44 protein-coding genes and 1 pseudogene are annotated in these 57,671 nt (G+C 71.7%); 28 read left to right on the top strand and 17 right to left on the bottom strand.

What is annotated here, in order from left to right; genetic code table 11:
• Complete coding sequence (locus tag ACWC2T_RS35960) at positions 1–2,151, top strand: CHAT domain-containing protein (protein WP_450674539.1); 2,151 nt, start codon at positions 1–3, stop codon at positions 2,149–2,151.
• Here the strand turns inward: ACWC2T_RS35960 and ACWC2T_RS35955 are convergent.
• A complete protein-coding gene (locus ACWC2T_RS35955) occupies positions 2,138–2,506 on the bottom strand; it encodes a hypothetical protein (protein ID WP_450674538.1) in 369 nt (122 codons plus the stop codon). The genes ACWC2T_RS35960 and ACWC2T_RS35955 overlap by 14 nt on opposite strands.
• A 136-nt stretch (positions 2,507–2,642) precedes the next feature.
• Positions 2,643–3,098, bottom strand: coding sequence for an Lrp/AsnC family transcriptional regulator (locus tag ACWC2T_RS35950; RefSeq protein WP_450674537.1), 456 nt, complete (start codon positions 3,096–3,098; stop codon positions 2,643–2,645).
• Between the two features lie 105 nt (positions 3,099–3,203).
• On the opposite strand from ACWC2T_RS35950, the gene ACWC2T_RS35945 reads away from it, so the two are divergent.
• The gene (locus tag ACWC2T_RS35945; protein ID WP_450674536.1) at positions 3,204–3,770 is read left to right on the top strand and encodes an RBBP9/YdeN family alpha/beta hydrolase; all 567 of its coding nucleotides are present in this window, start codon (positions 3,204–3,206) and stop codon (positions 3,768–3,770) included.
• A 68-nt stretch (positions 3,771–3,838) separates the two neighbouring features.
• Here the strand turns inward: ACWC2T_RS35945 and ACWC2T_RS35940 are convergent.
• A pseudogene (locus ACWC2T_RS35940) lies at positions 3,839–5,001 on the bottom strand (PP2C family protein-serine/threonine phosphatase).
• A 400-nt stretch (positions 5,002–5,401) separates the two neighbouring features.
• Here ACWC2T_RS35940 and ACWC2T_RS35935 point away from each other — a divergent pair.
• Positions 5,402–5,734, top strand: coding sequence for a cupin domain-containing protein (locus ACWC2T_RS35935; protein WP_450674535.1), 333 nt, complete (start codon positions 5,402–5,404; stop codon positions 5,732–5,734).
• Here the strand turns inward: ACWC2T_RS35935 and ACWC2T_RS35930 are convergent.
• The 6 genes from ACWC2T_RS35930 to ACWC2T_RS35905 form a co-directional block, all read right to left on the bottom strand.
• A complete protein-coding gene (locus ACWC2T_RS35930) occupies positions 5,712–6,428 on the bottom strand; it encodes a GntR family transcriptional regulator (RefSeq protein ID WP_450674534.1) in 717 nt (238 codons plus the stop codon). The genes ACWC2T_RS35935 and ACWC2T_RS35930 overlap by 23 nt on opposite strands.
• 212 nt (positions 6,429–6,640) lie before the next feature.
• A complete protein-coding gene (locus tag ACWC2T_RS35925; protein WP_450674533.1) occupies positions 6,641–7,645 on the bottom strand; it encodes a proline racemase family protein in 1,005 nt (334 codons plus the stop codon).
• Between the two features lie 63 nt (positions 7,646–7,708).
• On the bottom strand, positions 7,709–8,617 hold the full coding sequence (locus ACWC2T_RS35920; RefSeq protein ID WP_450674532.1) for a dihydrodipicolinate synthase family protein: 909 nt from the start codon (positions 8,615–8,617) through the stop codon (positions 7,709–7,711).
• A gap of 87 nt (positions 8,618–8,704) precedes the next feature.
• Complete coding sequence (locus ACWC2T_RS35915) at positions 8,705–10,204, bottom strand: FAD-dependent oxidoreductase (RefSeq protein WP_450674531.1); 1,500 nt, start codon at positions 10,202–10,204, stop codon at positions 8,705–8,707.
• A complete protein-coding gene (locus ACWC2T_RS35910; RefSeq protein ID WP_450674530.1) occupies positions 10,185–10,496 on the bottom strand; it encodes a (2Fe-2S)-binding protein in 312 nt (103 codons plus the stop codon). Before ACWC2T_RS35910 ends, ACWC2T_RS35915 begins: the two co-directional genes overlap by 20 nt.
• A gap of 36 nt (positions 10,497–10,532) precedes the next feature.
• Positions 10,533–11,681, bottom strand: coding sequence for an NAD(P)/FAD-dependent oxidoreductase (locus ACWC2T_RS35905; protein WP_450674529.1), 1,149 nt, complete (start codon positions 11,679–11,681; stop codon positions 10,533–10,535).
• A gap of 146 nt (positions 11,682–11,827) precedes the next feature.
• On the opposite strand from ACWC2T_RS35905, the gene ACWC2T_RS35900 reads away from it, so the two are divergent.
• Entirely contained in the window at positions 11,828–12,793 is a 966-nt protein-coding gene (locus ACWC2T_RS35900; RefSeq protein WP_450674528.1) for a LysR family transcriptional regulator, read from the top strand.
• 55 nt (positions 12,794–12,848) lie between these two features.
• Here the strand turns inward: ACWC2T_RS35900 and ACWC2T_RS35895 are convergent, their stop codons facing one another.
• From ACWC2T_RS35895 to ACWC2T_RS35860, 8 genes are all read right to left on the bottom strand, one after another.
• Complete coding sequence (locus ACWC2T_RS35895) at positions 12,849–14,045, bottom strand: M6 family metalloprotease domain-containing protein (RefSeq protein WP_450674527.1); 1,197 nt, start codon at positions 14,043–14,045, stop codon at positions 12,849–12,851.
• Between the two features lie 62 nt (positions 14,046–14,107).
• Positions 14,108–15,388: an alpha/beta fold hydrolase gene (locus tag ACWC2T_RS35890; RefSeq protein WP_450674526.1), complete on the bottom strand. Its 1,281-nt coding sequence runs from the start codon at positions 15,386–15,388 to the stop codon at positions 14,108–14,110.
• Positions 15,385–16,407, bottom strand: a complete 1,023-nt coding sequence (locus ACWC2T_RS35885; protein ID WP_450674525.1) for an ABC transporter ATP-binding protein — start codon at positions 16,405–16,407, stop codon at positions 15,385–15,387. The genes ACWC2T_RS35890 and ACWC2T_RS35885 overlap by 4 nt, the downstream gene beginning before the upstream one ends.
• Positions 16,404–17,225, bottom strand: a complete 822-nt coding sequence (locus tag ACWC2T_RS35880; RefSeq protein ID WP_450674524.1) for an ABC transporter ATP-binding protein — start codon at positions 17,223–17,225, stop codon at positions 16,404–16,406. The genes ACWC2T_RS35885 and ACWC2T_RS35880 overlap by 4 nt, the downstream gene beginning before the upstream one ends.
• A complete protein-coding gene (locus ACWC2T_RS35875; RefSeq protein WP_450674523.1) occupies positions 17,222–18,214 on the bottom strand; it encodes an ABC transporter permease in 993 nt (330 codons plus the stop codon). The genes ACWC2T_RS35880 and ACWC2T_RS35875 overlap by 4 nt, the downstream gene beginning before the upstream one ends.
• Positions 18,211–19,134 carry an ABC transporter permease gene (locus ACWC2T_RS35870; RefSeq protein WP_450674522.1) on the bottom strand — a complete coding sequence of 308 codons (924 nt, stop codon included), beginning with the start codon at positions 19,132–19,134 and terminating at the stop codon, positions 18,211–18,213. Before ACWC2T_RS35870 ends, ACWC2T_RS35875 begins: the two co-directional genes overlap by 4 nt.
• 20 nt (positions 19,135–19,154) lie before the next feature.
• On the bottom strand, positions 19,155–20,843 hold the full coding sequence (locus tag ACWC2T_RS35865; RefSeq protein ID WP_450674521.1) for an ABC transporter substrate-binding protein: 1,689 nt from the start codon (positions 20,841–20,843) through the stop codon (positions 19,155–19,157).
• Positions 20,844–21,091: 248 nt separating this feature from the next.
• Positions 21,092–22,285 carry a M6 family metalloprotease domain-containing protein gene (locus ACWC2T_RS35860; protein WP_450674520.1) on the bottom strand — a complete coding sequence of 398 codons (1,194 nt, stop codon included), beginning with the start codon at positions 22,283–22,285 and terminating at the stop codon, positions 21,092–21,094.
• A 384-nt stretch (positions 22,286–22,669) separates the two neighbouring features.
• Here ACWC2T_RS35860 and ACWC2T_RS35855 point away from each other — a divergent pair, with 384 nt between their 5' ends.
• The 24 genes from ACWC2T_RS35855 to ACWC2T_RS35740 all read left to right on the top strand — a co-directional run.
• Positions 22,670–23,248 (top strand): aminoglycoside phosphotransferase family protein, encoded by a 579-nt coding sequence (locus tag ACWC2T_RS35855; protein WP_450674519.1) that lies wholly within the window; start codon positions 22,670–22,672, stop codon positions 23,246–23,248.
• 333 nt (positions 23,249–23,581) lie between these two features.
• Positions 23,582–25,333 (top strand): peptidoglycan-binding protein, encoded by a 1,752-nt coding sequence (locus ACWC2T_RS35850; protein ID WP_450674518.1) that lies wholly within the window; start codon positions 23,582–23,584, stop codon positions 25,331–25,333.
• A gap of 31 nt (positions 25,334–25,364) precedes the next feature.
• The gene (locus ACWC2T_RS35845; RefSeq protein ID WP_450674517.1) at positions 25,365–25,655 is read left to right on the top strand and encodes a hypothetical protein; all 291 of its coding nucleotides are present in this window, start codon (positions 25,365–25,367) and stop codon (positions 25,653–25,655) included.
• Between the two features lie 384 nt (positions 25,656–26,039).
• Complete coding sequence (locus ACWC2T_RS35840) at positions 26,040–27,887, top strand: phage tail sheath family protein (protein ID WP_450674516.1); 1,848 nt, start codon at positions 26,040–26,042, stop codon at positions 27,885–27,887.
• A 25-nt stretch (positions 27,888–27,912) separates the two neighbouring features.
• Entirely contained in the window at positions 27,913–28,437 is a 525-nt protein-coding gene (locus tag ACWC2T_RS35835) for a phage tail protein (protein ID WP_351205251.1), read from the top strand.
• Positions 28,438–28,443: 6 nt separating this feature from the next.
• Positions 28,444–29,202 (top strand): T4 family baseplate hub assembly chaperone, encoded by a 759-nt coding sequence (locus ACWC2T_RS35830; RefSeq protein ID WP_450674515.1) that lies wholly within the window; start codon positions 28,444–28,446, stop codon positions 29,200–29,202.
• On the top strand, positions 29,195–29,977 hold the full coding sequence (locus tag ACWC2T_RS35825; RefSeq protein WP_450674514.1) for a hypothetical protein: 783 nt from the start codon (positions 29,195–29,197) through the stop codon (positions 29,975–29,977). Before ACWC2T_RS35830 ends, ACWC2T_RS35825 begins: the two co-directional genes overlap by 8 nt.
• Entirely contained in the window at positions 29,974–30,591 is a 618-nt protein-coding gene (locus tag ACWC2T_RS35820) for a DUF4255 domain-containing protein (RefSeq protein ID WP_450674513.1), read from the top strand. The genes ACWC2T_RS35825 and ACWC2T_RS35820 overlap by 4 nt, the downstream gene beginning before the upstream one ends.
• A 20-nt stretch (positions 30,592–30,611) precedes the next feature.
• Entirely contained in the window at positions 30,612–32,630 is a 2,019-nt protein-coding gene (locus ACWC2T_RS35815; protein ID WP_450674512.1) for an AAA family ATPase, read from the top strand.
• Positions 32,621–32,989 carry a hypothetical protein gene (locus ACWC2T_RS35810; protein ID WP_450674511.1) on the top strand — a complete coding sequence of 123 codons (369 nt, stop codon included), beginning with the start codon at positions 32,621–32,623 and terminating at the stop codon, positions 32,987–32,989. The genes ACWC2T_RS35815 and ACWC2T_RS35810 overlap by 10 nt, the downstream gene beginning before the upstream one ends.
• The gene (locus ACWC2T_RS35805) at positions 32,986–39,903 is read left to right on the top strand and encodes an eCIS core domain-containing protein (RefSeq protein WP_450674510.1); all 6,918 of its coding nucleotides are present in this window, start codon (positions 32,986–32,988) and stop codon (positions 39,901–39,903) included. The genes ACWC2T_RS35810 and ACWC2T_RS35805 overlap by 4 nt, the downstream gene beginning before the upstream one ends.
• A gap of 16 nt (positions 39,904–39,919) precedes the next feature.
• Positions 39,920–40,522 (top strand): HEAT repeat domain-containing protein, encoded by a 603-nt coding sequence (locus ACWC2T_RS35800; RefSeq protein ID WP_450674509.1) that lies wholly within the window; start codon positions 39,920–39,922, stop codon positions 40,520–40,522.
• Positions 40,519–41,178, top strand: coding sequence for a CIS tube protein (locus tag ACWC2T_RS35795; protein WP_450674508.1), 660 nt, complete (start codon positions 40,519–40,521; stop codon positions 41,176–41,178). Before ACWC2T_RS35800 ends, ACWC2T_RS35795 begins: the two co-directional genes overlap by 4 nt.
• A 6-nt stretch (positions 41,179–41,184) precedes the next feature.
• Positions 41,185–41,550 carry a hypothetical protein gene (locus tag ACWC2T_RS35790; protein ID WP_450674507.1) on the top strand — a complete coding sequence of 122 codons (366 nt, stop codon included), beginning with the start codon at positions 41,185–41,187 and terminating at the stop codon, positions 41,548–41,550.
• On the top strand, positions 41,543–42,688 hold the full coding sequence (locus ACWC2T_RS35785) for a hypothetical protein (protein WP_450674506.1): 1,146 nt from the start codon (positions 41,543–41,545) through the stop codon (positions 42,686–42,688). Before ACWC2T_RS35790 ends, ACWC2T_RS35785 begins: the two co-directional genes overlap by 8 nt.
• A gap of 10 nt (positions 42,689–42,698) precedes the next feature.
• On the top strand, positions 42,699–43,211 hold the full coding sequence (locus ACWC2T_RS35780) for a phage baseplate assembly protein V (protein WP_450674505.1): 513 nt from the start codon (positions 42,699–42,701) through the stop codon (positions 43,209–43,211).
• 27 nt (positions 43,212–43,238) lie between these two features.
• Entirely contained in the window at positions 43,239–43,571 is a 333-nt protein-coding gene (locus ACWC2T_RS35775; RefSeq protein ID WP_450674504.1) for a PAAR-like protein, read from the top strand.
• Entirely contained in the window at positions 43,568–44,041 is a 474-nt protein-coding gene (locus ACWC2T_RS35770) for a GPW/gp25 family protein (protein ID WP_450674503.1), read from the top strand. Before ACWC2T_RS35775 ends, ACWC2T_RS35770 begins: the two co-directional genes overlap by 4 nt.
• Positions 44,038–47,241, top strand: coding sequence for a putative baseplate assembly protein (locus ACWC2T_RS35765; protein WP_450674502.1), 3,204 nt, complete (start codon positions 44,038–44,040; stop codon positions 47,239–47,241). Before ACWC2T_RS35770 ends, ACWC2T_RS35765 begins: the two co-directional genes overlap by 4 nt.
• Entirely contained in the window at positions 47,238–51,125 is a 3,888-nt protein-coding gene (locus ACWC2T_RS35760) for a putative baseplate assembly protein (RefSeq protein ID WP_450674501.1), read from the top strand. Before ACWC2T_RS35765 ends, ACWC2T_RS35760 begins: the two co-directional genes overlap by 4 nt.
• Positions 51,122–53,320: a hypothetical protein gene (locus ACWC2T_RS35755; RefSeq protein ID WP_450674500.1), complete on the top strand. Its 2,199-nt coding sequence runs from the start codon at positions 51,122–51,124 to the stop codon at positions 53,318–53,320. Before ACWC2T_RS35760 ends, ACWC2T_RS35755 begins: the two co-directional genes overlap by 4 nt.
• 65 nt (positions 53,321–53,385) lie before the next feature.
• Positions 53,386–54,867 carry a DUF6519 domain-containing protein gene (locus tag ACWC2T_RS35750; protein WP_450674499.1) on the top strand — a complete coding sequence of 494 codons (1,482 nt, stop codon included), beginning with the start codon at positions 53,386–53,388 and terminating at the stop codon, positions 54,865–54,867.
• Between the two features lie 11 nt (positions 54,868–54,878).
• Positions 54,879–55,724 carry a peptidoglycan recognition protein family protein gene (locus ACWC2T_RS35745; RefSeq protein WP_450674498.1) on the top strand — a complete coding sequence of 282 codons (846 nt, stop codon included), beginning with the start codon at positions 54,879–54,881 and terminating at the stop codon, positions 55,722–55,724.
• 177 nt (positions 55,725–55,901) lie between these two features.
• A partial coding sequence (locus tag ACWC2T_RS35740; protein ID WP_450674497.1) for a SpoIIE family protein phosphatase occupies positions 55,902–57,671 on the top strand: 1,770 nt, incomplete at its 3' end.

The raw sequence follows: 57,671 nt of genomic DNA, 5'->3' as shown, positions 1-57,671 counted from the left end.
ATGGTCGACACCGCACCGATCGGGAAGGAGGAGCTGGAACGGCTCCGTACCTCACCCTTGTGGGACGAGCTGGACGAGTCCGCCCGCGAGGCCGTGCTGGACCTGCTGGCGAAGGACATCGTCGACGAGCAGGCGTTCCTGATCGAGCTCCAGCGGCTTCGCCACCAACACCCGAGCTTCAGAAGGCTGCTGAGGCGGTACCAGGCCGAGCGGGAGACGAACGAGCGCGGCGTGCCCGCACAGCCGCAGCCGCAGCCGGACTTCGGAGGGGCGCCCGTCCCCCAGGCACAGGTGGCAGCCGCGCCGGCAGCCGGCCGCTACCTCAACCTCTGCCTGACATGGCCGATCTCCCAGCAGGTGGTGCCCCGTGACCGGCTGCTCGGGCCGGCCGCCCGGTACCACCTCCGGCTGGACATCGGACAGCTCGCCGGGGACAGCCTGGTGCGGGACAGCGCGCGGCCGCTACCGGACGACGTACTGCCGCACGAGGACGCCGGCGGGCAGGGTGACTGGCTGCAGATCAACGTGCTCAGCGAGGACTTCCTCGTTCCGGACCGGCGCCACGCGATGTTCCTGCCGCTGGACGGGCGCGCCTATGTCTGCCCCTGCCCGCCCGGAGGCCGGCACGTGTGCCGGCCCGAGCACCGCGGACAGTACCTGTGGATCCCGGTCACCGCGCCCGCCGGACCACGCTCTGCGGCAAGCCTGCGGGTCACTGTGTCGTACCGGGGCAACCTGCTCCAGTCGGCAACCGTCCTCGCCCGCGTGGGGGAGCGGGAGGAGTCCACGGGGGGCTCGCTGCGCGGCGAGATCGACTTCACGCTGACCTCGGGCTTCCTCGGCCTGCAGGACCTGCCGAGCCGTGATGCGGCCATCAGGGTGTCCCGCGGGTTCGACGGGGCCCTGGTCGTGGACGTCGACGGCGGGGACCAGCCGGTCAGCACCTTCTGGCTGACCGAGGCGCAGATCGAGGGCGCCCTCTCCCGGGCCCGTGCCGTCCTCACCGACGTGCACGCCACGCGTGAGGTTCCCCCGGAGAAGCCCGGTGCCAAGGGGATCCCGCCCCGGGACCGGCTCGGAGCGGACAACAGCAAGGGACATGCGGAATTCCGGGACGATCTGTGGCGGCTGGCAGCCGTGGGCTGGGACCTCCTCCATCTGCTCGCGCCGGTTCCGGCGCAGCGGGCAGCGCTGCGCGACCGGCTGCGAGAGCCGGCGACCATCCAGATCTGCCGGCAGCAGGGGCAGCCGCTGATGTTTCCCTGGGCCCTTGTCTACGACATCCCCGTGGACACCGGCGACAGCCCCGTGTTCTGTGAAGCGGGCCTGGAACAGGCCCTGCAGGACCACGGCACCCGTCGAGTGTGCCGGGCCGCGGCGCGGCACACCCGCAACACCGTGTGCCCGTCCGGCTTCTGGGGTTTCCGGCATGCCATCGAGCAGCCCACCTCGCGGAAGGACCGGGGCACGCTGCCGCTGCGTGCCGGACGCGGCCTGGGCAAGCCGCACGTGACAGTGGGGCGCGCCCTCACCCTGCCGCGACAGGACCTGGCCGAGCGACACATGATGTCTCTACGACAGCAGTTCGGCCCGGACCATGTGCGGGACTGCAACTCTCGCACGGCCCTGCTCGACGAGCTCTTCGGCGCCGGTCAGGACTGCGTGTACTTCTACTGCCACGGTCGCAGGGAGAAGGACGTCGCCGAACGGACCGGTGCGACGGCCCTGGAGATCGGGGACGGACAACTCGTCAAGCCCGCCGACATCTCGGCCCGGATGACCGAGACCACGACCGGCATGACCGGGGCGAACGACGCGGTCGAGGCCAAGGGGTGGCGGGACTGGGAGGAGAACGCCCCGCTCGTCTTCCTCAACGGCTGCCACACGACCGACGACACCCCGGGCACCTGGCTCACCTTCGTCGACGTCTTCAGCAACCTGGGCGCCTCCGGGGTCATCGGCACGGAGATCTCGGTCGGCCAGAACTTCGCGGGCGAAGTGGCCCAGTCGTTCTGGCGTCATTTCCTCGAGGGGGCGACGGTGGGCGAGTCACTGCACCGGGTCCGGGCGGAACTGCTCGGCAAGGGCAATCTGCTGGGACTCGCGTACACGGCCTATTGCTGCGCCGATCTGAGGCTCAGTCGCCCATGAAGGAGCTCACGCCGGGGACCTCGGACTGCTGCGGCAGCGAGGGGGTCTCTCCCGCGGCCCCCTCCGGCCGTGGCGCCGCCTGGGCGGCCCTCCGCCTGCGCTCCGCATGGTTCAGCAGGCCTGCGACGATCAGGTAGCCGAAGAAGCCGACGACCAGACCGAACGCATAACAGGCGAACAGGTCCGGGTCGGGGAACCGCGCGTTGATCACCACACCGCCGCCCAGCGCTGCGACCACGGTGACCAGGTCGGAGATGCGCGACCCCTCGGAGCGTCGCAGGGTCCGATAGGCGATCCACCCGACGACCAGGCCGAAGCAGCCTGCACCCACCAGACTGAGGACGGAGTGCCGCATGCTGCTCCTTACAGGTCTTTCACTGGGAATATCCCTTTGGGCGGTTCCGCGAGGGTAGCGCAATTCCCATGAGCGGGCCGGCACTTCGAGACGGCGAGACGGCACACGCGGACCCGACCCCTATGCGACCGAGCCGTCATGGCGATGGTGTTGTCGCGTCGGTCAGTGGCTTCGGCGGGTAGGCACGGAGCACCAGCGACGTGGTGACGGGGCCGTAGTGCGCGAGAGCGTCGACAAGTTCTTCGAGCCGTTCTGCCTGAGGGCAGTGGACGTCGAAGATGAGGCAGTCCTCCCCGGTGACCCTCAGGGTGGAGGCGACCTCGGGGGTCCGGGCGGCGAAGTCCAGGGCGCGAGAGAGCTGCGCGTGCGTGGTGCGCAGCCGTATGACCGCGTGGATGTTCAGACCGAGTGCGGCCGGGTTGACGACGGCTCGGTAGCCGCTGATGACGCCGCTCTTCTCCAGCCGTTGGATGCGTGCGGCGGCCGCGGGCTGCGAGAGTCCGACGCGGCGTCCCACCTCGGCGCCGGTCAACCGGCCTTCGGTCTGGAGCAGGACGAGGATGTCCCGGTCGATCTGGTCGAGTGATTCCATCGTTGTCCGCACCATCTACTTTGAGATCACTTGCAGCGCCACCGCCGCTCCGCTGCTTCCCACAGAATCTGCGCCAGGCGCTCCCGTGAGCGAAGGGAGCGACGAGTGAAACGGTGGTGGGCAGTGGTCGCGTACGTCATCATCCCCGGTATCGACGGCTCGGACGGCCGGCACTGGCAGACGTCGTGGGAGCGGCAGTGGGGCACCTCGGCGGTGAGGATCTCGCCCGCCTCATGGTCCGCCCCCGATCTGCATGACTGGGTCAACGCTGTCCAGGAGGCGTACGACGAGGCTTCCCGGCAGGACCGTCGCGTCGTGCTGGTGGCCCACAGCCTGGGCTGCTGGGCGGCGTCCACCTGGTTGAACGAGAACCCGTCGAGCCCGGTGGCCGGCGCATTGCTGGTCGCACCACCCGACCCGCACGGGCCGGCGTTCCCTCGTCAGGCGGCCGCGACGTTCCTCGACGTGTCCGCACAACCGCTGCCGTGCCCGGCCCTGGTGGTGGCCAGCAGCAACGACCCGTACTGCACCCCTGAAGCAGCTTCCGGCTTCGCGGCGCGGTGGGAGGCGCGCTGGCACCTGGCGGGACCGTGCGGACACCTCAACTCCGCCAGCGCCCTGGGCTCGTGGCAGGACGGCCGTGCACTCCTGGACTCGCTGGCCCGGCCGTGACCGACCGCCGCGTGGGACGCCGAACACCCCCCCCGGTGCCGCGCTGCCGCTCCACTGGGGCAGGCGCGCTACAGGCGGACGACGATCAAGGCGATGTCGTCGTGTCCGCCGCTGCTGACGCCGAGGCGGGAGAGCAGCACGTCTGCCAGGTGGTCCGGGCTGAGCCGGGGGTTCTCGGCGAGGGTGTGGGTGAGCCGGTCCAGTCCGGTGTCGATGTCCTCCTCCCGGCGTTCGATCAGGCCGTCGGTGTAGAGGACGAGGGTGTCGCCGGGTGTGTGGGGAACGGCGGCCTGCGGGCACGGGACGTGCAGCGGACGGACTCCCAGGGGCGGTCGGTGGCCTGGTCGAGCAGGACGAAGGTCCCGTCGGCGTGAACCTTCACGGGTGGGAGGTGGCCGGCCGTGCTGTAGGTGATGTGCCGGCCGCGGGTGTCGACGACCGCCTGGACCGCAGTGGTGGCCAGGGCCCCTCCGACGGAGCGGGCGTACAGGCCCAGGACCTCCATCGCTCTGGCCGGCTCGCGCAGGGCGCGGACGGCGGCGGACAGGGCGCTGCGGAGCATGCCCATGGCGGCGGCCGCCTCCAGGCCGTGGCCGACCACGTCGCCCAGTGCGACGGCGAAGGTGTCGTCGGGCAGGTCCACGACGTCGTACCAGTCGCCGCAGACGTTGAGGCCCTTGGCCGCGGGCAGGTAGCGCACCGCGATGTTGGGGTGCCGGGCCAGGTCCGGCGACTGCATCATCGCCTCCTGGAGGGCGACGGCGACCTTTCGTTCCCGGGCGTGGGCCAGCCGCAGCTGCTCGTTCACCAGTTGGAGCTCCCGGGCCCGGGCGTACAGTTCGGCCTCCATGGCCTCGCGCTCGCTGAGCGCCTGCCCCGGCTGCGTACGGGCCGCATGGGACAGCACGAAGTCCGTGACGTCCTCGACCCGGTGGATGATCCAGGCCACCTGGCCGTCGGGCCCGAGGACGGGGGTGTTGATCGGGGACCACCACCGCTCCTCGAAGGCTCCGGGGCGGCCGGGGACGGGAATGTCGTACTTCTGCACGGCCATCGTGTCCGGCTGCCGCGAGCGCAGGACCCGGTGCAGGGAGGCGCTGAGGTTGCGTACCCCGTCGGCGTTGGGGTCTGCCGGGTTGTCCGGGAACGCGTCGAAGAGGTACTGCCCGACGAGGTCCTTCGGTGTGCGGCCGGTCGCCCGGCAGTAGACCGCGTTCACGTCGAGGATCACGAGATCGGGGCCCAGTACCAGGTACGGGCTGGGAGTGGCGGCGAACAGCGCGTGGTAGTCGATCGGCAGTGTGCTCACCGGCGCTCTCCCATTCCTGTTCCTGCGACGACCCCCCTTCCGGTGTCTCACTATCCGTTATTGGTCACCACGCGAGCGGGAGCGCGGCCCGCCGAAAACGCGCAGGGAACGAGCAGGGCGTGTCCGACGGGTTTCCGGGGGATTGTTCGGGCCGGGGAGAAGGCCGGGTGGCGCCCTCGCCTCCAGGCGGCCGTAGCGCCCCCGCTTCACTCCTCGGCGTCACGAGGACCAGTCGGCAGGCGTCGTCGGTTTCGAGATCGGCCGAGCAGGGAAGTCGTAGGCCCCGATGCCCCGGACGTCACAGTGAAACGGCAACCACACGATGCAGAAGCTCTCCCTCGACGCCAAGGCCCGCGAGCACCTGGAACAGGCCACCACGTCCTCCGCGGGCCGCAGTGCCGAGACCCTCTACGGCGGTCATGAACACACCCTGCGCCAGACCCTTCTCGCGCTGCGCGCCGGTACCGAGCTGACCGAGCACGAGAACCCCGGCGAGGCCACCGTGCTGGTGCTGCGCGGCCGGGTGACGCTGCGCAGCGGTGAGGACAGCTGGGAGGGCATGACCGGCGACCTGCTCATCGTCCCGCCCGCCCGGCACAGCCTCCAGGCCGTCGAGGACTCCGCCGTGTTGCTCACCGTCGCGAAGCTCGGCTAGCCGTACCCGGCTCCCTGTCGGCCCCGTCGGTCTTGCCCTGGGCCCACAGCGAGCGCACATGCCCCAGATGCCGGGTCATGCACCGCTCGGCGGCTTCGGCGTCCCCGGAGAGCATGAGCTCCAGCAGCTCCAGGTGTTCCTGAGCCGAGGGGATCAGTTCGCCGCGCTGGTCGAGGGCGGTCAGGCCGTACAGGCGGGATCGCTTGCGCAGATCACCGACCGTTTCGACGAGGCGGTCGTTGCCGCAGAGCGCCAGCAGCGAGAGGTGGAATCGGCGGTCGGCCTCCAGATAGCCGATGAGGTCGTGGTCGTGCGCGGCGCGCACGATCTCCTCGGCGATCGGACGCAGTGCTTCGAGCTCCGCCTTCGACGCGGTCTTCGTGATCCGGCCGACCGTGGGAACCTCGATCAGGGTGCGGATCTCGGTGTACTGGTCGAGGTCGCGCTCGTTGACCTCGGTGATGCGGAAGCCCTTGTTGCGGACGGGCTCGACCAGGCCCTCGCGGGCCAGGTCGAGCATCGCCTCGCGGACGGGGGTGGCGGAGATGCCGAAGTCCTCGGCGAGCGTGGGAGCCGAGTAGACCTCGCCGGGGCGCAGTTCACCGGAGATGAGGGCGGCGCGCAGGGCATGGGCGACCTGGTCGCGCAGCCGCTCGTGGGCCGTGACGAGGTTGCGTGCCTTGAGATGCCCCATGCTGTGTCCTCCGTGCCCTCACCGGAGCGCCAGCGTACAATGTCACGTTGTTTTGCTGGGTGTGAGGGTGTACGTGCGGCTCGAACGGGGCCTGGGCGTAGCAGCGCCAGATCGCGGCGGTGCGGGCCACCTCGGCCCGCGCTTCGGCGAGCGGCTTGCCCGCTCGACCCTGTCGGCCGCGCCGCAGCGGGAGACGACGGAGGAGGACTCGGTCATAGGAGGAAGCCTCCGGGGAAGGGGTCGTCCGGATCGAGGAAGTACTGGGCGGTGCCGGTGATCCAGGCGCGACCGGTGACGGTGGGGATGACGGCCGGGACCTCGCCGACCCGGCTCTCGCCGACCAGGCGGCCGGTGAACCGGGTGCCGATGAAGGATTCGTTGACGAAGTCGCGGTTCAGGGGGAGCTCGCCGCGGGCGTGGAGCTGGGCCATGCGGGCGGAGGTGCCGGTGCCGCACGGCGACCGGTCGAACCAGCCGGGGTGGATGGCCATGGCGTGCCGCGAGTGGTGCGCGTCGGACCCCGGCGCGGCGAGGTAGACGTGCTTGACGCCGCTGATCTCCGGGTGTTCGGGGTGGACGGGGCGGTCCGGCGAGGCGTTGATCGCGTCCATGACGGCGAGACCGGCGGCGAGGAGGTCGTCCCCCCGGGCCCGGTCGAAGGGCAGCCCGAGAGCGTCGAGTTCGACGAAGGCGTAGAAGTTCCCGCCGAACGCGAGGTCGTACGTCACCGTGCCGTACCCGGGAACCTCGGCCTTGCGACCCAGGGCCACGCAGAACGCGGGCACGTTGGTGAGCGTGACCGCCTTCGCCCGGCCGTCCTCGACGTGCACCTCGACGGAGACCAGCCCGGCCGGGGTGTCCAGCCGCACCGTGGTGACCGGCTCGGTGACCGGTACCATTCCGGTCTCGACCAGGACGGTGGCCACCCCGATGGTGCCGTGCCCGCACATCGGCAGCAGGCCGGAGACCTCGATGAACAGGACCCCGTGGTCGGCGTCGGGTCGGGTCGGGGGCTGCAGGATCGCGCCGCTCATGGCGGCGTGGCCGCGCGGTTCGTACATCAGCAGCGTGCGGATGTGGTCCAGGTGCTCGATGAAGTGGAGCCGGCGTTCGGCCATGGTGGCGCCGGGGATCACCCCGATGCCACCGGTGATGACTCGCGTCGGCATGCCCTCGGTGTGCGAGTCGACGGCATGGAAGACGTGACGGGTGCGCACGGACGTCCCTCCTCTTTCGCGGATCGGTATGGACGACGGGTCTCGGGTTCGGTCGGGAGCCGGTCAGCGATGGCCCTCGGCGATGGCCTTCTCGGTGGCCGCGCGCACCGCGGCCGCGAGCTCGCCGGTGAGCGGGGAACGCGGCGGACGGGTGGGACCGCCGCGGTGGCCGGCGATGTCCATGGACAGCTTGATCGACTGCACGAACTCCGTCTTCGAGTCCCAGCGCAGCAGCGGGTGCAACGACCGGTAGAGGGGCAGCGCCGTCTCAAGGTCCCCGGCGACGGCGGCGTGGTAGAGCCGGGCGCAGCTGGCGGGGAAGGCGTTCGGGTAGCCCGCGATCCAGCCGACGGCGCCGGCGATCGCCAGCTCCAGCAGGACGTCGTCCGCCCCGATGAGGAGATCGAGTTCGGGGGCCAGTTCGGCGATCTCGTACGCCTTGCGCACATCGCCGCTGAACTCCTTGACCGCGACCACGCTGCCGTCGCCGTGCAGCCGGTCGAGCAGCGCCGGGCTGAGGTCCACCTTGGTGTCGATCGGGTTGTTGTACGCGACGATCGGCAGCCCTGCCTCGGCGACCTGGGCGTAGTGGGCACGTACGGCGTGCTCGTCGGCGCGGTAGGCGTTCGGCGGCAACAGCAGCACGGAGCCGCAGCCCGCTTCGGCCGCCTGCTCGGCCCAGCGGCGGGCCTCGGCACTGCCGTAGGCAGAGACCCCGGGCATGACCCGGGCGCCGTCGCCGGCGGCTTCGATGGCCGTGCGCACGACACGGGCGCGCTCCTCGTCGGTGAGGGTCTGGTACTCGCCGAGCGAGCCGTTGGGGACCACTCCGTCACAGCCGTCGGCGATCAGCCGGCGGACGTGCTCGGCGTAGGCGTCGTAGTCGACGGAGAGGTCCGGCCGCAGCGGAAGGGCGGTGGCGACCATGATGCCGCGCCAGGGACGGTCGGGGTTCCAGGAAGTGGAGGTCACGTCGGTTGATCCCTTGATAGAGTGTGACATTTTACTTGTGGGCCCGCTCGGTTCGGTGAGGTGTGACGAGCGGAGTCATGTGGGGATTCAGTCGCGGGGCTCGCCGGGCTCGCGGGGCTCGCCGGGCTCGCCGGGCTCGCCGGGCTCGTCGGGCTCTTCGAGCGCGGCGAGTGCGGCGAGCGGCACCGGTACGGCGAGCGGCCGGCGCTCGGTGGACGGCGGCACCGTGCCGTCGGCGTCGCCGCGTGCCGCGAGGCAGGCCACGGCGGTCCCGCACATGCGGCCCTGGCACCAGCCCATGCCCGCTCGGGTGAGGAGCTTCGCTGTACGGGCGTCGCGGGCGCCGAAGTCGGCGACCGCCTCCCGGATGCGGCCGGCGGTCACCTCCTCGCAGCGGCACACGTCCGTGTCGTCCGTCAGCCACTCGCTCCAGCCGGGGCCGGGGGTGTGCGCGGCTGCCATGGCGTCGGCGAAGGCGCGCATCCGGTCGCGGTGACGGCGCAGGGCGCGGACTCGCCCGTGCTCGGTGAGAGACGGTCTGCCGTGCAGCCGGGCGGCGACCGAGATGCCCGCCAACTCCCCTTCAGCTCGGGCCAGTTGTGCACCTCCGATGCCGCCGGCCTCGCCCGCTGCCCAGATGCCGGGGACCGAGGTCTGCTGCAGGTCGTCCAGCACGAGGGCCGTGGTCGCGTCGGGGGTTCGCCGGGTCGCGCAGCCGAGGCTCGTGGCCAGGTCGATCTGCGGGACCAGCCCGTGTCCGACGGCCAGCGCGTCGCACGCGATGCGCTGCCCCGTTCCCGGTACCGGTCGCCACCGCGGATCGACGCGGGAGACGGTCACGGCCTCCACCCGGTCGGTGCCGTGCACCTCGGTGACCGCGCTGCGGGTACGCAACCGCACGCGGTGGCGCAGCAAGGCCGAACCGTGGACCGCGGCCTCGGCGAGCTTGCGCGGATTGGCGGCGAGGGCATACGGACGGCGGGCATACCCGAGATAGCCGGACGCCTCCACGACGGCGGGTACGCGCGCCCCGGCCGCGGTCAGCGAGGAGGCCACGGCGAGCAGCAGCGGCCCGCTGCCCGCGACCACGATCCGTTTCCCCGGCAGCACGAGCCCGGATTTGAGCATCGCCTGGGCGCCCCCGGCACCCACCACCCCGGGCACCGTCCAGCCGGGAAAGGGCAGGTGCCGCTCGTACGCACCGGTTGCCAGCAGGAGCGCGCGGGCCCGCACCCGTACCGGGCGCTCGTCCTCGCCGTCGGCGCCCGTGACGGCGTGCACCGTCCACTGCTCCCCGCTCTCCCTCACCACGCTCCACACGTGATGCCCGAGGAGCGGTGCGATGTCGCTCGCCTCCATTCGTCGGCGCAGGCCGTCGAAGGCGGCCCAGTCGTGATGCAGGGCCTGCGGCCGTACGGCGCCGAGGGCCGGGGCCGGGTGCCGGTAGAACTGGCCGCCGAGCTGTCCCGAGGCATCCAGCACGGCGACGGACAAGCCCCGTTCCGACGCGGCGACGGCACCGGCGAGTCCGGCGTTGCCCGCGCCGACCACGGCCAGGTCGTACGGTTCAGACGCCGAGTCCGGCATGGCCGTGTCCCTCCTGGGTGGTGATCGCGTCACCGGGACGCGCGGGCAGCAGGCAGGCTCTTCTGTTGGGCTCGCCGTTGACGGTGGCCAGGCAGTCGTAGCACTGCCCGATGCCGCAGAAGGCACCGCGTGGGCGGCCGTTCCGCGTGGTGCGCCAGGCGAGAATCCCGGCCCCCCACAGGGCGGCCGCGAGGGACTGTCCGGGCAGCGCGGTGACGGTGCGGCCGTCGACGGTGATCTCGAACGGTGTGCCGGGGCGTGCCCCGACCAGGTCACCGGGGGTACGGGCCACGGCGGCCTCCTTACGAGGAGTCGAAGAGCGGACGGGTCAGCAGACGGATGTGAAGCGGCCGGGGCTGAACGGGCCGACGTCCACAGCGGGTTGCTTCCCGGTCAGGAGCTGGGCGATGAGCAGTCCGGTGGCCGGAGCCAGTCCGATGCCCGCGCCTTCGTGACCGCAGGCGTGCAGCAGTCCTGGCCTGCGTGGATCGGTGCCGATCGCCGGCAGGTGGTCGGGGAGGTAGGGGCGGAAGCCGGCGTAGGTCCGTATCGCCCGTACCCCGGCCAGCACGGGGAACAGCGCGGTGGCCTGGGCGGCGAGGCGGCGCAGCACCTCGATGGACAGGGTGCGGTCGAAGCCCACCCGCTCGCGGCTGGCGCCGATCAGCACCGGGCCCGCCGGGGTTCCCTCCACCACGGCCGAGGTCTGGAGGGCGGCCGACCCGCTCGCCACGTCGGCGACGTAGTCCGCCGCGTACACCTTGTGGCGCACCACGCGCGGCAGGGGTTCGGTGACGAGGACGAAGCCGCGGCGGGGCAGGACGGGCAGGTCGAGACCGGCGCGTCGGGCCAGTTCGCCGCCCCATGCGCCGGCCGCGTTCACCACCTGCGGGGCGTGGAGGGTGCCGGTGGCCGTCCGCACGCCGGTCACCTCGCCGTCCGCCCCGGTCAGGAGCTGCGTGACCTCCTCGCCGAGGCGGATCCGGGCACCTGAGGCACGCAGCAGGTGAGCCGCGGCCAGCGCGGGCTGGACCTGGGCGTCCTGGGGGTAGTGGAAGCCGCCCGCCAGGGTGGGGGCGAGGTGCGGCTCCAGGTCGCCGAGCCGGTCGCAGGGGATCTCCTCCGCCTCGACTCCGGCCTTGTGCTGTCGGGTCGCGAAGTCCCGCAGGACGTCCATCCCCGCGGCGTCGGAGGCGACGACCAAGCCGCCCTTGGCCTCGTACTCGATCTGCGGCGGAAGGGACGCGGTCAGCTCCCGCCACAACCGGGCGGACAGCAGGGCGAGTTCGAGTTCGGGTCCGGGTTCCTTGTCGGAGACCAGGAGGTTCCCCTCTCCTGCGCCGGTGGTTCCGCCGGCGACGGCGCCGCGGTCGACCACGGTCACCGAGAGACCGCCGCGGGCGGCGTAGTAGGCGCAGGCCGCACCGACCATTCCCGCCCCGACGACGATGACGTCCGAGGAATCTCTCGTGGGCACGAGCAGTAATATTTCACATTGCACAGTGCCCTGCCAAGGGTTCGGGCGGTGGCGGATCGGTACCAGATCACGTGTGACATTTCATATGGGACTGTGATGTCCCGACCCCTGCCGGAAAGCGCGTGCCGCTCCTTACCATCCGCGCCATGGATCTGGAGGTGCGGCATTTGCGAGTGATCTGCGCGATCGCGGAGGCTGGAAGTCTGACCCGCGCGGCCGCGACGCTGCGCATGACCCAGCCCGGGCTCAGCGCCCAGTTGCGGCGCATCGAGGCCATGCTGGGCGGGCCGATCTTCGCCCGCGGGCAGACCGGTGCCGAACCCACCGCGCTGGGCGAGCTGGTGCTCACCCGGGCGCGTGCCATCCTGCCGGGCATCGACGGCCTGCTGGCCGACACCGCCCGCGCCGCCCGCTGCGGAAGCGCCCCCGGCCGCGTCCGGCTGGGAGCGGTGGGCGGGCCACTGCTCGCCGATCTCATCGTGACCACAAGGGAGTTGATCCCGGGCTCGGACGTGACGACCCGATGCCAGTACTCCCCGTCGCCGCTGCTGGACGACCTCGCGGCGGGACGCCTGGAAGCGGCGGTCCTCGGCGACAACCCCGGCCACGAGCTCCCGCCCCGCGAAGGCGTGGTCCTGCAGCCGGTCGTCACCGAACCGGTCTTCGCCCTGCTGCCGTCCACCCACCCGCTGGCCGTCCGTGAAGAGGTGAGCCTGAAGGAACTCATCGCGGACGACTGGGCCATGCCCCACCCGGACAGCGACCGCACGCGGGAGTACTGGGCGTCCGTCTTCGCCCGGATGGGCCGACAGCCGTGCACGCCCTACGAGGCGGAAGGCCGGCAGCTGATCGACATCGTACGGACGGGCCTGGCCGTCAGCCTCTGCCAGGCGACCTTCATCGAGGTGCCCGGCGTCGCCGTGCGGCCGCTCGCCGGCAATCCGCTCTGGTACCGCCACGTGCTCGCCTGGCGCCATGACGGACCGCTGGCAGCACACGGCGACGAGATCGTCCGGAGGGTCACCGAGGGATATCTCGCCACCTGCGGCGACACCCCGGCCTACACACGATGGCGCGGTCGCCATCCGGACCTGCTGCGCCTCCCGGAGTGAGCCACCGCCCGCCCGTTCTCCCCGGCTGTTGCGAGGCGTTGTGACCGGTGGGGAATCACCGCTTGGTCATCGTGATCCGATCGTGAAGCGGAGTGCTGCCATCCACGTCGATCCGTACGCCGGTGTCGGGGTCGGTGAAGGACTGCCCGGTGTGGTAGGCCGCCATGTCCAGGGACTGACAGCCGGAGGGCGGGGTGGCGTCGGGGTTGCCGTTCATGACCTGGACCGGGCCGTAGCCGGTCTGGGTGGCGGAGTCCACCTTGTAGATGAGCACGCCGGTGGAACAGGCGTTGCTGTCCGCGCCGACGGCCCTGCGGGACTCGGCGACGTAAGCGGTGGTCTCGCCCGTACGGATCACCGCGATCTTCGTTCCGCCGGGGCTTTCGACGGCCTTGAGGAGGACGGTGCGGCTTCCGGCCGAGGGGAGACAGGCGACCTGGCTGTCGTCGATCCAGCCGAACTTCCACCGCTCCCAGCCCAGGTGCTGCGGGGCGGCGCCGGCGATATTGCCCATGAGGTCCCAGCCGCGCACGAAGCGGTGGTAGTCGGTGCCGGTGAACGCGTAGAGGTCGGGCAGGCCGAAGGTGTGGCTGGTCTCGTGGTCGGCGACCTTGAAGCCCCAGTGCCACATGTCCTGCCCGAATGTCACCGCCCACTTCACACGGCTTCCGTCGGCGGTGACGCCCGCGGTGGTGGGATCGTACAGGTACGTCGGTGAGAAGCTGATCGCGGAGGCGGACTTGGCCGGGACGATGTAGACCATGTCGTACCGGGAGAAGTCCACGTACGGATCTGCCGCGGCCACCGCCTGCCGGACGTACGCCTCGTGCTGCTCGAAGGTGATCCCGCGTTGGAAGCCGTAGCTGGTGGAGTCCTGCGGCATCCGGACCCAACGGGTCAGCGGGGTGATGTCCACAGAGGTGCGGCCGTAGGAGTCCCGCTCCATCCAGTCGCCGGCCGGGGCCAGTTCCCGGTAGTAGGCGGACGTGGAACCGGAGGCCTGGGCGTCGGGGAAGTCGACGAACAGCATGAGCACGTGCTTGGTGCCCAGGGGCCGCTGGAACTGGGTGTAGTCGGTGGCGTGACCCTCGTCCGTCCAGCCGGTCCGGCCGGGGAGGGCGCAGTCGGTGGCGGGAGTGGCGCTGTGCGCCGGCGCCGCGGTCGCGGTCGGGGCGGCGGCGGTGAGCGACAGCAGGGCCGTCGCCGCGGCGCCCGCGGCAAGGGCTCTGAGACTCTTGATGGATCCGGACATGTCTCCTCTTCTCTCCTTCGGGTTGGGGGAAGGACGTCAGCAGGTGGGCGTGGGGGAGGACGTCAGGCCCGGTCGACGGCCATGTCCATCAGCCGGGACAGCACGCCTTCGCCGGACGCGGTCACCCCGTCGTGCTCCCACTCGTTGGTGACCCAGGCGCGCAGCGCGCCGACCGAGCACGCGGTGGCCAGCGACAGCTCCGCGGGTACGTACATGTCGTCGTGGTAGATCACGGCGGCCACCGGCACCTGGTTGGCCGCGAGCCGCGACGGTGCGTACAGCGCGGGCCAGTCGGCTCGCTCGGCCAGCAGCCGGACCGCGTCGCGGAACGGCCGTAGCCCGGCGATCTCCTCGAACATCCAGGGACAGAACATCTCGCCCGTGAACAGCAGCGGGTCGGCGTCCTCACCGAACTCCGGGCGGTCGGCGAGCGCCCGGGCGGCGGCCCAGTCGGTGGGCTTGCCGCCCTGCGCGAAGATGGATTCCTGGAGCACGGCGAACAGGGGGTTGTCGACGAACCCCGTCAGGTTCATCACCTGCTGCAGAAAGGTCGCCGAGAGGTCGCCGTCGGTGCCGACGGATTCGTCCAGCAGCCAGTGCAGGCGCTCGGCTCCGTCCCCCATGCCCAGCATCAGGCCGAGGGTGCGCAGCCGCCGCACGGTGAGACGGTCGCCGTCGGGCAGGTGGACCGTGCGGCGGTCGAGGAGACCGGCGATCCGCCGGACCAGCTCCCGGTCGCCGGGGTAACGGGCGTAGAAGGCGGTGACCTTCTCCCTGACCTTGGAACAGGTGGCCGCGTAGACGTCGTCGGCGGTGGCGTACAGGCCGGGGAGGCCGCCGGTGATGTAGCAGGCACGCAGTCCTTGAGGGGCCCGGGATAGGTAGGTGAGGGTGAGGAAGCCGCCGTAGCTCTGGCCGAGCGTCTCCCATGGCTCGTCGCCGCACAGCCGGTGCCGGATCAGCTCCGCGTCGGCGACGATCGAGTCCGCGCGGAAGAGGGCGAGACGGTCCGCCAGTTGCCGGGCATCGGAGATCCGCCCGGCGGACCGGGCCGTGACCGGGGTGCTGCGCCCCGTGCCGCGCTGGTCCAGCAGGAGCACCCGGTGGGTCCTCAGGGCCCGGGCGAGCCAGCCGGCGGTGGCGTTCAGGGGCCGCGGCGCCTTTCCGCCCGGCCCGCCCTGCAGGTACAACAGCCAGGGCAGGCGCTCGCCGGCGCGGGCCGGGTCGGACACTTCCCGGGCGAACACCTGGATCGAGCCTCCCGCCGGGTCGGCGTGGTCGAGCGGCACGGTGAAGGTGTGGTCGGTGACGGCGAGGCCGGGCAGGCGGTGGGTGCGGCTCATGAGGTCCTTTCCTCGGCGGACGACCCGGAACGCGGCGTGGACATCCGCCCGGTCAGCGGCTCGGGGTAGTGGCAGGCGACCTCGTGGCCCGGGGCGATCGGGCCGAGCGCGGGCCGTTCGGAGGCGCAGCGGCCGGCCGCTCTCGGGCAACGGGTGCGGAACGGACAGCCGCTGGGGGGATCGAGGGGGCTGGGCAGGTCGCCGTGGAGAACGATCCGCTCGCGGGTGCGTTCGGCGTCCGGGTCGGGCAGGGGTACGGCGGAGAGCAGGGCGTGGGTGTACGGGTGCGCGGCGCTGCCGTAGAGCGTGTCGCGGTCGGCCGTCTCCACGACCGTGCCCAGGTACATCACGGCGACGCGGGTGCTGATCTGACGCACGGCGCCGAGGTCGTGCGCGATGAACACGTAGGCGAGCCCGTACTCCTGCTGCAGGTCCTTGAGCAGGTTGAGGATCTGCGCCTGGACCGACACGTCGAGCGCCGAGACGGGCTCGTCGCACACCACCAGTTTCGGCCGCAGTGCCAGCGCCCGGGCGATCCCGATGCGCTGCGCCTGGCCGCCGGAGAACTCGTGGGGATAGCGGGCGGCGTGCTCCGGCCGCAGGCCCACCCGCTCCAGCAGTTCCTCCACCGGCTCGTCGGGAGTCAGCCCCTGGTAGCGGTACGGCGCCGTCAGGATCTGCCGGACGGTCTGGCGGGGGTTCAGAGAGGAGAACGGGTCCTGGAAGATCATCTGCAGGTCACGGCGCACGGGCCGCAGCAACGGCTCGTCCAGTGTGGTGAGTTCGCGTCCGGCCACGCTGATCGTGCCCGAGGTGGGTTCGACGAGCCGGGTCAGCAGCCGGGCGACGGTGGACTTGCCGCAGCCGGACTCGCCGACCAGCCCCAGCGTTTCCCCCGCGTCCACCCGCAGCGACACCCCGTCGACCGCCCTGACGTGCCCGGCGAGCCGCCGGGTCAGCCCGTGCCGTACCGGGAACCGCTTGACCAGGTCGTGTGCTTCGAGCAGGGGCGCGTTCACGCGGTCACCTCCGGCGTCGACAGGGTGGGCAGGCGATCGGGCACCGGCCCGTCGACGCGGGGTACGCAGGCGAGCAGACCCTTGGTGTAGGTGTCGCGCGCATGGTGGAACACCGCGCGGACCGGGCCTCGTTCGACCGCACGGCCGCCGTACATCACGACGACCTCGTCGGCCAGGCCGGCGACGACGCCCATGTCGTGGGTGATGAGCATGATCGCGGTGCCGGACCGCTCCCGTAGCTCCCGCAGCAGTTCCAGGATCTGGGCCTGCACGGTCACGTCGAGCGCGGTGGTCGGTTCGTCGGCGATGAGCAGGTCGGGCTCCAGGCACAGGGCCATCGCGATCATCACGCGCTGGCGCATGCCCCCGGAGAACTCGTGCGGGTAGGCGCGGGCGCGCCGTTCGGGCTCGGGGATGCCGACCCGGTCCAGCATCCGCACCGCGACCCGGTGTCCCTCGCGGCGCCCGGCCCGGCGGTGGGCACGGTAGGCCTCGGCGATCTGGAAGCCCACCGGGTAGTAGGGGTTCAGGCAGGACAGCGGATCCTGGAAGATCATCGCGATCCGGTCGCCACGCAGCCGGCGCAGCACCCGCCCGCCCAGGCCGGTCAACTGCTGTCCGTCGAAGCGGACTTCACCCGTGACACGGGCGTCGGGCAGCAGACCCATGACGGCCAGGCTGGTCACGGACTTGCCGCTGCCGGACTCGCCCACCACGCCGAGCACCGACCCGGCGGCCAGGTCCAGGTCGAGTCCGTCGACGGCGCGCACGCCGCCCGCGAAGTCCACGGTCAGGTCTCGTACGGTCAGCAGGCTCATCCCACGGCCCTCACTCTCGGGTCCAGGAGCGCGTAGACCAGGTCCACCGCGACGTTGGCGATCACGACGAACGCCGCGGCGAACAGCGTCACCCCGAGGATCACCGGCTGGTCGGCGCTGTTGATCGCGTCGGCCGCGAGCTTTCCCACGCCGGGCAGGCCGAAGACCGACTCGGTGATGAGGGCGCCGCCGAGCAGCGCGCCGAGGTCCATGCCGAAGATCGTCACGATGGGCATCAGCGCGGGCCGCAGCGCGTGCCGGCGCAGCACGGTCGGCTCGGGCAGACCCTTGGCGCGGGCGGTGCGGACGTAGTTCTGGCCGAGGCTGTCGAGCATCTCACCGCGGGTGATCCGGGCGTAGATGCCGGCGTAGAGCATGGCCAGCGTGATCCACGGCATGACCATGGACTGGGCCCAGCCGACCGGGTCCGCGGTCAGCGGTGTCGCCTGCGGATAGGGCAACAGGCCCAGCTTGACGACGAGCAGGTACTGCAGCACCAGGGCGGTGAAGTACACCGGCAGCGAGACACCGCCGAGCGCGGCCGCCATCGCCGCCCGGTCCCACAGGCTGCCGCGGCGCAGCGCGGAGATCACCCCGGCCGTGACGCCGACCAGCAGCCACACCACCGCCGCGCCCAGGGCGATGGAGATGCTGACCGGCAGTCGGTCGGTGAGCATCAGCCACACGGGCTGGTCGGTCTGGAAGCTGAATCCCAGGCACGGAGCGGGACAGTGCACGGCCTGCGCACCCGTGCCGTACGTACGACCGGCCACGATGCCGGCGAGGTAGTCACGGAACTGCACGACCACCGAGTGGTCCAGGCCGAGCGTGGTGCGGATCTCGGCGATGCGCTCCGGGCTGCACGCCTTGCCGCAGGCGCCCTGGGCCGGGTCGGCGGGCATCAGATAGAAGATGGCGAAGGTGGCCGCGCAGATCACCAGCAGGATCAGCGCCGTCGCGGCCAGTCGGCGCAGGAGGTAGAGGATCATCGGCGTCGGCTCCGGGGATCGAGCGCGTCCCGTACCGCGTCGCCCAGCACGTTGAAGGCGAGCACGGTGACGAACAGGAAGCCGCCCGGGACGAGGAAGTAGACGGGGTCGGCGGCGTACCACGGCACCGCGGCGGCGATCATCTGCCCCCACGAGGGGGTCGGCGGGCGCACCCCGACGCCGAGGAAGGACAGGCCCGCCTCGGTGGCGACGTAGCTGGGGATCGACATGGTCGCCACCACGAGGACCGGCCCACTGAGGTTGGGCAGCACCTCCCGCACCAGCAGGGCGCGTCTGGAGGCACCCAGCACGCGGGCCGCGGCCACGAACTCGCCGCGGGCCAGCACCATCGCCTGCCCGCGCACGATCCGCCCGACGTACGGCCAGCCGAAGAAGCCGAGCACGACCACCAGCAGCAACTGCCGGTTCACGCCCGGCGCCGCGGAGATCAGCGCGATCATGAAGATGAGGGCGGGAAAGGACATGAGCAGGTCCATCAGCCTGCCGACGACGGTGTCGGTCCAGCCGCCGAAGAACCCCGCCGCCAGTCCGAGCGCCGTTCCGAGCGCCACCGACACGGCGGTGGCGAGCAGCGCGATCAGCAGCGAGACCCGGGCGCCGTAGACGACACGGGCGAGAATGTCCCGGCCGCTGCCGGGCTCGACGCCCAGCCAGTGCCGGGCGCTGACACCGCCACCGGTGCCGCGCGGCAGTCCGCCGAGCGCCGGGTCCACCGCCTCGGAATGGAACTCGGTCGGCGAGCTGCCCGCGGCCCAGGCGATCAGCGGGGCCGCGAGGGCGATGAGCACCAGGAGGACGACCACCGCCAGTGCCACGGTGGCGGAACGCTGGGCCAGCAGCCGGCGCAGCAGGGACGTCTCGTCCGGGCCGACGCGAGGCGGCGTGTCCGACGAGGGCATGGGGGCGGGGAGGGTGGCGGTCACTTGCGCAGCCCCAGGGAGACCAGGTCCAGGCGGCCGACGTAGGCGATGTGCCCGTAGGCGCCCGTGACATGGGGGCCGACCAGGACCGCCGCCTTGTCCCACAGGAACGGCACGACCGGAGCCTCCCGCATGATCTGCCGGGCGAGTGAGCCGTAGGCGGTCGCGGCGGCCGCCGTGTCCTTCATCCGCGCGATCGCGTCGATACGGGCGTTGACCTCGGCGGAGTCGTACTGGGCGTGGTTGTTGTTGCCCTCGGGGGTGATCAGCCGGCCGTCGAACACCAGGGGCAGGTAGGTGGAGGCGCCAGGCCAGTCGGGTGTCCAGCCGTCGATCACCAGGTCGTGCTCCTGGGCGGTGTTCCCTACCGTGCTGTAGAACGCCGACGAGCTGATCGCGTCGATTTTTACTTTGATCCCGGCCTTGGCCAGGGATGCCTGCACGGCCTCGCCCTGTGCCTGGCCGCCGGCGGTGGCCGGGGTGTCGAGCGTGAGGTTGAGGCCCGAGGTGTGGCCTGCCTGGGCGAGCAGCGCCCTGGCCTTGGCCGGATCGCCCTTGCCGCCCGCGCTGGGGAAGGGATCGTCGGGAACGGCACCGGGCAGGGACGGCGGCAGCAGGGTGGTGGCGAGTTGGCCCGCGATCGGTCCGCCCCGGGCGGTGCGCAGGGCTTCCTTGTCCAGGGCGTAGGCGATCGCCTGCCGCACCCGGACGTCGTCGAGCGGCTTGTGCCGGGTGTTGATGCTCAGGTACCGCGTGTTGATCGACCCACCGGTGACCAGTCGCCTGCGCACCGCGGGGTTGGCCATCACCGGCCCGACCGAGGCCGGGCCGACCGGCTCGAAGGCGACGGCGTCCGCGTCCTGCCCCTGGGCGGCGATGAGCCGTTGGTCGACGACGGCGGGGTCGAGGTTGAGATCGATCACGATCCTGTCCGGCAGCCCCTTGCGCACGGTGTCGGTGGCTGGGCTCCAGTAGGTGTTGCGGACCAGCGTCAGTTGCTTCTTGGGTTCGAAGTCCCCGATCTTGTAGGGGCCGGAGGAGAAGGGCCTGCTGTCGTAGCGGACCCCGGTGTCCTTGTCCTGCGGAACCGGGGCGAAGACCGGCAGCGACACCGCGGAACCGAAGTCGGCCACCGGCCGGTTGAGCCTGAAGACGATCGTCCGGTCGTCCGGGGTCCCGATCGAGGCGAGCCCGTGCCTGTCCTTGTAGGGGCCGTGGTAACTCCGGCCCCCTGCAAGCCACATGCGTGCGTACGGCGGCCCTTCGGGGAGTTCCGCGGCGAAGCTCCGCTCGACCCCGTACTTGATGTCCCGGCTCGTGATGGGCCGGCCGTCCTCGAACTTCACCCCCGCCTTGAGCGTGAAGGTCCAGGTGCGGGCCCCGTCGCTCGGGCGGCCGGTGTCCGTTGCCAGATCCGGCACGATCCTTCCCCCGGCCTGCCCCGGTGCCGCCGCGTACGTCGTCAGCGTCCGGTAGATGAGGCGGCCCACGTCCTCGGAGGACGTGACGTAGTTACGGGCCGGGTCGAGGTGCTCCAGGTCGAGGCTGGAGAGCACGTGAAGCGTGCCGCCCTTGCTCGCTGACCCGCCCTGCCCGTCGCCGTCGTCGGCTCCCCCGCAGCCGGCGACGGTGACGAGTCCGAGGGCGGCAGCGGCAGCCATGGCCATCCCGGAACGTCGTGCTCTCACGGTGTCTCCTATGTGATGCGACCTATGTGATGTGACATTTCACTGCGCCGTGCGCCAAGGGTGTACGGGACCGGGCCCGCCCGGCCAGCTCCCGGATCCCCAGAACATCGGGTTATGAACGCTGCTCCCGCGGCACGAAGCGCTGCCGGCACCTGCCGGTACGCGCAGGAGAGACGCAGGGGCGGTGTGGCCGGCACCCGACGTGCCGGCCACACCGCCTTCGAACACAGGCATCGCGCGCTATGCGGTCACCACTTGTAGGTCCGGACGGTGTCGTCGTACGCGTCGGAGCTGTCGACGTAGATCCGGACACGGGCGGTGCTGTCCTCGAACCACTGGCCGGGCTTCCAGGTCTGCATGTCCAGCGTGGTGCAGTTCCCGGTGGGGGCGGCGGCATCGGGGTTGGTGACCACCCGGATCGGACCGGTGCCGGTGGCGGTCGAGGTGTCGACCTTGTAGATGACGACGCCGGTGGCACAGGCACCGGCGTCGTTGCCCGCGGCCTTGCGGGACTCGGCGACGTAGGCGGTGGTGTCGCTGGTCCTGATCACCGCCAGTTTGTAGCCGCTGCCGCCGAATTCCACCCCGTTCAGGATCGTGGAGTACGTGTTCGCCGTGGACAGGCAGGACACCTGGGAGTCGGTCATCCAGCCGAACTTCCACTCCTCCCAGCCGAAGTACTGCGGCGCCGGACCCGGGATCAGGCCCATGAGGTCCCAGCCGCCGACGTACTGGTTCTGATCGCCGCCGAACGCGTAGAGGTCGGGCAGGCCGAAGGTGTGGCTGGTCTCATGGTCGGCGACCTTGTAGCCCCAGGTCCACAGGTCCTGGCCGAAGGTCACCGCCCAGTGGATCGTCACCCAGCTCCGGGTCGCCCCGTTCCACACCTGGGTCGGCTGGGCCGGGTCCTGGACGAAGGCGGGGGAGTGACCGATCGCGGCCGCGGTGTTGGTCGGCACGATGTAGAACATGTCGTACCGGGACAGGTCGACGCCGGCGTCGGCGGCAGCGGTGAGGGCGTCCTTCACATAGGTCTGGTGTGCGGTCCAGGAGAATCCGCGTTCCCAGTCGTAGTCGGTGGAGTTCCTCGGCATCCGGACCCAGTTGCCGTACGGGGCGTTCAGGTCCAGCCATGTCCTGCCGTGGGAAGCGTTCCACATCCAGTCGGCGGCGCCCGACAACTGGTTGTAGTAGGGGGTCAGGGGCAGGGTGGTGCCGGCGGCGTCGCGGAAGTCCACGTAGATCACGGCCACGTGCTTGGTGCCGACCGGGTTCTGGAACCGTGTGTAGTCGGTCTGTTGTCCCTCGTCGGTGTATCCGGTCGTCCCCTGCAGCGCACACGCCGAGGTGCTCCCGTTGTCCGCGTGGGCGGGGTGGGCGGGGCCGATGACCAGGGTGAGCAGGGCGCACAGGACGATCACGAGTGAAGCTGCGCGGGACATGCGTCTCGTTACGGCTGGAAAGCGCATGGTGCCTCCGGGGACGGGCGAGGGGGAGTGGGGACCCGGACAGCGTCGAACTGCGGGCAGGGCAGTACCCGGCTGTGTGGGTTGTTGCGGGCGGCACCACAACTATTCGGCCGTCGTCGGGTCATCGGGGAGACATCAGAAATCCATAACCCAGCGCTATGGGCTGTGCGTCGAGCACTCTGGAGGTGTCGTCCTGGTCGTTGTTCGCTTCGGCGATGACGGCCGGGGCGAGGCGGGCCGAGTGGGCGGGGCTGCAGACGTTCCACCTCAGCGAGCGCGCCGACCTCCACGGGCGTGACAGCGTCCGGTGGACCTGTCAGGTGCTGCCGTTCTGACGTCGGCGATGTGTTCGTGAAGGTGGACGCCGATCAGGCGCGCATCGACGTCGAGGTCGAGGCGATGGCCCTGGCGCCGGTGCCGACCCCGGAGGTCCTGTGGCGCAAACCGCCCGTGCTCGCGATCGCCGCGGTCCCGGGGAGGGCGCTGGGCCGGCTCGGCGAGCCGTCGACCGCGTCGCCGACGGCGTGGGCCGCGGCGGGTGCCGCCGTCCGGACGTTGCACGACGCGCCGTTGCCGCCCTGGCCCGGCCGGGCGGGCCGGGGCCTCGACGAGTTGGCGGCGGACCTCGACGGCGAGTGCGAGCGGCTCGTGACGAACGGCGTCCTGCCCGCCGGCCTGGTCACCCGCAACCGCCAGGTCGCCGAGGCCGCGCTCCGGCAGCGCACTCCGGTGTTCACGCACGGCGACCTGCAGATCACTCACGTGTTCGCCGACGGCGACGAGATCACGGGCATCATCGACTGGTCCGAGGCGGGCCAGGGTGATGCCCTGTTCGATCTCGCCACCTTGACGCTCGGACACGAGGAGCGCCTCGGCGATGTCCTCGCCGGCTATGGCGCCGGTGTGGACCTCGACGTGCTGAGGTCCCGGATGTGAGACTGTGCGGGCCCGACTCGGATCGGCGGGATCGGTTCGGTGACGACGTACGGACCGGTGGCGGCCCGCCCTGGAGAACTGACACACCATCATCCCCTCACGCGTTCGCGCTGTGGCGCGGAACTGTCCTATGGGTCGGCGCGGCCACCGGCGTACGCCCGTCTGCTCGCCCACGTGAAAGAGATGTGGAGACCGCCCGAGCCGACACGTGAAATCCCATGTAAGTCGCGAGGTGCGCGTGACGTTGGTGCTCGGGAGTGGCTTTACTAGGAGTTACCCATGGACCATCGCCGGGACCAGGCATGGCGGCTCAGGGTAACGGGAGGACTGTCGATGGCTTATGCCAAGGGGTACGACGTGTCCGACTTCCAGTCGGGCATACCGGGGGACGCAGGGTTCGTCTTCATCAAGGCGACCGAGGGGGCACACACCGAACAGAGCGGCTACAGGCAGAAGTTGGCGGAGGCGCGCCGTCGCAAACTGGTGGTCGGGCACTACCACTTCCTGCACGCGGAGAACGCCGTGGCGGACGAGGTGGACCACTTCTGCCGGGTCGTCGGCCATGTGCCGCAGGGCGAGCTGCTGGTGCTGGACCTCGAGCCGTACGGCCAGAACGTGAGTGACGCGCACGCGACCCAGGTGAAGAACGAGTGGCTCGCGGCGGTGAAGCGGCACTACCCGGACAACCGGGTCGGCCTCTACACCAACCGCGACTACTGGTTCCGGACCGATGACAACGCGGGTGACTTCCTCTGGATAGCGGACTACGTCACGCCGGGCGCGCCCAGGATCCGGGCTCCGTGGAAGTTCCATCAGTACACCGAACGGCCGATGGACATCGATGTGTACCACGGCACGATGCAGCAGCTGAGGGAGTGGGCGGGGGCCACGGCGCCGAAGCCGGTCCCCGCGCCACCACCTCAGCCACAGCCGAAACCCCAACAGCCCTGGCACGGACTGCAGTTGGTGACGCGGGCCGAATGGGGCGCCAGGCCCTGGCGGGAGCCGAACGGGTCGATCCCGTACCACGAACCGCGCAAGGGCGTGAAGATCCACTATCTGGGCACGCCCTACACCTTCGGCCCGCACTCCACCTGCGCGGCCTATGTGCGCCGCATCCAGGCCGGGCACATGGACTTCGACAAGTGGTCCGACATCGGGTACAGCTTCGTGGTCTGCGAGCACGGCGTGGTCTTCGAAGGCCGCGGGCTGCAGCGGCGCAACAGCGCCAACGGGAACGTGCCGCTCAACGAGGCGCACTACGCGGTCTGCGGGCTGGTCGGTGCCTCCGGGTCCACCACACCCACCTGGGACCAGCTCAACGGCCTGCGGGACGCCATCGAGTACTGCCAGAAGCACGGACCGGCCGGCCCGGAGATCAAGGGTCATCGGGACGGGTACTCCACCGCCTGCCCCGGGCCGGTGCTCTATGCGTGGGTGCGCGAAGGAGCGCCGAGGCCGGCGGGCTCGGGCAAGCCCGCGCCCCAGCCCACTCCGAAGCCACAGCCCACTCCGCAGCCCCAGCCGCAACCGGAGCAGCCGACACGCCGTCAAGTCACCGTCGGCGGCCTGCAGTACGGGTTCGGTGCCAACGGCATGCAGGTCACCGCCGTCGGCAGGGCACTGGTCGCCGCAGGGTTCGGCAAGCACTACCAGCAGGGCCCCGGCCCCGAGTGGACGGATGCCGACACCCTCAACTACGCGGACTACCAACGCAGTCTGGGCTTCTCCGGCGCCGACGCCGACGGCGTACCCGGCGAGCGTTCGCTGCGCTCCCTGCTGCGCGGGGGGATACCGCTCGCCACGGTCGGGCATGTCAAGGTGGTCGCCTCGGCGCGGCACGACCCGGGCGCCCCGCAGGGCGCGACCAGCAACCCGGACGACGTCCTCACCGTCGAACTCGCCCTGGCCGAAGAGGGGTTGCTCGACCGCAAGTGGGTCGACGGCTCCTTCGGCACCAAGACCGTCGCCGCCTACTCGGAGCTGCAGAAGCGTTACGGCTACACCGGGATGATGGCCGACGGCATCCCCGGCAAGGACTCGCTGACCCGGCTCGGCCACGCGCACGGCTTCGCCGTCGAGTGACCTTCTGCCGCGAGAGACTGAGGAGACCGTCATGTACCAGATCGCCCTGTCCCTTTGGCGGACCTGCGTGCCCTATCTGGTGGCGTTCGTCGTGCTGCAGGCCGCCCGGTTGGGCATCCATCTGGACAACGCCACCGTGAACTCCGCGCTCACCACCGCCTTCGGCACGCTCTACTACGCGGTCTTCTGCGCGCTGGAACACCGCTACGGCGCCCGCTGGGGCTGGTTCCTGGGAGCGGCCAGACCGCCGTCCTACGGGCCCGCGGGTGCCGCACCCGGCAGCCAGGCGATCGACTACACCAAGCTGCCGGAAGGTGGCTGATGAGTCATCAAGTCGATTACCAGTGAACGGAGTTGTGAAGGAGGTTGGGTCGAAGAGTGCAGATACCCGTTCCCGGTCGGAAATGACCGGGACTGGCCGGATGGAGTCCTTGACTGGTGCGCAATCGGACCGTGAGACTCATCCTGCACTCAGGCACCAGGGACTTCATGCAGACCAGCGCAACGCCTCCGCGGTACGGGTGCCGCGGAGGCTGCGACGGGGGAATCAGGTAACGGCCACACCGGGCCTCTTCCGGTGTTCACGTACGTGTCGTGGCTTTCGCGCATGTGCGGCGGCGACAGCGCACCGCGCACCGCCCGTCGGTTCGCGCGCGTCTTCCTCCTTCTTCGTGTCCCCGGGTGCGACAAGGGAATGGAGGGGGAATTGACGACCACACCGACCTATCCCGGGGTCTACATCGAGGAGCTGCCCAGCAGCGTCCGCACCATCGGCACCGTGACCACCTCGGTCACCGCCTTTGTGGGCCGCACCCGGCGGGGACCCGTGGACCGGCCCGTCACCATCACCGGATTCGCCGACTACGAGCGGCAGTTCGGCGGCCTCGACCCACAGAGCCCGGTCAGCTACGCCGTGCAGCAGTTCTTCGTCAACGGCGGCACGGTCGCCGTCATCGTGCGTGCGGTGGCGGCCGGCACGGGTAAGTCGGCGACGGTGACGCTGCACTCGACCGAGAACAGCACCGAGGCCCCGGTCCTGGAGGTCACCGCCGAGCAGCCCGGTGCCTGGGGCGCGGGCCTGCGGCTCCTGGTGGACTACGACACCACCGCTCCGGACAGCACCTTCAACCTGCGGGTCTCCGACGTCACCGGCAGCGTCGGCGAGTTCTTCCCCGGGCTGTCGGTCAGGGCCGGCGACAACAACTTCGCCGAGACCGTGGTCAACGGCGGCTCGGACGCCATCAGGGTGAAGGTGCTCGCCGAGCAGCGCCCGGACCCGGTGGGCACCGTCTCCAAGCCCTTCGCCGCCACCCTGCCCGACCTCACGCAGCAGATCGAGGTCAAGATCGGGGACGTCCAGCGCACGTTCCGCATCTACGACGCCGAGCGGGACGGCAAGGCCCCGGCCACCGTCACCGACCTCGCCCTGCTGCTGGAGCGCAAGCTGCGCGCGCTGCCGGACGCCCCCGGCAAGCGCGTCTTCGCGGGGACCACCGTCACCGCCTTCGGCAAGCGCCTGCAGATCGTGGCCGGTTCCACCGATCCCGCCGACACCGTGCGCTTCGTCGGCGAGGCCGCCAACAACCTCGGCCTGGAGGCCGGCGTCAACCCGCCGGTCTTCGCGCTCGCGGGCGGCGAGGACGGCGCAGCGCCCGGCCCGACCGACCTGATCGGCAGTGAGCCGGACAAGAGCGGCATGCAGGCGCTGCGCGACGTCGAGGACGTCAACCTCCTGGTGCTGCCCGAGATTTCCGCCTACCCGGACATCGAGGACCAGCTCACCGTGCTCTCGGCGGCGCAGGCGCTGGCCGAGGAGAAGCGTCTCTTCGTCATCGCCGACGCCCCGCAGACCTGGGCGAGCGTGGACGCGGCGCGGGCCGGTTTGTCCGCCTTCGACCCGGTGCGCAGCGACCATGCGGCGCTCTACTTCCCGCAGCTGGAGCTGATCGACCCGCTCACCGGCCGGCTGCGTTCCTTCCCGCCGTCCGGCAGCGTCGCCGGGGTGTACGCCCGGACCGACGCCGCGCGCGGGGTGTGGAAGGCGCCGGCCGGGACGGAGACCCCGCTGTCCGGGGTGCGGGCGCTGGGCGTCAAGCTCACCGACAAGGAGAACGGGCTGCTCAACCCGCTGGGGCTGAACTGCGCGCGGAGCTTCCCGGTCGTCGGCCCGGTGGTGTGGGGAGCGCGGACGCTGGCGGGTGCGGACGCACTGCAGTCCGAGTGGAAATACGTCCCGGTGCGGCGGCTGGCGCTGTTCATCGAGGAGAGCCTCTACCGCGGGCTGCGGTGGGTGGTCTTCGAGCCGAACGACGAGCGGCTGTGGTCGCAGATCCGGCTCAACGTCGAGTCGTTCCTGCAGAAGCTCTTCCAGCAGGGGGCGTTCCAGGGGACGACTCCGCGCACGTCGTACTTCGTCAAGTGCGACAGCTCGACCACCACGCAGGCGGACATCGACCGCGGAGTGGTCAATGTGCTGGTCGGCTTCGCTCCGGTGAAGCCCGCCGAGTTCGTGATCGTCCAGATCGAGCAGATGGCCGGGCAGTTCGAGGCATAGGTTCAGGGGTTAGGAAGCAGCTTTCATGGCCGAGTTCACCGTCAACCCGCAGCGATTCGACCCCTACAAGAACTTCAAGTTCCTGGTGGTCTGGGACGGCCGGGTGGTCGCCGGAATCAGCAAGATCAGCCCGTTGAAGCGGACCACCGAGGTGGTCAAGCACCGCAACGGCGGCGACCCCAGCTCGCCGCGGAAGTCCCCGGGCCGTACCGAGTTCGAGGCGATCACCCTGGAGCGCGGGGTCACCCACGACCCGGAGTTCGACCGCTGGGCCAACAAGGTCTGGCAGGTCGGCGCCGGTCCCGGCGCCGAGGTCTCGCTCGCCGACTTCCGCAAGGACCTGGTCATCCAGGTGCTCAACGAGGCCGGACAGGTGGCCGTGGCGCACAAGGTGTTCCGGGCCTGGCCGAGCGAGTACCAGGTGCTCGGCGAGATGGACGCCAACGCCAACGCGGTCGCCATCCAGAGCCTGAAGCTGGAGTGCGAGGGCTGGGACCGGGACTGGTCGGTCCCGGAGCCGCAGGAGCCCACATACACCAACCCCGCGTAGCCGACTGTGAGTTCGAGGCGATCGGCCGGCGCATCGGTCGGCGCGGCCGCCCTGCTGGCCGTCTGGGAGGCGGGGCTGGCCGCGGGGTACGCCAGGCGTGCCCTGCTGCTGCACTCCGCCGCCCGGCCGGCGGCGGACAGCGAGGAACTGCTGTCGGTCCCGGTCGGCCGCCGCGACGCCGACCTGTTCGCGCTGCGACGTGAACTCTTCGGAGAGCGGCTCGAGGTGCGTGCGACATGCCGTGGTTGCGGCGAGGAGATGGAGTTCGCGCTGGGGGTGCAGGACGTCATCGGCGCCGGTACGGCCGAGGTCGCGGACGGACCGCTGACCGTCGAGACCGACGGCTGGACGGTGCGGTTCCGGCTGCCGACGGCCGGGGACCTGGCCGTCGTCGAGGCATCGCCGTCCGCGGACGCCGGTGCCGAACTCGTCGCCCGCTGCGTGCTGCACGCCGAACGTTCCGGAACCGAGGTGGCCGCCGACACGCTGCCCGAGCACGTCCGGCAGCGCGTCGCCCAGGCCGCGGCCGAGGCCGACCCGGGGGCCGACGTCCGGCTCAACCTGGCCTGCCCGGTCTGCGGGCACGCGGCCACCGCCGAACTGGACATCGCCTCGTACCTGTGGGCCGAACTGGACGCGTGGGCGCGGGGCACCCTGCAGGACGTCCATCTGCTCGCCGGCCACTACGGCTGGAGCGAGTCCGAGATCCTGGCGCTCAGCCCGCTGCGGCGCCGCTACTACCTGGAGCTGTGTGCGGATGCCTGACCACTTCGACCGCCTGGTGGGGCGGACCGCTCCCGCGGCCGCGCCGCTCGGCGGCGCGGACGGCGCGACGGACACCGGTGTGGTGCGGGTGCGCCCACGCCTGCCGGGTCCGTTCGAGCGGATGGACGCCTTCGGGGCGCCTGTCGACCCGCTCGGTCCGGACTTCGAGGAGCGAGAGTCGGCGGAACCCGTGCGACGAGCCGAGTCAACAGACGTGCGCCGTACGGCAGTTGAGGCCGCGCCGCGTCGTGACCCGGCGCCCGTACAGCCCGCCGTCCGGCAGCTGCCGTCGGTTCTTCGTGAGCAGACGGCGCCGCAGCGCGGAGTGCTGGTTCCCGCGGCCGTACCGCAGCCCGCCCCGGAACCGGCCGCCGGGCCCGCCCGGCGGTCCGCCGCGGACGACGGACACGGTGATCCGTCGCGGCGAGCGGTGGACTCCGGGCGGCCGACCGCGGAGCCGGCGCTCCGGCGCGCCTCCTCCCCGGCCCGGCAGGACACCGCACGGCCCGTCGCCGCCGTTCCCGCGCAGACCGCGCGCCCCGCGGCCCGGCCGGCCGCCCCGGCCGCCGGACGCCAGTCCGCCCGCGACACCACAGGGCGGCGCACACCCGAGCGGACCGTGCACATCAGCATCGGCCGGCTGGAGGTCCGCGCCGCCGCACGGGGTGGCGCCGCCGCGGCCCCGCGCCCGTCCGAGCGCGCCCAGCGGCCCGGTCGTACGACGCCCGTTCTGAGCCTGGAGAAGTATCTGTCCCGCGGGGAGGCCCAGCGATGAGCAACACGCTCGCCGTGGCCACGGTCACCGAGGCCCTTCGCCAGCAGATCGCCCAGTCGCTGGCGCCCGACATCCCGTTCGCCGTCGACGTCGCCGCGCGCAAGCCGCCCACCGACCCGCCCACCGAGCCGACGATCACCGTCTTCCTGTACCAGGTGACGCCGAACGCCTCCCTGCGCAATACGGACGCGCCCACCCGAGCGGCCGACGGCACCGTGCTCACCCGGCCCTCGGCCGCCCTCGACCTGCACTACCTGATCAGCTTCTACGGCGACGAGGCCGAACTGGTCCCGCAGCGCCTGCTGGGCTGCGTGGTGCGCACCCTGCACGAGAGCCCGGTGCTGTCCAAGGCGATGATCGAGGCCGCCGCCGAGCAGCCCTACCTCCAGGGCACCGACCTGGCCGATGCCCCGCAGCGGGTGCGCTTCACGCCCACCGCGCTGGACATCGACGACACGTCCAAGCTCTGGGGGATGCTCTACCAGAACAACACCCCCTACGCCCTCTCCCTCATCTACCAGGGCATCGCCGTGATGATCGACGGCCGTGCGAAGCCGGTCGAGCCCAAGCCCGTCAAGACCCGCACCGTGCACGCCGTGCCGGAAGCCGGCTGAGCGGGAACGGAGTCACGGCCATGGGAGGGGAGAAGGCGAAGGTGCCCGGCGGCGACGATCTGCACCACAAGGTGCTGTCCGTGGCGGTGGAGGCGGTGCTGGCCCGCCTGGACGCGCACGCGTCCGGGCGCGAGACCGGAGGCACCGCCCCGTCCGAGCTGCCCGCCTGCCCGGAGCCGGAGCCCGGCAGCGCCCTGGACACCCTCTGCTCCTGCTTCGGCCTGAGCCCCTTCGAGCGCGACATCCTCGTCCTGGCCGCCGCAGCCGAGCTGGACTCCACCACCGCGAGCCGCTGCGCCGCGGCCGGCGGCGACCCGGCGCGGCAGTACCCGACCTTCTCACTCGCCCTGGCCGCCCTGGACGACGCGCACTGGAGTGCGCTCGCCCCGGTCGGCCCGCTGCGCCGCTGGCGGCTGCTCGAACTCGACGACCGCGACGGGACCGTCGCCCTCACCGCCTCCCGCCTCCGGATCGACGAACGGATCCTGCACTTCCTCGTCGGCGTCGACTATCTGGACGTCCGCCTGCACGGGCTGCTGAACCGGATCGCCACGTCGGCGCAGGCCCTGCCTCCCGCGCACGAGCGCACCGCGCGGGACGTCTCCGCGAGCTGGGCCGCCGCCGAGCTCGACGTGCTGCCGCATGTGGAGCTGGCCGGGGCCGACCGGCAGACCCGCTGGGAGATCGCCGCCGCCGCGGCCCGGGAATCCGGGCTCACCCTGTACGCGGTCTCCGCCGAGGACCTGCCGACGGACCCCGGCGAGCGCGACCAGCTCGCCCGGTTGTGGCAGCGGGAGGCGGTGCTCCTGCCCGCGGCCCTGCTGGTGGAGTCGCATGACGGGGCGTCGGTCTCGCTGGGCGAGGCGCCCTCGGGGCTCTCCGCCCGGGACACCTCGGCCGCCGTGGACGCCCTGACCGGCGGGCTCGCCGTACCCCTGGTGCTCTCCGCCGACGACCCGCGTCCGGCGACCGCTCGCGCCCGCGCCGAGCGGGTGACCGTTCCGGCGCTCAGCGCGGAGGAGCAACTGGACGTCTGGACGGGCGCGCTGGGGGATCTGCCGGACGTCACCGAGAGCGGACTGCGCGGGCTGGTCGCCCAGTTCTCGCTGCCCGCACACGTCATCCGTGCGGCGGCGACCTCGGTACGGCGGTCGTCGGGCTCCGCCGACCGCGGCAGCGACCCGACCCAACTGGCCTGGCGAGCCGGCCTGGTGGAGGCCCGCATGGCCCTCGACGAGCTCGGCCGCCGGGTCGAGCCGCGCGCAGGCTGGGACGATCTGGTCGTCGCCGAACGCCAGCGAGCTATCCTCCGGGAGATCGTCGCCCACGTACGCCGCCGGGCCACCGTCCACCAGGAGTGGGGCTTCGAAGGCGTGCTGCGCCGCGGACTCGGCGTCACCGCGCTCTTCGCGGGCGGATCCGGCACCGGAAAGACGCTGGCCGCCGAGGTCATGGCGGGGGAGCTGGGCGTGGACCTCTTCGTCATCGACCTCTCGCAAGTGGTCAGCAAGTACATCGGCGAGACGGAGAAGAACCTCCGCCGGGTCTTCGACGCGGCCGAGCGCGGTGGCGCCCTGCTGCTCTTCGACGAGGCCGACTCGCTCTTCGGCAAGCGCAGCGAGGTCAAGGACAGCCATGACCGGTACGCCAACCTGGAGGTCAGCTACCTCCTCATGCGCATGGAGTCCTACCGCGGGCTGGCCGTCCTCACCACGAACATGAAGAAGGCCCTGGACAACGCCTTCATGCGGCGGATCCGCTTCGTCGTCGACTTCCCCTTCCCGTCCGTGCCGGAGCGTGCCGAGATCTGGCGCCGCGTGATCCCGGACCGGACGCCGACGGAGGGACTCGAACCCGAGCGGCTCGCCCAACTCACCGTCGCGGGCGGCTCGATCCGCAACATCGCGCTGGCCGGCGCCTTCCTCGCCGCCGAGGAGGGCAGCCCGGTACGCATGCGGCACATGCTCGCCGCGGCGCGCACCGAGTACCTGAAGCTCGAACGCTCCCTGACGCCTTCGGAGGTGGAAGGGTGGGTCTGAACGACGTGCACGACGTGCGCCACGTGACCGCGGACAGGCAGCGGGTGTCCCCACCCTCCGCGCCGACCGCGATCCGCATCGACATCGGCGAACTCGCGCTCGAGGGCTTCGACTTGAGCCCGCGCGACACCGTCCGCCTCCGCGAGTCGTTCCGCGGCGAGCTGGACCGGCTGGTGCGCGAGCGCGGCGTCCCGGCCGCCCTGCTCGCCGACGGCGACCGCGCGCTCGACCTCCTCTCCAGCCTGCCCGAGCTGCCCGCCACCGGCAACCCGCGCCGCCTGGGCGAGGCCCTCGCCCGCGCGGTCCACGCCGGCCTGTCCGGTAGCGGTGCCGCGAACGACCGCAGGGGGCGCCGTTGAGCAGCACCCACGCGCCCGCGCAGAGCCGGCAGAGCAGCAGCGGCGGCACCGAGCAGAAGGCCCGCAAGCCGCAGCGCTCCGCCCGTACGCCCGAGCCCAAGGAGATCATCAGCGGGGCCGGACACCCCCTGGACCCCGGCGTCCGCCGGGAGCTGGAGGCGCGGCTCGGCCACGACTTCAGCCGCGTCCGCGTGCACACCGACGAGGACTCGGCCGCGCTGGCCGACCTCGTCGGCGCCGACGCGGTCACCGTCGGCCAGGAGATCTTCTTCCGCAAGGGCGCCTTCCGCCCCGGCACCCAGGACGGCCGCCGCCTGCTCGCCCACGAGCTGCTGCACACCGTCCAGGCGCCCGACCAGCCCGGGCGGCTGCGCGCAGGCCGTGACTTCGGCGGCGTCAGCCTGCCCACCGACGCCGTCGAGCAGCAGGCCGAACAGGGCGCTCGCAGCGCGGACCCGGCAACGCCCGAGGTGACCCGTGATGCGTCCGCCACCCCCGGCTGGCTCCGCTACGCGCGCGTCGACGCCGACCGGCTCCGCAGCGAACGCCTCGACCCGGCGACCCTGGTGGACCGGCTGACGGCCGGTATCCTCCGCTCCCTGCGCGGTGACCCCACCGACTCCTCCGGCCGGGTGCGCAGACAACTCGTCCGGTTTGCACCGGAGTTGGAGCAGGCGGTGCTCGCCAGGCTCGAACTCCGCCTGCCGTCCTCCGACTACCAGCGCGTCCTCGCCCTGGCCGAGCAGACCTCGCACCTGCCGGAGGGCATGGACACCCCGCTCACGCCCGTCCCGGTCACGGACACGGTCGACCGGTTGGAGGCCGAGCACGACCAGGACGCCGCGCTCGAACGCGACCATCGCGAGACCGAGCAGGAACACCGCGACGACTCGGCCGAGGGCCGTCGACGCGAGCGCCGGCGCCCGGACGGTTCCTCCCGGGAGCCGGAGGAGGGCCAGAGTCGCCAGCGGCCCGAGCACGAGGAGCAGCACGAGGAGCAGCACCCGCAGCAGCGCGACCACCAGGAGGAGCTGAAGCAGCGCAAGCCCTCCGTGCGGCGCACGCACACCAAGCAGAACTCACCTGCACAGAGCGGGACTTCGAGCTCCTCGGGCTCCGGCGGTGACTCCTCCGCCGACGCCTCCGCGTCCTCGGCACCTGAGGGCGCCACCGCCGACCAGTCCGCGTCCGCACAACCCGGCGCCGCCTCCGCGGACCAGGCGCAGGCAGCCCAGCCGGGCCAGGACCAGGCCCAGGGCGCAACCGGCGCCCAGCAGCGGACCGACGGCACGGACGCGCAGGACACGAACCGCCAGGACCAGCTGGACCAGCAGGACAGGAAAGAGCAACAGGCCCAGCAGCAGAAGACCGACCAGAGCAAGGATCCCAAGGACAAGCCCGCCGCCGCGAAGGCCGAAGGCTCGCCGGAGCACGAGCGGAAGTCCGCTGCCCAGCAGCCCGTCGCCGGCAGCAAGCAGCACAACCCGGACCACCAGCCCACCCCGCAGCCCGGCCCCGTCCGCCCGGAGGAGGTCGACAAGACCGCCGAGGAGCGCGACGGCTCGCTCGCCCGCCACGGCGTCCTCGAGGGCGACGAGGAGCACGGCGAACACCCCGAGCAGGAGCAGCCCGAGGGCCTGGAGCCGGGCGCCGACAGCGAGGTCGACGCTCCGCACGGCGCAGAGAGGTCCGGGACCGGCGGCGAGGCGGAGACCGCGCTCAGGCCGGAGGACTTCGTCCCCTCTGCCGACCTCGACGTCTCCGCCGTACCGACAGCAGACCGGATCCACCTGCCCGCCGACGGTTCTGCCCCGGCCCCCGCCGAGGTGCCCAGCTTCCCTGCGCCACCCGCGACAAAGGCGGAGAAGGTCCAGGCGGCGCGCGAGAGCGAGCGCGAGGACGACGAGCCCGCCGAGCCCCCCACCGCGACGGCCCCTCCCGCACCGGGACGCCGCGCTCCGCAGTCGACCCCGCAGCCGGGCCCCGTCGCCGAGAACGAGGCCGGGGACCGCACCGAGCACGACCTCCAGACCGAGAAGCCGGCCGAGCAGGAGGTCGGTCCGGACCCCGAGCACACCCAACCCGCCGCCGACGCCTCTCCGGCCGCGAAACCGGAGGCCGAGCCGGGACCGGAGCCCGAGGCGGGCCAATCGGCCGACGGTACGTCGGCACAGGGGCCCCGAACCGAAGAGGGCGCCGCCCCCACCCCCGCCCAGCAGGAGAGCGCCGCCGAGCACAACGAGCGCCAGGAGGCGGAGCACGCCCCGGCCCCCGCGACCCCGACCTCCGCCCGCGCCTCCGCGCGGCCCGCAACGGCGCCGCACCCCCACCAGCCGGCGGGCGTCCCGCACGGATCGGACCGCGCCGGGGGATCGACCCCGGGCCGCGCACCTGTCCCCGCCGGCCCCGCCACTGCGGCCGCAGGCCCGGTCGGCGCGCCCGAGCCTGCGGGGGCGGTCGCGACACAGGGTGCCGCACCCGGCGCCGCCGCTCCTGCCCGTACCGCCGCAGCGACCCCCGCCCTCGGTCCCGCCGACCAGCAGTCCGACACCCCGGGTGCGCTCGGTGCCCAACCCGCCCCGGGCGCCTCGCTCGAACCGGGCGGCGGCGCCTGCGCGGGTGCCCCGCAGCCCAGCACGGAGGCCGACAAGCCCGAAGGCAGCGGCGGTGGTTGCGGAGGCGGAGGCGGTGGCGCCGCCCAGGAGCCGAAGAGCCCGGCCCCGCCCAACGTCTCCGACCAGGATCCGCAGGCCGCCCTGGGTACGGCCGCCGACGTGCCGCCGGACCAGACGGTCACCGTCCTCAACGGCGCCGACGGCGCGGTCGACCACTCCATCGGGCGGCAGCAGGCCCAACTCCAGGCCGCCCCGCCGACCGCGCAGCGCCCCTCGGGCGCGCCGCAGACCCTGCACGGCAAGCCGACGGAGGAGGCCCCGGCCCCCCAGGTGTCGGGCCAGCTGGAGCGGGTGGCCCCGCCCGGGCAGGGCCCTCAGCAGAAGGCCGACGGCAACCAGGTCCAGGGCCAGAACCCGGCCCAGCAGGTCCAGACCCCGAACGTCCCCGCCACCGACGCGGGGAAAGCCGACGCCCACGACGTCCAGAACATGCAGGACGCGGTCAACGACGTCCCCTCCACCGACCCCGGTCTGAACGTCACCGTCGGCCCGGCCCCCCAGGTGCAGCTGACCGGCGACGCCGATCCGAAGCTGACGGACCAGCAGGCCGGAAAGTACAACGACAAAACGTCCCGGATCCAGGACACCGGCCGCCAGGACGCGGCCAGGCCGCTGGGCGAGGACCAGATCTACCCGGACGTTCCCCAGGAGACCCTGAAGGGCAACCTCCCCGGGGGTGCCGGCGGCCAGGGCAGCGGTGGCCAGGGCAGGGCCGGTGCGCAGCTGAAGCCCGGCGAGGCGACCGTCGTCCAGCAGCAGCGCGGCCCGCAGATCAAGCAGGCGATCGGGCAGGGCCAGGGCCAGGTGGGCAGCGCCCAGGCCAAGAACCGGCAGCAGCAGGTCGAGGCGCGCAAGAAGAACCACTCGGACATCGACAAGGAGACCGCGGACAACGCCAGGAGGCAGACCGACAAGCGCGGTGAGGTGGGCGTCCAGGCCAAGCAGGCGCGGGACCAGTGGCGCTCCGAGCAGGACAAGCAGATCGCCGACTCCGACAAGCAGGCGGATCAGTCGCACACGGAGAACAACCAGAAGATCCTCTCCAAGCGCGACGACAGCAACAAGCAGGTGAAGGACCGGCAGACCAGCGACAACAAGAAGATCCAGGACAACCGTGAGCAGGCGCAGAAGAAGGCCCAGGACGAGAAGGAGAAGAAGAAGCACGAGTCCTCGGGCTGGTTCGGCTGGATCACGTCCAAGATCAAGGATGCCTTCAACGCCCTGCTGTCCGCGGTAACGAAGATCTTCGACTTCTTCCGCAAGCTGGTCAACGACATCATCGACGGCTTCAAGAAGTTCGCGGACTCGGTCATCGACGCCTGCCGCAAGCTTGCCGTGGAACTGATCAAGGTCGTCGCCGATGCGCTGATCAAGATCTGCGACGTCCTGCTCGCCGCGTTCCCGTCGTTGCGTGACAAGTTCCGCAAGGCCATCGAGGCCCTGCGCGACGCCGCCATCGCCGCGGTCAACGCCCTGGCCGATGCCCTCAAGGCAGCCGTCAACGCGCTCCTCGACGCGCTGGGCGCCGCGCTCAACGCACTGCTGAAGCTCGCCGAGGCCACGCTCAAGGCCATCATCAACCAGGTGCGGGCGCTGGTCGAGGCCGCGATCAACTTCGTCAAGGCGGCCATCGCCGCGCTCGGCCAACTCGCGGCGCTGATCGCGGACATCGCCCCGGACCCGGGCGGCTGGCTGCACAAGATGGGCGCCGCCGCGATGGACGGCATCCAGCACCACCTCTGGGGCGCGGTCAAGACGGCGGTGAAGGCCTGGTTCGACCAGAAGGTCGAATCCATTGTCGGCCTGACGTCCACCCTCCTGAACATCCTCGTCAAGGGCTGCATCTCCCTGAAGAAGATCGGCCAGATGGCCTGGAAGGCGGTCGTCTCCGCCCTCCCGATGATGCTCGCGCAGATCATCATCGAGAAGGTCGTCTCGATGATCGTGCCTGCGGCCGGGGCCATCCTGACGATCATTCAGGGCCTCATGGCCGCCTGGGGCACCATCAGCAAAATCATCGCCGCCTTCGGCAAGTTCTTCGCCTTCCTGAAGGCGGTGAAGGCGGGCCCGGCCGCGTGCCTCTTCGCCGAGGCGGTCGCCGCCGGCGTCGTCGCCCTCCTGGAGTTCGTCTCCCAGTACCTCCTCTCCAAGCTCAAGGGCGCCGGAAAGGCGGTCGGTTCCAAGCTCAAGTCCCTTGCCCAGAAGATCATGAAGGCCCTGGCAAAAGCCGGGAAGGGCGCCAGGAAGGCCGTCGGCACCGCCGTCAACCGCGCCCGCACCGGCCTGCGCAACGCCATGTCCTCGATCCGCGAGCGCTTCCCGTCCCGCCGCCGCCCCACCGAGCCCACCCTCGGCGAGCACCCCCACGAGCACCCGGGCGAGCCCCATGCGACGGCTCGTCATCCCGAGGAGGAGCCGGCCAGGACGCATCACGCTGAGGAGGAGCACCCCACTCCCGCCAAGCGTCCTGCCGAGAACGAGGCACCCAAACGCGCTGACTCCCATGAGGAGGAGCCCAGACCGTCCAAGCGGCACGAGTCGGAGCGGCCGAAGGATGCCTCCCACCCCCGCCGCCCGGTCTCTCCTGTCGGCCGTGCGCTCAACAGGGCCAAGGGAGCGGTCAGGAGCGCCCTCGCCAAGGCCCGTAATGCGATGCGCGCCCTCGGCCGCAAGCTCAAGAACAGCAAGCTCGGCCGTGCGATCGCAAACGGGGCTCACAAGATCCGGAACGCGTTCACACGGAAGCGCGATCAGCTGCGCGACTGGTGGAACGGGCGCAAGGAACACCGGGACGAGCGCAGGAAGAAGGAGAACTCGCCGGCTGCCAAGGAACGGCGCCTCGAGATGATCGTGGCGCGCATCCGGCCTCGTCTGCAGCGCCTGCTGAGCAGAGGTGTTCCGCGAGCGGTTGACCGTGCCGTGCTCGCCGGGATGCGCCTGTGGTACCGCCTGACCGAGCTGACCCGGGCGGGTGCCAGCCGTTTCAACATCGATGCGGTGCTGAACCCTCGGTCATGGGTGATCGCGGGCGTCAGCTTCAGTGAGAAAGACAGGGACGAACTGCTCAAACGTATTCGTCGAATCGCTGACACGGTGCAGAACTCCCGGCCCACTGAGCGTGCGAGCCTTGAGACGAAGATATCGGGGAACGACATCGCCCTCGGGAAGAACCCGCCGTCGACAGGGGTCGCCCGCAACCTTCGGGACATCGACTTGGAGCCGGAGCAGACGCTTCGCGTCATCAGCCCTTCCGGCGGTGTGGTGAATGTGACGCAGAAGAACAGCCCGATGAACCGGTTTGTGACGCACGGCGCGGGCAGCTCGAATCAGTTCCCGTCCCATTTCTACGACAAGATGTTCAAGCAGCATGAGAACGGAAAGCCGACGGGCCCCATGGCGGCGGATGAGCAGATCGCACTCGCCGAGACCATGCTGAACGACATCAAGGGAACATCCGACGCCTCCTCGGAGAACAGCAGGCGGGATTACCTCCGGGTGCTCGGAGCGGTGGAGGAGAATCGCTCGCCGAGCGACCTGGTGTACCGGGCCATGGCGTACGAGATGGGTGCCGAGGCTCACAAGAGGCAGGGTAAGGGGCCGAGAAGCAAGCGGATATCCAACCTCGATGAGGCAATCAACGCACTGCCCATGGCCCCCGGAAAGGCGCAGAGCAGGGCGCGACAGCTGAACCTGTTCTACATCTTCCATGAGCTCCAGATGTCGGGTATGCCTCCCGAACGGCTGGCGCTGACCATGGAACACATGGGTCAGAAGATCGGACTGACCGCCGTCGACCTTGAGGCGATGACCGGACGCGGAAAGGACCGTATCCGCCGCCGGGACTACATGACCAACCTCGTGGGCGAGGCCGATCGGGTGCCGGAGAAGGAATACGATGCCACCATGAAGGCGGCCTACGGAAAGAGCTCCGCGGTGACCGAGGAGGAGAAGCGCAAGGTCGCGCAGGAGCGCAAGGCCGCCCTTGAACGCATCGAATCCTGGAACGACAAATACATCACGCACACCTGGGGCGAGGTGTCGCAGCGCGGTCGTCTCACGTCGGGCGGTAACGTCATGGCCAACCGGGAGATGGACTTCCTGGAAAAGTGGGCGAATACCATGATGGACGAGGATTTCGCCAACGAGGAGGACAAGGAGAAGCAGAAGGAGCTGCTGTTTGCTCGCATCGAGCAGCGTGTTTATGATCTCTATGGGCTGAAGCCCGGGGATGTCGCCTGAGATGGGAGGAGGCGCGATGGCGCAGGAGGGGATTCTCGTCAGCCGGCGACTGGTCCTCAAGGATTCGGTTTCGCCGGACGACGTCGAGCGGCTCGCCGAGACGTTGAACTGGCGGCTGGAAAGCTATGTCAAAAGGGACGCCGATAGGGATGTCGACTTTTCGGCGACCTGGCGTGCCGACGACGTGACCCAGGCTCACTTCACGGAGGACGGTTACGCGGATGAGCGGTACTTCGTGGTGTCGGGCGTCGAGTGGTCTCGGATCGAGGAAGTGCTGAACGGTATCCAGTCCGAAATTGAGGTCTGGAGCCTCGATGAATTGATTCTCGAAGTTGACGGGAATATCTATCCGGCCAGCAAGGGGAAGGCCGTTCTGAGGTTGGGGCTCGGTGCTCCGCTGCAAGCAGTTGATGCCGTGAAGGACCGGATCTTGTCGGCATCGAAGAACCCTGAGGCGCGGGTGAGGCGAAGGGCGGTGCGGGCCATTGCCTACACCCCGTGGCCCGAGTACCGGGAACGGCTCGCGGAGATGGCCGAAGGTGATCCTGACGAGATGATCGCGCGCGAAGCCGGGGTGGTCGTCCGGGCACTGACGGAATCCGGAGGCGAACGGTCTTGACCAGCTACGCAGACATACCCAAACCCATCCGCTCCGGCCTCGTCATCATCGACCCCCAGCGCGGAACACCCAAGGAGATCATTGTTCTCCAGTTCAACCCGGACAGCCTGGAGCGGAGCATCGCGCCGCAGGCAGCCGGGGCCGACAACCAGTCGGGGGACCGGACGGAGGCGTTGCGGCTCAAGGGGCCGGCGGTGGAGACTTGGAAGCTGACCGCGGAGCTCGACGCGACCGATCAGTTGGACGTGGCGGCACCGAACGGGATTCATCCGCAGCTCGCCGTGCTGGAGATGCTGGTCAGCCCGTCGAGCGCCAGCCTGCGCCGGCTCGAGGCGCTCGCCGCCCGCGGCACCTTGGAGATCACACCTGTCGAGGCGCCGCTCACGCTCTTCACGTGGGGCAACAAGCGGGTCGTACCCGTAAGGCTCACTGAGTTCTCGATCACCGAGGAGGCGTTCGACGTCGACCTCAACCCGATCAGGGCCCAAGTGGCCATCACCCTGCGGGTACTGACGGTCAGCGATCTGCCCGTGACCAACCGGGGGTACGAGCTCTACCTCGCGTACCTGGCGCAGAAGGAGCGGCTGGCAGGTCCCGCCGCGACCCGGCGGCTCAGCGCGCTGGGGCTCGGCGGAAGCGGACTGGGAGGGGTCTGATCAACCATGGCATCGCTGGAGAACCCGCTGGACGCGGTCGCGCTCACCCAGGCGACCACCGCCTATCCGCGGTCGAGCCGCTACTACGGGCTGGGCACCGCCCGGTTCACGGAAGCGGACGGCCATGAGGTCACCTACCTGCGTCGCCGCCTCCTCCCCGACCCCGAGGGCATGGCGGACCTGACCACCCACACCGTCAGCACCGGCGACCGCCCCGACCTCCTCGCCGCCCAGTACCTGGGCAACGCCGAGCAGTGGTGGCGGATCGCGGACGCCAACCCGGTCCTGGATCCACGGGAGTTGACCGGCGAACCGGGCCGCCGGATCCGCATCACGCTCCCCTCGGGCGTGCCCGGAGGGATGAATGGCTGACAACGGTCCGATCACGACCGGGCCGATCCATCTGACGCTGATGATGGGCCCGCAGCTGGCCGTGCCCGTGGCGCAGGAGGTCGCGGACTCGTTGCTCTCCGTGCAGGTGACGGTGGCGTCGGGGCAGCGCAGCGGCTTCCAGCTGGCGTTCGACCTGGCGAAGGACGGCCTGATCGGCAACAGTCTGCTGACGGGCGGATACTTCGACCCCAAGACGCGCGTCATCCTCACGGTCACGGTCCAGGGCACGCCCACCGTGCTCATGGACGGCGTGATCATTCGTCAGGAGGTCGGGATCTCCAACCAGCCCGGCCAGTCGACGCTCACCGTCACCGGGGAGGACCTCACCGTCCTGATGGACCTGGAGGAGCGCGCCGCCGTCCCGTACCCCGCGATGTCCCCGGCTGCCCGTGTGCACGCGATCATCGCGCAGTACGCGCAGTACGGGATCACCCCGCTGGTCGTCCCGGAGCTGATCCCGCAGACCCCCATGCCCACCCAGCGGGTGGACTTCCAGAAGGGCACCGACCTCGCCTACATCAACCAGCTGGCACAGGCCAACGGTTACGCCTTCTACCTCGACCCCGGCCCGGTCCCCGGGCAGAGCCGCGCCTACTGGGGGCCGGAAGTCCGCCTCGGGGAACCGCAGCACGCGCTGAACGTCAACATGGACGGGTTGTCCAACGTCGACCAGTTGACCTTCGCCTTCGACGGGACGGCGCGCGAGCAGCCGGAGGCACGTATCCAGTTGCCGGCCACCCGTGTCTCTTCCATCCTGCCCGTGCCCGAAGTGAGCATCCTGCGGCCGCAGTTGGCCCGCCGGCCGGCGCCCGCGCTGAAGAGGACGGTCATCGGGGACACCGCCAAGAAGGACAGCGGACAAGGCATCGCAGAAGCCCTCGCCAAGGCCGCAGAGTCCGCCGACGCGGTCACCGGCTCCGGTCAGTTGGACGTCGTCCGCTACGGATTCCTGCTGCGTGCCCGCGAGTTGGTCGGCGTCCGAGGCGCCGGCATCACCTACGACGGCCGGTACTACGTCAAGTCCGTGACCCACAACCTGCAACGGGGCTCGTACACGCAGAACTTCACCCTTGCTCGCGAGGGGCTGATCGCGCTCGAGCCGACGGTCGTCCCCTAGGAGACAGAGAATGGCTGCTGAACCCACCCGCTACCTCGGCAAGTACCGGGGCACCGTGGTGAGCAACGCCGACCCCATGGGCGTGGGCCGACTGCAGGTCCAGGTCCCGGACGTGCTCGGTGACGTGCCCTCGACCTGGGCCATGCCGTGCTTCCCGCTGGCCGGACCCGGGATGGGGCAGTTCCACCTGCCGCCGGTGGGCTCGGGCGTGTGGGTGGAGTTCGAGCAGGGCGACCCCAGCTACCCGATCTGGACCGGGTGTTGGTACGGCGCCGCGCACGAGGTGCCCGAGGACGCGGTCACCGCCACCAACAACCCGAACGTGGTGCTCCAGACCCCCGGCCGACGCCAGATCGTCCTGTCCGACGAGCCCGGCGGCAAGGGCATCACCCTCAGGCATCCCTCCGGCGCGTCGATCGTCATCGACGACACGGGGGTGCACATCAGCAACGGCCAGGGCGCGGTGATCTCGCTCGTGGGGCCGACCGTGACCATCAACAACGACGCGCTCAGCGTCACCTGAACTCCGACGGGGGAAGGCCAAGTTCACGTGTCCGGAAATCTTGTCACCATCGATGCCACGGTGATGTGCCCGCACGGCGGTCGGGCGAACGTCCTGCCCGCCCAGTCGCGGGTGCTCGCCGCCGGCAGCCCGGTCGCCACCGAGGCCGACGTCTACACGGTGACCGGCTGCACCTTCACCGCCGGCGGGAATCCCCACCCCTGCACGACGATCCGCTGGACGGGGACCTCCGCACGCATCCGCATCAACGGTTCGCCCGCCCTGCTCCAGGACTCGACGGCGCTGTGCCACACCGCCGTCGGCGCCACCCAAGGCCCGCCGAACGTCACCGTCGTACAGCAGCGGGTGGTGGGACGATGAGCCCGCGCAACCGCCGGACAGCGGCAGCCGGCGCGGCCACCGGGGCCGCAGCCCACGCCGAGCGCGTCGTCCAACTGCCCGCTCCGCAGCCGTACCCGCCCCGCAGGGACATCGCCTTCCCGTTCCACGTCGACAACCGCGGCCGTACCGCGGACACCGACTACGACGGCCACGTCCGGGACATGATCGAGCAGCTGCTCTTCACCAGCCCGGGGGAGCGGGTGATGCGCCCCGACTTCGGCTGCGGGCTGCTCGACCTGGTCTTCGCGCCCAACAGCCCGGAGCTGGCCTCGGCGCTGCACCTCTCCGTCCAGGCCGCCCTGCAGCGCTGGCTCGGCGACGTGATCGAGGTGGACGCGCTCGACGTGGTCAGCGAGGAGAACGTGGTGCGGGTGCACCTGGCCTATACCGTCCGGCGCACCGGGACGCGCCGGACCGATGTGTTCGAGGGGAGCGGGGGAGCCGCGTGAGCAGCACAGACTGCCGTACCGACCAGCGGCGCGGCGCCGTCCGCGCCGCGCGCCTGCACGGCGTGGACGAGGTGGAGACGGGCGACGACGGCCGCACGCTCGTCGTCACCTTCCTCGGCAAGGCGCCGCACCACCTGACGCACCATCACCTCCGGATCGAGGGCGGGCGTCGCATCAGGGACATCCACGCCCTGGCGGTCGAGATCGTCCGCGAGGACGACCCCGAGCTCGACGACCGGATGTTCGTGACCCTGGACAAGGCGGGGGACACCTCGCCGTACCGGCTCCGCGTCGTAGAGACCGACGCCTTCGGCCGGCCCGGCACGCAGCCCCGTCGCGGCTTCGATGTCCGGTACGCCGCCGCCGAGTTCACCTTCACCCAGGGCGGGCCCAGCCCGTACGACTGCGGCGAGGACGAGGGGGACTGTGCCCCGCAGTACGCCCGCCGTCCCGTCATCGACTACACCGCGCGCGACTACGGCAGCCTGCGACGGCTGATCCTCGACCGGATGAGCCTGACCGCCCCCGGCTGGGTCGAGCGCCATGCGCCGGACGTCGGCACGGCCCTGGTGGAACTGCTGGCCTACGCCGGCGACCAGCTCTCCTACCACCAGGACGCGGTGGCCACCGAGGCGTACCTCTCCACGGCCCGCCGTCGCGTCTCGGTTCGCCGTCACGTCCGCCTGATCGACTATGCGATGCACGACGGCTGCAACGCCCGCACGTTCGTGGCGCTTCAGACGGACCGCCAACTGACCCTGCCCAAGGGCGAGTTCCGCTTCGCGGCCATCGACCTGTCACGTCTGAGCCCGCAGGAGCGACCCGACTTCGGCACCGTCATCGCCGACGAGGACCTGGACGCCCTTGCCGACCTCCCCGTCGGCCTGGAGGTCTTCGAGCCGCTGAACCCGGGCGCCGACCTCGCTCTGCGCCCCGAGCACAACGAGATCCGCTTCTGGACCTGGGGCGAGGAGGAGTGCCTCCTGCCCAAGGGCGCCACCGCGGCGACACTGATGGACACCCCGAAGCGCGGGCTGAAGCTCAAGCCCGGCGATCTGCTCGTGCTGGAGGAGGTCCGCGGCCCGCGCACCGGCACACCCGCCGGCGCCGACCCGACGCACCGCCAGGTCGTCCGCCTCACCTCGGTCACCCCCGGTGAGGACGAGCTCTACGAGCAGCCGGTCCTCGAAGTGACATGGGGTCAGGAAGACGCCCTGTCCTTCCCGTTGTGCCTGTCCGCCCGCGGCGGACTCGACTGCGCGCTCATCACGGACGTCAGCGTCGCCCGCGGCAACGTCGTCCTGGTCGACCACGGCCGTTCGCTGACCTTCTGCGGCGGCGCCCCCGAGCGGTTCGCCGTACCGCCCGCTCCTGCCGAACTCAGGCCCTGCGGCCCCACGGCCTTCGGCTGCTCCGACGACCGCACCCAGGGCAGCCCCGCCGCCGAGGCGGTCCACGCCATGCTGGACCAGACCCGCTGCGGACGGCCCATGACGCCGGACCAGGTGCGCGAGCTGGAACCACTGCTCGGTGCGCAAGCCGTCGCGCGCGCAGGCATATCCGTCGTCCTCGCTCCGGGCACGACGGTCGAGGAACGCGTCCAGCCCTCCACCGCGGACGCCCAGGCCACGGCCCTGGAGACGCTGCTCGCCCAGTCCACCTACCCGGCGATCGCCCCCCGCTTCCGCCCGGTCCTGCGCCACGCCCCCGTCACCCAGGCCGCCTCCTACCCCGACCCGGCACGAATCGCCGCAGGCCAGGCCGCCCGTCTGGCAGCCATACCCACCCGTCTGCGCGAGCGGATCGAGGAGCTGTGGCGCCGCGCCGAGGAGGGCGAAGCGCCCACCGAGGGCGAGATCCACGAGCTGACCGTGGTCTTCGGTGCCCGCACGATCCAGCGCCTGCGCATCGACGAGCACCCTGGCCGGGCCCTGCGCGAGCTCTACGGCCGCTTCAGTCGCCTCCTCGCCGGCAAGCTCCGCCGCCTGGAGGTGCTCACCGCCCGCGCCCACGCGGGCACGGTGCTCCACCGCTACGTCGTCTGGGAGATCGCCCAGAGCTGGGGCGAGCGCTACGCCGCAGAACTGGACCCGAGCGATCCGGTGCTCGCCGGACCGGCCGCCGACGGCCTGCGCCAGGACCCGCGCACCGCGCTGCCCGCCGTCCGCGCCCAGGCCGGGGACGGAGTGTGGACTGCGCGCCGCGACCTGCTCGCCGACGGCCCGCGCGGCCACCACCTGGTCGGCGAGGTCGAGGACGACGGACGCCTGGCCCTCCGCTTCGGCGACGGCAAGCACGGCGCGCCGCCCCCACCCGGCGCCACGCTGGAGGTCGCCTACCGCGTCGGCAACGGCGCGTCGGGCAACGTCGGCGCCGAGGCCATCAACCACCTGGTCGTCTGCCGTGGCAGTGACGACAGCGGCCGTGGCGCGCGCTCGCGCCGTGCCGCCTTCGGGGCGGTCACGGCGGTCCGCAACCCGCTCCCCGCCGTCGGCGGCACCGAACCCGAGGCGCTCGACGAGGTCCGCCGACTCGCCCCGCTCGCCCCGCACCGCGAGCTCAAGCGCGCCATCACCCCCGGTGACTACGCGACCCTGGCCGCGCAGGTTCCGGGCGTGCGCCGGGCCGCCGCCGAACTGCGCTGGACCGGCAGCGGCCAGGAGATGCACATCGCCGTCGAGGCGGTGCAGCGCCCGAAGGCCACCGTGGCGGGCGGGCCCGCCGGAGCCGTCGACTTCCCCGAGCCCGGCGCGGCCCTGCTGCAGGCCGTCGAGCACAGCCTGCTGCCCTACCGCCGCATCGGGCACGAGCTGGTGGTGCGCCCGGCGATGCAGGTCCCGGTCGACCTCGCGCTGTCGGTCTGCGTGGACCCGGCCCACCAGGCCGGCCATGTGACGGCCGAGCTGCGCCGGGTGCTCGGCAACCGCCGCCTGCCCGACGGCAGGCTCGGCTTCTTCCACCCGGACGCCCTCACCTTCGGCGAGCCGGTCCGGGTCAGCCGTCTGGTCGCCGCCGCGGCGGCGGTACCCGGTGTGCTCAGTGCCAAGGTGACCCGGCTGCGGCGCCTCTTCCGCACCGACCAGGGCGAGCTGGCGGCCGGGATCCTGCCGGTCGGCGCGCTCGAGGTCGCCGCTTGCGACAACGACTCCGCCCGGCCCGAGAACGGCCGGCTCACCCTCGAGATCGGAGGTGGCCGATGACCGGCAACCCGTGCAGCTGCGGCTGCAACCGCGGCGGTGCCGACCCGGCCACGCCGGTCGAGGTGTTCAACCCGCCCGGCCTGGACGCGGTCCGCTACCGGGTGGGGGAGTACGGGCGCTTCGTCTCCGCGATGCTGGACCGGCTCTCCGGCCCGGCCTACCCCGCCCTGCGGGGCCTCACCGTGCGCACCCCGGACGACCCGGCGATCGCGCTGGTCGACGCCGCCGCCGTGGTGGGCGACGTGCTCACCTTCTACTCGGAGCGGATCGCCAACGAGGGCTATCTGCGCACCGCCACCGAGGAGGGCTCGCTCGCCCTGCTCGGTGGTCTGGTGGGCCACAAGCCCCGGCCGGGCGTCGCCGCCGAGACCTATCTGGCGTACACGGTGGACCGCGATCCGCGCAGCGGCCAGGAGACCACGGTCGTCGTCCCGCGCGGTACCCGTTCGCAGAGTGTTCCGGGCCAGGGCGAGGAGCCGCAGTCCTTCGAGACGGTGGAGGACCTCACCGCCCGCTGGGCCTGGAACGAGCTCAAGGTGCTCCAGCGGCGCCCCTACCAACTGACGGCGGCCCAACTCGCCAAGCGCGGACGGCTGTTCGCCAGCGGCACGACCAACAACATCAAGCAGGGCGACCAGCTGCTCTTCATCTTCAGCGCCGACCGCGCCGCCGACCGCAGCCAGCGCGTACTGCTCACGGTCCCCGGCGTCAGCGTCGACCGGGAGAGCGGCACCACCGCCATCGGCCTGCCGCAGGCCTCGTTGCCCTCCCTGCACGGGATCAAGGCCGAGCTCACCCGCTGGATCACCCCGGGCGGGGAGCACAACCCCAACCGCTGGCCCGAACACAGCCGTATCGTCAGCGACTTCGACGACCAGGTGCTGGCCCCGCTGCGCAGCGAACTGGACACCCTCGACACCCCGCCGAAGCTCGCCGACCGGCTGACCCAGACCCTCGCCCGGCTGCGCGAGGCCAAGGCCTACGGGCAGGACTACCGGGACGTCTCCGACTGGTTCGAGGCCCTGGACACCGAACTGACCCGGCTCCGCGCGCAGGCCCTCGGCCTGCAACCGCCGCAGCCGACGGCCGCGGGGACCGGCGCGCACACTGCACGGGCGTCGGCCACTTCCGACGCGACGCCCACTCCGGGCAGCGAGCCGGGGGACTGCCCCAGCGATGTGATCGACCCGGCCCTCGCCGGCCTGGGCCCGCTGCTCTCCGCCCTGCGCACCCCGCCGGCCGGCCTCCCCGCGGACGCCCGCGCCCTCTCCCGAGATCCCGAGCGCAGCTACGCGCCCGGGTCGGACCTCGGCGCCCAACTGCTCACCGCGCTCGACCCGCGCCTGCGCGACGGCCTGTACGCTGCCTGGGGCAACGTCGACCTCGGCGCACCCCTCGCCCTGCTCGACGCCCAGGCCATGCGGGTCACCGGGACGCCCTTCGGCGCCACCGCCCCGCTCAAGCCGGTCTACGACGCCACCGGCCGGGTCGTCCGCTACACCGACTGGCCGCTCACCGGCTCCAAGCTCACCAGCATGCGCGTCGACTACGACACGGACGCAACCACGCCCCGCCGCGCGGAGTTCAGCTACGTCGAGGCCGGCGGATCGGTGAGCATCAACTTCACGCTCCCCGGCGACGACGGCACGCACGACTTCGGCCCCGGCCGGATCGAACTGGCCACCACCGGCAACGAGTCGGCGCTGCGCCGGGCCCTCGAAGCCGGGCAGGAGCAGGGTGTCACCGCACGCCTGCAGGCCCACCTCCCGGAGCGCGACCTCTTCGTCTCCCGCCCTGGCGACGACGGCCGCATCCATGTCACCATCACCGCGACCGGCACCACCGACGAGGGCGACGGCAACGGCCCCAACCCGCCGCTGCCCGGGCCGCTCGACTTCCACCTCGCCCCCGGCGACCAGCTGACGGGCACACAGGGCGCGTACCAGATCACGGTGAAGCGATCCGCCGACGACGGACCGGCCTCCGTCGAGATCACCCTCACCGCCCAACTCGGCCTGACCGCACGCAATGTGCTCGCGCTCGACGCGGTCTACGAGGGCATCGCCCCCGGCAGCTGGGTCGCCGTCGACCGCCCCCGCAAGGGCGTCACCGGCGGTGTCCCCGGTGACCCCGGGCTCTCCAGGGTCATCACCCGGGTCAGCGGGGTCCGCGTGCTCTCCCGCGCCGACTTCGGCATCACCGGCAAGGTCACCGAGCTGACCCTCGAGGACCCGTGGCTGGACGACAAGGACACCCTGCTCTCGCACATCCGCGACACCAGCGTCTACGCCCGCGGCGAGAGTTTCCAGCTGGCCGACGAACCGCTCACCGACGACGTCGGCGGCGACCTGATCGACCTCGCCCAGCTCTACGACGGCCTGGCCCCCGGCCGCTGGATCGTCGTCTCCGGCGAACGGACCGACATTCCCGGCACCCCGGGCGTGCACGGCAGCGAGCTGGCCATGGTCTCCCAGGCGCTCCAGGCCGTGGACCCGGCCCTGCCCGGGGACACGGTCCGCACCACCCTCATGCTCACCGCCCCGCTCGCCCACCGCTACAAGCGCGCCACGGTGACGATCCACGGCAACGTGGTCCGCGCCACCCAGGGCGCCACCCGCGACGAGCCGATCGGCAGCGGCGACGCGAGCAGGGCCGGGCAGAGCTTCGTGCTCTGGCAGGCCCCGCTCACCTGGCTGGCGTCCGACACCCCGGAGGGCGCGGCGAGCACCCTGCGCATCCGCGTCGACGGAGTCCTCTGGCACGAGGTGGACACCCTGGCCGCGGCCGGCCCGCACGACCGCGTCTACACCACGAGCACCACCGAGGACGGCCGGATCCGGGTCACCTTCGGCGACGGCATCCACGGCCGCCGCCTGCCCAGCGGCCACGAGAACGTCCGGGCCACGTACCGGACCGGCATCGGCAGGTCCGCCAATGTCGCCGCCGGCAAGATCACCCAGCTGGCCACGCGCCCGCTCGGTGTGACCGCAGTGACCAACCCGCTCCCGGCGACCGGCGGAGCCGACCCCGAGGGCGCCGCCGGCGCCACCGACACGCGCGCCCTCACCGGCGGCTTCACCCCGCGGCGCCGCCAGGTCCCGCTGGCCGTCTCGGCCCTGGACCGCCTGGTCTCCGTCCCCGACTACGAGGACTTCACCCGGGCCCGGGCCGGCATCGGCCGCGCCAGGGCGGCCCAGCTCTTCGACGGGCGACGCCAGTTGGTGCATGTCACGGTCGCCGGCGTGGACGACATACCGATCGCCCCCGACTCCGGACTGCTGACCTCCCTGCGTGCCTCGCTCGCCGAGTACGGCGACCTCCGGCTGCCGGTGGAGGTGGCGGTCCGCGAGCAGGTCCTGCTGCTCCTCGCCGCCCAGGTGACGGTCGGCCGGGACCACGACTGGGAGCAGGTGGAGCCCTCCCTGCGCTCGGCCCTCCTCGCCCGCTTCGGCTTCGACGCGCGCGAACTCGCCCAGCCCGCCCACCTCTCGGAGGTGCTGGCCACCGCCCACTCGGTCCCGGGCGTCGACCACATCGAGGTCACCGCCTTCACCGGGGTCGCGAGCGACCTCTCCCCGCAGGGGCTCGAGCGGCTCGGCGACCGACTCGCCGTACCCCAGGACGTGGTGGCGGCACAGCCCGCCCGTCACCGCGTCGAACGCCACCGGGTGACCGGCCCGGCGGACGAGACCCTGACCGACATCGCGGCCCAGTACGGCATCTCCCTCGTCGAACTGCTCCGCCTCAACCCCGACCTCACCGGAACCCAGCCCCTGGGGCCCGGCAGCAGCGTGGTCGTCTTCCGCGGGATCCGCCCGGCGCAGCTCGCCGTGCTCTCCCCGGACCTGCCGGACACCCTGATCCTCAAGGAGGCCTCCGCATGAGCCGGGACCCCGACGGCCTGCTCGACCTGCTCCCGGACTGGTACCGCATCCGCGACGCCGAGTCCGGTGAGCCGCTGCGGGCGCTGCTCGCGGTCATCTCCGAGCAGATCGACCTGATCCGCACCACCGTCGAGCGGCAGTACGACGACTGGTTCGTGGAGACCGCCGCCGACTGGGTCCTGCCCTACCTGGGCGACCTCGTCGGGTACCGGGTGCTCCCCGGCTACCAGGACACGTTGAGCACCGACCCCGGGCTGGCCGCCCGCCTCGCCCCGCGCCGCGACGTGGCCGACACGGTCGCGGGCCGCCGTCGCAAGGGCACGCTGGCCGTGCTGGAGGAGATCTGCGCCGCCACCGCCGACTGGCCGGCCCGCGCGGTGGAGTTCTCCCGGCTCCTGGCCACCACCCAGCCCGTGCGCCTCTTCCGGGCCGACGAGACGTCCGCCGACCACCGCCGCCTGCGCCGTGGCCGCCTCGCCGACCTCCGCGACGGCACCGCCCTCGACCTGCTCGGGAGCCCCTTCGACAGCTCGGCCCGCACCGCCGACGTACGCCGCGCCGCCTCCACCCGCAGCCAGGGCGGGGTCACCCCGGCCGGCGTGGGCCTGTTCGTCTGGCGCCTCAAGCCGTACGCGATCTCCCGCGGCCCGGCCTACTGCCTCGACCGGGCCCGCAACCACTACACCTTCTCCATCCTCGGCAACGACACCCCGCTCGTCACCCTCCCCGAACCGGAGCCCTCGGCGACACACATCGCCACCATCGACAACGTCCCCGGCTTCATCACCCACCGCCAACTCGCGGACCGGCTCAGCGACTTCTACGGTCCCGGCAAGAGCTTCGCCATCTGGCGCGACGACGAGTTCACGCCCGTCCCGCTCTCCGACATCGTGGTGGCCGACCTCTCGGGCTGGCACTACCGGCCCCGGTACGGCCAGGTCGCCGTCGACCCCGAGCTCGGGCGGATCGCCTTCGGCGCCCGCTCCGCGCCGACACGCGGCGTCTGGGTCAGTTACCACTACGCGTTCTGCGACGACATGGGCGGCGGCCAGTACCCGCGCGACCGCGTCACCCCGCCCGAGGCCGCCGTCTACCGGGTCGGCCCCGGCCGCCGTTTCGAGCGCATCACCGACGCCTACGAGCAGTGGCGCACCGACAAGTCCGCGGGCACGGCCGGGTCCGAGGCGATCATCCAGATCACCCACAGCGGTGCCTACCAGGAGCAGCTGGACTTCGCCCTCGACCCGGAGGACCGCCTCGAACTGCGCGCCGCCGAGGGTACCCGCCCGGTGATCCGCCTGCTCGACTGGTACGGCAACCGCCCCGACGCCCTCAACGTCCGTGCCACCGGCGGCGCTTCGGGCCGCACCCGGGGCGGACGCATGGTCCTGGACGGCCTGCTCGTCACCGGCCGCGGCGTCAACGTCACCGGCCCGCTCGGCGAGCTGGTCATCCGGCACTGCACCCTGGTACCGGGCTGGTCGCTCACCGACCACTGCGCACCGCACTCGCCCGAGGAGCCCAGCCTGGTCCTCGACCGCACCACGGCCTGCGTCCAGATCGAGCGGTCGATCCTCGGCACCGTCCAGGTCGTCGGCGACGAGGTCGACGACGACCCGCTGCCCATCCACATCGCGGACAGCATCCTGGACGCCACCGCCTCCGACCTCGAGGCGCTCTCCGCCCCCGACTGCCGCCACGCCCACGCCGTCCTGCACGCCTACCGCACCACCGTGATCGGCGAGGTGCACACGCACGCCGTCGACACCGCCGAGGACTGCATCTTCACCGGCCGGATGAACGTCGCCCGCCGCTCGGTCGGCTGCCTCCGCTTCAGCTATGTGCCGCCCGGCTCGCGCACCCCGCGCCGCTACCACTGCCAGCCGGATGCGGTCCGTGAGGCCGTCCAGGAGCTCGTCGAGAGCGGCCGGACGGCCCGCGCGGACGCCCCCGCACTGGCCGCCGCCGAGACAGACCGGGTCCGCCCGCGCTTCACCAGCCTCCGCTACGGCACCCCGGCCTACGGCCAGCTCGCCCACGGCTGCGCCCCGGAGATCGCGCGGGGCGCAGCCGACCGCTCCGAGCAGGGCGCCTTCCACGACCTGTTCCAGCCGCAGCGCACGGACAACCTCCGCGCCCGCCTGGCGGAGTTCGCCCCGGCCGGCACCGACGCGGGTGTCTTCTTCGTGACCTGACGCCCGTCCATCTCCAGACGCAGACCATCCATCGGCGCACCAGCACAAGAAAGTTGAGGGGGACCATGCACGGCGACTTCTCGCGCCTGACCCACCAGCCCGCAAAGCACTACTCCGCGGTGCTCGCCCAGCAGGGCCGCGTCCAACTGGACGCCGACGCCAACGAGCAGACGGCGATCGAGCTGTTCCGCTCCCGCACCCTGGCCCGTGACCTGATCGGACGCGACGGCGGACCCGCCGGCACATCCGGCGACGGCCCCGGCTTCCGGATCGCCTACGTCAAGGGCACCCACGATCAGGACGACCTCACCATCGGCGGCGGCCGCTACTACGTCGACGGCATCCAGCTCGACGCGACGCGCCCCCAGCCGGCCCCGGCCGTCCCCTCCGGCGGCGCGCTGCCGCTCGACAGCGGCTCGGCAGGCGCGGACAGCGACGGCGTCATCCCGTCCCCCACCCCGGCCACCTGGACCTACTGGAACCAGCCCGACGCCTACCGCGACCCCAACCTGCTGAGCGATCAACTCCCCACCTCCTTCCCCTTTCTGGCCTATCTCAAGGTCTGGGACCGCAGCGTCACCGCCGTCGAGGACCCCGAGATCCGCGAGGTCGCGCTCGGCGCCGCCATGCCGGACACCGCCGCCCGCGTCAAGACCGTCTGGCAGGTACTCACCCTCCCCGCCCAGGACCTGGACGTCGGCGACGGGGGCGCGGCCACGGTCCGCGCCGCCTTCGACGAGTGGGCCGCGGCCCAGCGCTCCACCGCCCGCCTGGCCGCTCGCGCCGAGCGGCCGGAGGGAGCGGCGGACGAGCCCTGCCTGGTCCGGCCCGACGCCCGTTACCGCGGCCCGGAGAACCAGCTCTACCGCATCGAGATCCACCAGGGCGGAACGGCCGAGCGGGGCGCGACCTTCAAGTGGTCGAGGGAGAACGGCAGCGTCGCCTTCCCGATCGCCGAACTCGACGGCACCTGGGTCGCGTTGTCCACCCTCGGCGACGACGACAAGCTCACCCTGGACGTCGGGGACCGCGTCGAGGTCTGCGACTCCGCCTACCTCAGCCGCGGCGAGCCGGCGCCCCTGCTGAGGGTCGAGGAGATCGACCTCCCCGGCCGCCGGGTCCGCCTCTCCGCCGAACCTCTCCCCGGCGTCGGCGCACTGCCCGAGCGCCACCCCTTCCTGCGCCGCTGGGACCACGCCGCCACCGGCACTCCCGGCCACCGCCCGCGCACCGACGGCGGCGCCCTGCCCGTCGAGGAGGGCACCTGGACAGAGCTGGAGGACGGCCTCCAGATCTACTTCAACCCCGGCGGCTCCTATCGCTCCGGCGACTTCTGGCTGGTCCCGACCCGCACCGTCACCGGCGCCGTCGAGTGGCCGGCCAACTCCGCCGGTGACCCCCTCCTCCAGCTCCCGCTGGGCATCGACGTCCACTACGCCCCGCTGGCCTGGATCACCGGCGACAACTCCCTCTCCGACCTCCGCCGCGTCTTCCATCCCCTCGCCACGCCGCTGTCGGACGCGAACGCGGAGCCCCAGGAGAACTGAGGAGAACTGACGTGCCCCTCTGCCCCTTCGCCTCGGTCCGGCTCCTCGCCCGGCCCGAGCCGCCCTCGCCCCTGAAGCCGACCCAGATCATCGTCCACACGGCGAACGCCACCCTGCCCGCCGCGGACGTCCGCTTCCGTCGGCCCGGCGCCCGCGGCTGGAGCCATTTCGGCGTGTCCGCCACCGGAAAGATCACCCAGTGGCTGGACACGACCACCCCCGCCGACTCCGCGTACCGCGCGAACCTCCGCTCCGACGGCACGGGCGCGGTCGGCATCACGACGGAGGGGCACGTCTCCGAGCCCTGGACGGACGCCCAGCTGGACGCACTGATCCGCCTCCACTGGTGGCTGATGCGCACCCACCCCGCCATCGCCCACCGGGCCTGCCGCACCCCCGCCGACCCCGGCCTCGCCCACCACACCCTCCTCGGCTCGCCGAGCCCCTGGACTCCCGTCCCCAAGTCCTGCCCGGGCCCCCGCCGAATCCAGCAGTGGGAGGACCTGCTCCTCCCGCGCGTCCTGGCCCCGTACGGCATCCTCGTCTCCGACATGCGCCCGCGCGACGAGCGCGCCGAGGAGATCGTCCAGGAGCTCCTGTCGACACCGATCGAGTCCCCCTCCGCCCCGGCTGCCGAAGAGGCGCTCCCGACTCCGGACTCGGACCCGTCCTCGGCGACGCCGTCGGAGCAACCGCCCACCGCGGCCGACGCAGCACCCCGGCCACCCGGGCAGGACTCCGCGGCCTCGCTCCGGACCCGCCAGCACCATCCCGTCCGCGAGGCCCTCCTGGACTTCTTCCTCCCCGACTCCGCACCCCACGGCCCCAGACCGTCCCCACCTCCGGAAGGGAGCTGACACGGCCCCCCGGCCGCTGCTTTCGCTCACTGTCCGTGTTCACCGCGCGATCCGCCGCTGTGGGCGAAGCGACCACCGGTGTTATTCAATGAGGTGTGCGGTCAGGGATCTCGGGGCCCCGTCGCACGGGTCCGAGTACGGCCCCGGCGCTGCGCCGGGGATTGCCGAGAGAGCCGCATGGACTCCACACCCTCTCCCTCGTCCTCTTCGCCGTTCGACCTGGTCAGCAGCGCCCTGGGGCGCTACATCCCGCGCGGCGCAGCGGCAGCGGCCGCCGGTCCCGCCGACGCCCGGGGCGACCGCGGCACCCGCCGGCCCGACCCCGGCGACCCGGAAGCCGGCAGCCAGGACCAGATCCTCGGCGTGGTCAGCCTGGACAGGGATCTGAGAATCACCCGCTGCGCCCTGGCCGCCCCGGTGTTCGCGGGTCTGGACGCCGCGGTGGGGAGTCCCTTCGTCGATCTCCTGCCCCCCAGGGACGTACCGACGGTCACCCGGCGGTTGCAGCAGGTCCTGGAGACCGGTGAGGCGCACGTCGCCCGGATCCAGCGCCTGCGGCGCGGCGACGGGTCGGAGCTGGTGGTGTCGATGAGCATCCTGCCCGCCCCGGCGCCCCAGGAGGGCCTGACCGTGTCCGTGATCGCCATGGCCCGCAGGCTGCACCTGTACGCCGCCGAGACCGCGATCGGCACCTCGCTGGACATCGGCGAGACCGCGCAGTCGCTGGCGGAGTCCCTGCTGGCCTGGGGGGACGTGGCCGCCGTCGACCTCGACTTCGCCGTGTGGACGGGCGAGGGAGTCACCGAGCAGGCGCCGGGGCGCATCCGGCTGCGGCGGGCGGCCCTGGTGCCGGACCGGGCGTGGCCCGACGGCTACGTGACTCCGGGCGACGATCTTCCCAGCGACGCGAGCCGCCTGCTGGCGCAGGCGGTACGACGGGACGACGCCCCGCAGGCCATCGTCATACCCGACCGGGAGGCGGTCGAGCGGGTCCTCGGCAGCCCGCGGGTGATGCGCGCCCTGGTGCCCGGCGACCGGTCGGCGGGTGTGGCATGCATACCGCTGGTGCTGGACGGCCCGCCGCCGGTCGTACTGGGCGTGGCGGAGGTCTGGCGGCGGGCGGACTGCCCCTTCCGCGACAGCGAGCTGTTCGACCTGCAGGAACTGGTGGCCAGGACCGCCCATCACGTCGACCTGGCCCGTCAGCACCAGCGCGAGCACACGCAGGTGCTGGCGTTGCAGCGCCGGCTGCTGCCCCGGACCGGCGGCGACACCATCGAGATCGCCAGCGTCTACCAGCCCGCCACGCCCGACAGCGCGGGCGTCGGCGGCGACTGGGTGAACAGCTTTCCGCTGCCGGACGGACGTACCGCACTGGTGGTCGGTGACGTCGTCGGGCACGGCCTGGGAGCCGCGGCGACCATGGGCCAGCTGAGCATGGAGGCCCGTGCGCTGCTGTCCGCGGGGCTGGCGCCGGACGAGGTGCTGGAGCACCTGGACGAGACCGTATCGCTGCTGGACGACGCGGAGTCCGGGCTGGCGGCCGGCTACAGCGCCCTCGGCTCCACCTGCTGCATCGCCCTCTACGACCCGGTCAGCCACCGCGTGGCCCTGTCCAGCGCCGGCCACCTCCCCCCGGTCCTGGTCTCCCCGGACGGACACGCGGGCCCGCTCGCGGTCCGACCTCATCCCGGCCTGGGCGCCGAGTTCGCGCTGCGGGAGCCGTTCGGCGTGCACACGTTCGGCGCACCCCCGGGCTCCCTGCTCGCCCTCTACACCGACGGCCTCGTGGAGGATCCGGCCGAGTCGATCGACGAGGGCATCGGCAGGCTGGCGGACGCCGTGTCCACGGTGCACCCCTGGGACGCCCTGCAGCAGGCCGCACGGCGCGTCGTGGGGGGGGGGGGCCCCCCCGGCCCGCGCCCGCGCCGGGACCACGGCGGCGGG

This window comes from Streptomyces sp. NPDC001393, from assembly GCF_053597455.1.
The sequence above is the reverse complement of the archived record's forward strand: the minus strand, read 5'-3'. Positions and strand labels throughout refer to the sequence as shown.

Excerpts from the sequence above, each read along its gene's own strand:
- ACWC2T_RS35915 (WP_450674531.1), bottom strand. The coding sequence starts at position 10,204 with ATGCCGGACTCGGCGTCTGAACCGTACGACCTGGCCGTGGTCGGCGCG.
- ACWC2T_RS35785 (WP_450674506.1), top strand. The coding sequence starts at position 41,543 with ATGGCTGACAACGGTCCGATCACGACCGGGCCGATCCATCTGACGCTG.
- ACWC2T_RS35815 (WP_450674512.1), top strand. The coding sequence starts at position 30,612 with ATGGGAGGGGAGAAGGCGAAGGTGCCCGGCGGCGACGATCTGCACCAC.
- ACWC2T_RS35825 (WP_450674514.1), top strand. The coding sequence starts at position 29,195 with ATGCCTGACCACTTCGACCGCCTGGTGGGGCGGACCGCTCCCGCGGCC.
- ACWC2T_RS35930 (WP_450674534.1), bottom strand. The coding sequence starts at position 6,428 with ATGGGGCATCTCAAGGCACGCAACCTCGTCACGGCCCACGAGCGGCTG.
- ACWC2T_RS35850 (WP_450674518.1), top strand. The coding sequence starts at position 23,582 with ATGGCTTATGCCAAGGGGTACGACGTGTCCGACTTCCAGTCGGGCATA.
- ACWC2T_RS35820 (WP_450674513.1), top strand. The coding sequence starts at position 29,974 with ATGAGCAACACGCTCGCCGTGGCCACGGTCACCGAGGCCCTTCGCCAG.
- ACWC2T_RS35955 (WP_450674538.1), bottom strand. The coding sequence starts at position 2,506 with ATGCGGCACTCCGTCCTCAGTCTGGTGGGTGCAGGCTGCTTCGGCCTG.
- ACWC2T_RS35960 (WP_450674539.1), top strand. The coding sequence starts at position 1 with ATGGTCGACACCGCACCGATCGGGAAGGAGGAGCTGGAACGGCTCCGT.
- ACWC2T_RS35780 (WP_450674505.1), top strand. The coding sequence starts at position 42,699 with ATGGCTGCTGAACCCACCCGCTACCTCGGCAAGTACCGGGGCACCGTG.
- ACWC2T_RS35760 (WP_450674501.1), top strand. The coding sequence starts at position 47,238 with ATGACCGGCAACCCGTGCAGCTGCGGCTGCAACCGCGGCGGTGCCGAC.
- ACWC2T_RS35875 (WP_450674523.1), bottom strand. The coding sequence starts at position 18,214 with ATGATCCTCTACCTCCTGCGCCGACTGGCCGCGACGGCGCTGATCCTG.
- ACWC2T_RS35880 (WP_450674524.1), bottom strand. The coding sequence starts at position 17,225 with ATGAGCCTGCTGACCGTACGAGACCTGACCGTGGACTTCGCGGGCGGC.
- ACWC2T_RS35770 (WP_450674503.1), top strand. The coding sequence starts at position 43,568 with ATGAGCCCGCGCAACCGCCGGACAGCGGCAGCCGGCGCGGCCACCGGG.
- ACWC2T_RS35835 (WP_351205251.1), top strand. The coding sequence starts at position 27,913 with ATGGCCGAGTTCACCGTCAACCCGCAGCGATTCGACCCCTACAAGAAC.
- ACWC2T_RS35895 (WP_450674527.1), bottom strand. The coding sequence starts at position 14,045 with ATGTCCGGATCCATCAAGAGTCTCAGAGCCCTTGCCGCGGGCGCCGCG.
- ACWC2T_RS35860 (WP_450674520.1), bottom strand. The coding sequence starts at position 22,285 with ATGTCCCGCGCAGCTTCACTCGTGATCGTCCTGTGCGCCCTGCTCACC.
- ACWC2T_RS35890 (WP_450674526.1), bottom strand. The coding sequence starts at position 15,388 with ATGAGCCGCACCCACCGCCTGCCCGGCCTCGCCGTCACCGACCACACC.
- ACWC2T_RS35755 (WP_450674500.1), top strand. The coding sequence starts at position 51,122 with ATGAGCCGGGACCCCGACGGCCTGCTCGACCTGCTCCCGGACTGGTAC.
- ACWC2T_RS35845 (WP_450674517.1), top strand. The coding sequence starts at position 25,365 with ATGTACCAGATCGCCCTGTCCCTTTGGCGGACCTGCGTGCCCTATCTG.
- ACWC2T_RS35870 (WP_450674522.1), bottom strand. The coding sequence starts at position 19,134 with ATGCCCTCGTCGGACACGCCGCCTCGCGTCGGCCCGGACGAGACGTCC.
- ACWC2T_RS35935 (WP_450674535.1), top strand. The coding sequence starts at position 5,402 with ATGCAGAAGCTCTCCCTCGACGCCAAGGCCCGCGAGCACCTGGAACAG.
- ACWC2T_RS35950 (WP_450674537.1), bottom strand. The coding sequence starts at position 3,098 with ATGGAATCACTCGACCAGATCGACCGGGACATCCTCGTCCTGCTCCAG.
- ACWC2T_RS35750 (WP_450674499.1), top strand. The coding sequence starts at position 53,386 with ATGCACGGCGACTTCTCGCGCCTGACCCACCAGCCCGCAAAGCACTAC.
- ACWC2T_RS35800 (WP_450674509.1), top strand. The coding sequence starts at position 39,920 with ATGGCGCAGGAGGGGATTCTCGTCAGCCGGCGACTGGTCCTCAAGGAT.
- ACWC2T_RS35900 (WP_450674528.1), top strand. The coding sequence starts at position 11,828 with ATGGATCTGGAGGTGCGGCATTTGCGAGTGATCTGCGCGATCGCGGAG.
- ACWC2T_RS35790 (WP_450674507.1), top strand. The coding sequence starts at position 41,185 with ATGGCATCGCTGGAGAACCCGCTGGACGCGGTCGCGCTCACCCAGGCG.